This window comes from Burkholderia sp. MSh2 (genome assembly GCF_000731655.1).
Lineage (GTDB): Bacteria > Pseudomonadota > Gammaproteobacteria > Burkholderiales > Burkholderiaceae > Burkholderia > Burkholderia paludis.
Genome location: NZ_JPGM01000019.1, coordinates 1 through 57,281, shown reverse-complemented (window position 1 = coordinate 57,281; position 57,281 = coordinate 1). Strand labels below are relative to the sequence as shown.

The window sequence follows — 57,281 nt, the reverse complement described above, 5'->3', positions numbered from 1 at the left end:
GAACGGGTTTTCCTCGTTCGGGTACAGCGGATCGAGGCCGATCTGCTGGCAACGGCGGTTGCTGATGAAGCGCAGATAGCTCTTGAACATCGACGCGTTCAAACCCAGCACGCCGCGCGGCATCGTGTCTTCGGCGTAGCGGTATTCGAGTTCGACAGCCTGCTTGAACAGCTCGCGGATCTCGGCGCGGAATTCCGCGGTCCAGAGATGCGGATTCTCGAGCTTGATCTGGTTGATCAGGTCGATGCCGAAATTGCAGTGCATCGACTCGTCGCGCAGGATGTACTGATATTGCTCTGCAGCACCCGTCATCTTGTTCTGGCGGCCAAGCGCGAGGATCTGCGTGAACCCGACATAGAAGAACAGGCCTTCCATGATGCAGGCGAACACGATCAGCGACTTCAGCAGCTTCTGATCCGCTTCGAGCGTGCCGGTCTTGAAGGCCGGATCCGTCAGCGTGTGGATGAACGGGATCAGGAATTCGTCCTTCGCGCGGATCGACGTGACCTCGTGGTACGCGTTGAAGATCTCGCCTTCGTCGAGACCGAGCGATTCGACAATGTATTGGTACGCGTGCGTGTGGATCGCTTCCTCGAACGCCTGGCGCAGCAGGAACTGCCGGCACTCGGGCGCCGTGATGTGGCGGTACGTGCCGAGCACGATGTTGTTCGCCGCGAGCGAATCGGCCGTCACGAAGAAGCCGAGGTTGCGCTTCACGATGCGGCGCTCGTCCTCGGTCAGACCGTTCGGGTCCTTCCACAGGGCGATGTCGCGGGACATGTTGATTTCCTGCGGCATCCAGTGGTTCGCACAACCGGCCAGATACTTTTCCCACGCCCACTTGTACTTGAACGGCACCAGCTGATTCACGTCAGTCTGGCCGTTGATGATGCGCTTGTCGGCGACATTGACCCGCGCTTCCGAACCGCCGGCGGGAACAGCCGATGCTTGCGGCGGCACCGCAAGATCGCCTTCGAAAATGTCGCGGACCTGATGGGCGGCAGGCGCTGCTGCCTGCGTTCCGACAGCCATTCCGGCGGAGGTGCGCATCGCGTTTTGCTGCGCCCCGCTCGCGGGAGTTACGGCAGTCTTCTCGTCATCCCAGTTGAGCATAAATTCTCACCATCAATTTAGAACGGTTTGTACCATCTTTTCCTGAGCGATAAAAGGGTTCGCTCACGAAAAATCCTTTTTTCGATTCGCGTTGCGACCTCGATACAACACTTTGAGCAACGCATCGTCGTTCATGCAGCGCGCGATGCGAGTCGCGCGTGTATCGCGAGGTGCGCTCGACGCATCGAACGCTGATCGAAACACGACATCGTCGGGGACGTTTCGATCGCTCGTCACTGCCTGCAACGCAGGTGCCGCGTTACAGATTCCTTATCATTTTTTTAGTTGAGAGCGGCGCACACTTCAACCTCGATCGGTCGTCGTGTGCGCCGCCCGAACCTTCTTCAGGTCAGGCGCACTGCGTTACTGGCACGCTTCGCACTCGTCGAAGCCGGGATCGCCCGGACGCATCGTGCACACCGGGCCGTCGGCCTCGACCGGCGCGAGTGCCGGTGCCGCGTTGATCGCACCCGACGACGCATCGCCACCCGCCGCGCCGAAGCCGCCTGCCGCGCCTTGCGCGCCGCCGCTGCCCGACCCGCCGTTCGTCGGCACCGCGTTCAGCGCGCCGTGCGCCACCGTCGATTTCTCGACGTGCGTCGCCGCCATCGTGCGGAGGTAGTAGGTCGTCTTCAGGCCGCGCAGCCATGCGAGCTTGTAGACCTCGTCGAGCTTCTTGCCCGATGCGCCGCCCATGTAGATGTTCAGCGACTGCGCCTGGTCGATCCACTTCTGGCGACGCGATGCGGCTTCGACCAGCCACGTCGGGTCGACTTCGAACGCGGTCGCGTAGATCGCGCGCAGGTCGGCCGGGATACGGTCGATGCGCGACAGCATGCCGTCGAAGTACTTCAGGTCGGCGACCATCACCTCGTCCCACAGGCCGCGCTCCTTCAGGTCGCGCACGAGGTACTCGTTCACCACCGTGAATTCGCCCGACAGGTTCGACTTCACGTACAGGTTCTGGAAGGTCGGCTCGATGCACGCCGACACGCCGATGATGTTCGAGATCGTCGCCGTCGGCGCGATCGCGACGCAGTTCGAGTTGCGCATGCCGTGCGCGGCGATCCGCGAACGCAGCGTCGTCCAGTCGAGCGACTCGGACGTGTCGACCTCGACGTAGCCGCCGCGCGCTTCCGTCAGCAGCTTCAGCGTGTCCTGCGGGAGGATGCCGCGATCCCACAGCGAGCCGCGGTAGCTCGAATAGCGGCCGCGCTCTTCGGCCAGCTCGGTCGACGCGTAATACGCGTAGTAGCAGACCGCTTCCATCGAACGGTCGGCGAACTCGACTGCCGCGTCCGACGCGTACGGCGTGCGCAGCAGGTGCAGGCAGTCCTGGAAGCCCATGATGCCCATGCCGACCGGGCGGTGCTTCAGGTTCGAGTTACGCGCCTTCGCCACCGCGTAGTAGTTGATGTCGATCACGTTGTCGAGCATGCGCATCGCGACGCGGACCGTGCGCTTCAGCTTGTCGTGGTCGAGCGCGTAGCTGCCGTCGGCCTGCTTCACCAGGTGGGCGACGAGGTTCACCGAGCCGAGGTTGCACACCGCGATTTCGGAGTCGCTCGTGTTCAGCGTGATTTCCGTGCACAGGTTCGACGAATGGACGACGCCCACGTGCTGCTGCGGCGAGCGCACGTTGCACGGATCCTTGAACGTGATCCACGGGTGGCCCGTCTCGAACAGCATGCCGAGCATCTTGCGCCAGAGCTGCTGCGCCGGGATCTTCTTGAACAGCTTGATCTCGCCGCGCGCGACCTTGTCTTCGTAAGCCGTGTAAGCCGCCTCGAATTCCGCGCCGAACTTGTCGTGCAGGTCCGGGCAGGTCGACGGCGAGAACAGCGTCCAGTCCGTGCCTTCCATCACGCGCTTCATGAACAGGTCGGGAATCCAGTTCGCCGTGTTCATGTCGTGCGTACGGCGGCGATCGTCGCCGGTGTTCTTGCGCAGCTCCAGGAACTCCTCGATGTCGAGGTGCCACGATTCGAGGTACGCGCAGACCGCGCCCTTGCGCTTGCCGCCCTGGTTGACGGCGACGGCCGTGTCGTTGACGACCTTCAGGAACGGCACCACGCCTTGCGACTTGCCGTTCGTGCCCTTGATATGCGAGCCGAGTGCGCGCACGCGCGTCCAGTCGTTGCCCAGGCCGCCGGCGAACTTCGACAGCAGCGCGTTCTCCTTCAGCGCTTCATAGATGCCGTCGAGATCGTCCGCGACCGTCGTCAGGTAGCACGACGACAGCTGCGAGCGGTGCGTGCCCGAGTTGAACAGCGTCGGCGTCGAGCTCATGAAGTCGAAGCTCGACAGCACGTTGTAGAACTCGATCGCGCGCGTTTCGCGGTCGATCTCGTTCAGCGACAGGCCCATCGCGACACGCATGAAGAATGCCTGCGGCATTTCGATGCGGGCGCCGTCGACGTGCAGGAAGTAGCGGTCGTACAGCGTCTGCAGGCCGAGGTAGCCGAACTGCAGGTCGCGGTTCGCGTCGAGCGCTTCGCCGAGGCGCTTCAGGTCGAACTGCAGCAGTTTGTCGTCGAGCAGGCCGGCGTCGACGCCGCGCTTCAGGAACTGCGGGAAATACTCCGAGTAGCGGGCCGGCATCTCGGCCTGCACCACTTCCTCGCCGAGGATCTCGCGACGGATCGTGTGCAGCAGGATGCGGGCCGTGACCTGGCTGTACGCGGGATCCTTTTCGATCATCGTGCGCGCAGCGAGGATCGCCGAGTCGTAGACCTGGCTCATCGGCACGCCGTCGTACAGGTTCTTCACCGTCTCCGCGACGATCGGGTCAGGGTTAACCGCAGCGCCGAGGCCATCGCACGCCGACACGATCAGCGCGCGCAGCGCGTTCAGGTCGAGCGGACGCGTGACGCCGTTGTCGACGACGTTGATGCCGGCGGCGTTCGATTCGCCGCCTGCTGCCACCGCTTCCTCGCCCGCATTCTGGCGCTCGAGGTGGCGCTTCTCGCGATACAGCACGTACGCACGCGCGACATTGTGCTCGCCGCCGCGCATCAGCGCGAGTTCGACCTGATCCTGGATGTCTTCGATATGGAACGTACCGCCGTTCGGGCGGCTGCGCACGAGCGCGCGCACGACGTTCTGCGTCAGTTGCTCGACCTGTTCGCGCACGCGCGCCGATGCCGCACCCTGCCCGCCGTTGACAGCCAGGAAAGCCTTGGTCACCGCGATCGCGATCTTCGAAGGTTCGAACGACACGACGCTGCCGTTGCGGCGGATCACCTTGTAGTCGGCAAACGTGGCCTGCGGCGCGAGCGCCTTCGCGCCCTGTTCGGTCCCGCCGAGCGGACGGCTCGAGGCGCTCTCGTACTGGGACGTCGCGTTGTCGGTGGTTTGCATGTGCAAAGCTCCTGGTGTTGGATGGTGCGGAGAGAACCGCGGATTAAAACGAACGCTGCGCAACGCGGTGCGCGAGCGGTAAGAGGCGAGCGATGCGCCGGGGGAGCCGGTTCGGCCGATGCGCGACAACCGATCCGGTCGTGTGCCTCGTCATGTGTACCCTGCCCCGCCGAAATTCGCTGCGCTGATCGCGACGCCCGGACCGCCGGCCTGACGCGCCGCCCTGAGAACCCTGTCCGCCGGCACTGACCGCCGGCTGGCGCCGCTCGGGTTTCCCCTGCGACACACACTATATCTAGTGCAGAACTGCTCAACTGGCACCAAGTATAGTGGACATTCGGAGGACGTCCAAACGGTTAATTTGCGATGGAGGTCTTGACATCGCGCACGCGCAGACACGACAAGGCATTGGTCGGGGAAAAAACTTTCTCCGATCAAAAAACCCCGCGATCAGTGCTGACGGAAAGGAAAGTATCCGGCGGGAAAGCCGCCATCGCTCGCAAAGCGTTGCCAATCGAAATGCGGGCCCGGGTCGGTCTTGCGGCCCGGCGCGATGTCCGAGTGCCCCGCAAACGCGTCGACCGGATAGTGCGCGGCGAGCGCGCGGCAGAGCGCGGCGAGCATCGCGTACTGCGCGTCGTCGAACGGCACGTCGTCCGCGCCTTCGAGCTCGATGCCGATCGAGAAGTCGTTGCAGCGGGGCCTGCCGAAGAACTCGGACGAGCCCGCGTGCCACGCGCGCTCGTCGCACGACACGAACTGCACGAGTTCGCCGCCGCGGCGGATCAGGAAATGCGCGGACACGCGCACGCCGCGCAGGTGGCTCTGGTAATAGGGGTGCGCATCGCAATCGAGGCGATTCAGGAACAGCGCCTCGATCGCGTCGCCGCCGAATTCGCCGGGCGGCAGGCTGATGTTGTGGACGACCACGAGCGTCGGCACCGCGCCCGCGGGCCGCGCCTCGAAATTCGGCGACGGCGCGTGGCGCGCCTCGCGCACCCAGCCGTTCGGGTCGACCGCCAGCAGCGTCGCGCCGCTCATCGCGCCGCGTGGCGCCGGGCGTGCTCGGCGCTGCAGAAGTACTCGTCGCCCGCGGCGATGGCATCGCCCTTCGGCGCATGCACGCCGCATTCGGCACAACGCACCATCGGTTCGGGCAGCGACCGCGCGTCGCCGTTCGGGCGCGCCGCGCCGCCGGCGCCGGACGCGCCGTCGTAACCGGCGCCGCGGCCGGTACGCGCCTGCGCCTGCTCCTGGGCCTGGCGCAGCTTGCGTGCGAGCCACGAACCCGCGAAGAAAAGAAGAATCAGGAGAAGAATCTGTCGCATCGGAAACCTGCGGTCAAACCACGGAACGGTGCAGCAGCACCTCGAAAACGAACCGGCTGCCGACATACGCGAGCAGCAGCGCGGCGAACGACACGAGCACCCAGCGCGCGGCACCGCGCCCGCGCCAGCCCGACGTCTTGCGCGCAACCAGCAGGCCGCCGAACATCAGCCACGACAGGATCGCGAACACGGTCTTGTGATCGAGCCGCAGCGCACGTGCGTCGACCTGCTCGCTGAACAGGATGCCGGACGCGAGCGTCAGCGTGAGCAGCACGAAGCCGGCGCCGATCAGGCGGAACAGCAGCTTCTCGAGCGTGAGCAGCGGCGGCAGCGTTTCGAGCCAGCTCGCGATCCAGCCCGTCGAGCCGGCGCGCCCGCCGCCTCTCAGCGACTGCAGGCGCCGCTCGACCAGCAGCATCAGGATCGCGTGCAGCGCGGCGATCGCGAACAGGCCGTAGGCGATGTTGGCGATCAGGAAATGCAGCTTGAACAGCGGCGCTGCGGCATAAGGAAGCACCCGCACGCCGCCGAACACGAGCGGCAGCAGCGACGCGCCGCACGCCAGCGGCAGCACCAGCAGGCGCAGGCTGTCGAGCGGGAAGAAGAAGCTCTCGATCCAGTAGATGCCGGCGCCGAGCCAGAACATCGCCGACAGCGCGAACGCGAAGCCGAACACCATCGCGTCGTTCGGAAAGATCGTCATGTGGAGCAGCACGCCGTGCGCGACGAGCGCGGCGAACAGCAGCGCGCGGCCGGCTCCGCTCATCCCTGACGCGGCTGACGCGGGAACCGGCACGGCCGGCACGCTCGCGACGAGCGGCGTCCCGCCCTGGCGGTGCGCGCGCCAGCCGGCGACGGCGAGACCGCCGTACAGGAATGCGGTGAGGGCATACAGTACAATATCCATGTTCGAAGTTTACACTAGGCCCCCTTCCCGCGACGGCTCCCTTTATTCGGTTCCGCCGCGCCTTCGGGCCCCACTGTCCATCGCTCCCCATGCTCGACAATCTCACTCAACGGATGGCGCGCGTCGTCAAGACGCTGCGCGGCGAGGCCCGGCTTACCGAGGCGAACACGCAGGAGATGCTCCGCGAGGTGCGTCTCGCGCTGCTGGAGGCCGACGTCTCGCTGCCGGTCGTCCGCGAATTCATCGCCAAGGTCAAGGAAAAGGCGCTCGGCGAGGAAGTGATCAGCAGCCTGTCGCCAGGCCAGGCGCTCGTCGGCGTGGTCCAGAAGGAACTGACCGCCGTGATCGGCGGCGACTACGAAGGCAAGGCCGCCGAGCTGAACCTCGCGGTCACGCCGCCCGCCGTGATCCTGATGGCCGGCCTGCAGGGCGCCGGCAAGACCACGACCGCCGGCAAGCTCGCGAAGCTGCTGCGCGAGAAGTACAAGAAGAAGGTGCTGACCGTGTCGTGCGACGTGTATCGCCCGGCCGCCATCATGCAGCTGAAAACGGTGAGCGAACAGGTCGGCGCCGACTTCTTCCCGTCCACGCCCGACCAGAAGCCCGTCGACATCGCACTCGCGGCCGTCGACTGGGCGAAGCGCCACTACCATGACGTGCTGATCGTCGACACGGCCGGCCGCCTCGGCATCGACGAGGCGATGATGCAGGAGATCGCCGCGCTGCACGCCACGCTGAAGCCTGCCGAGACGCTGTTCGTCGTCGACGCGATGCTCGGCCAGGACGCGGTCAACACCGCGAAGGCATTCAACGACACGCTGCCGCTCACCGGCGTCGTGCTGACCAAGCTCGACGGCGATTCGCGCGGCGGCGCCGCACTGTCGGTGCGCCACGTCACCGGCAAGCCGATCAAGTTCGTCGGCGTCGCCGAAAAGCTCGACGGCCTCGAGGTATTCCACCCCGACCGGATGGCGAACCGGATCCTCGGCATGGGCGACATCCTCGCGCTCGTCGAGGAGGCACAGCGCGGCGTCGACGTGCAGGCCGCGCAGAAGCTCGCAGACAAGGTCAAGAAAGGCGGCGACTTCGACCTGAACGATTTCCGCGCGCAGATCTCGCAGATGAAGAACATGGGCGGCCTGTCGTCGCTGATGGACAAGCTGCCTGCGCAATTCCAGCAGGCGGCCGCCGGCGCCGACATGGGCCAGGCCGAAAAGCAGATCCGCCGGATGGAAGGCATCATCAGCTCGATGACGCCCGCCGAGCGCGCGAAACCCGAAATCATCAAGGCGACGCGCAAGCGCCGCATTGCAGCCGGCGCGGGCGTGCCGGTGCAGGAAGTCAACCGGATGCTGAACCAGTACGACCAGATGCGTACGATGATGAAGAAGCTGAAGGGCGGCAACATGCAGAAGATGATGCGCGGCCTGAAGGGCATGATGCCCGGCATGCGCTGATTCCGCCCGCCGGCCGGCGCGCGGGTTTTTGCTGTAGCGCTCGCCGGCCGTTCTGCTTCATTCTTATTTGTATACCGACTGCCCGCCTGAACACATGAACCGCGAAGAAGCCCTCCACATTTTCGACCACTCCGAAGAGATCGTCTCGGCCGACGCCGTCAACGCGTCGATCTCCCGGATGGCCGACGCGATCCGCGCCGAGATCGGCGATGCGTTCCCGCTCGTTCTCTCGGTGATGGGCGGCGCCGCGGTGTTTACCGGGATGCTGCTGCCGCATCTCGATTTCCCGCTGGAATTCGACTACATCCACCTGACCCGCTACCGCAACACGACGCAGGGCAGCCCGGAAATGCACTGGCGCGTCGCGCCGCGCGAATCGGTGAAGGACCGGATCGTGCTCGTGCTCGACGACATCCTCGACGAAGGCGAGACGATGGCCGCGATCCGCGACCGCATCCTCGACATGGGCGCGCAGCGCTTCATGTCGGCCGTGCTGTGCGAGAAGACGCTCGCGAAGGCGAAGCCGCTGCACCCCGATTTCTGCGGCTTCTCGGTGCCGGACCGCTACGTGTTCGGCTGCGGGATGGATGCGAAGGGCTACTGGCGCAACCTGCCGACGATCCGCGCGCTCACCGCGAACGTCTGAGCCCCCGCTGCCCGCCAGACAAATGAAAAGCGGCGCTCCGGCATCCCGGAGCGCCGCTTTCTTTCGTGGGCGCGCGCCGCCCGGCCCTACAACTGGTGTACGAACGCGCGGATACCGCCCAGCATCATTTCCACCGAGATCGCGACGAGCACGAGGCCCATCAGCCGCTCGAACGCCGCGACGGTCCGCTCGCCGATCCATTGCTGGATCCGTTCTGCCAGCACCAGCGTCACCGCGCAGACGATCATCGTGACCGTCAGCGCGCCGACCCACTCGAGCATCTTGCCCGGCGCCTGCGACGTCAGCAGCATCACCGTCGCGAGCGCGGACGGCCCGGCCAGCGCCGGAATCGCGAGCGGCACGATGAACGGCTCGCCGCCCGCGCGCGGATCGTTGCCGAGCGCGCCGTCCGGATGCGGGAAGATCATCCGCAGCGCGATCAGGAACAGCACGATCCCGCCGCCGAGCCGCAGCGACAGGTCGGTCAGGCTCATCATCCGCAGGAAGCGGTCGCCGACCACCATGAAGAACAGCAGGATCACGAACGCGATCCCCACTTCACGCAGGATCAGCTTCACGCGCCGCTCGCGCGGCACATCCCGCATGGCCGAAATGAACAGCGGGATGTTGCCGAGCGGATCGGTGATCAGCACCAGGAGCACGGTGGCCGACAGGAAGGTGTATTCCACCGCGTTCCCCGGTCGGTGCGCTTAGCGCGCGAGCGCGGCGCGGATCTTCTCCGCAACCGTCGCCGCGGCCGCGTCGGCCGGCAGCAGCGTCGCTTCGGTGTCGCGGCGGCCCTGGTACTCGATCTTGCCTTCCTTCAGGCCGCGCTCGCCGATCACGAGGCGATGCGGCACGCCGATCAGCTCCCAGTCGGCGAACATCACGCCCGGGCGCTCGCCGCGATCGTCGAGGATCACGTCGATGCCGGCCGCGGACAGTTCCACGTACAGCTTGTCGGCCGCCTCGCGCACCATGTCGCTGCGGTCGTAGCCCATCGGGCACAGCACGACCTCGAACGGCGCGATCGACTCGGGCCAGATGATGCCGCGGTCGTCGAAGTTCTGTTCGATCGCCGCGCCGAGAATACGCGTGACGCCGACGCCGTAGCAGCCCATCAGCATCGGCTGCGGCTTGCCCGATTCGTCGAGGAACGTCGCGCCCATCGCTTCCGAGTACTTGGTGCCCAGCTGGAACACGTGGCCGACCTCGATGCCGCGGCAGATGTCGATCACGCCCTTGCCGTCCGGCGACGGATCGCCCTTCTGCACGTTGCGCACGTCGGCAACGTCCGGCTCCGGCAGATCGCGGCCCCAGTTCACGCCCGCGATGTGATAGTCGACCTCGTTCGCGCCGACGACGAAGTCGCTCATGTTCGCGACCGTGCGGTCCGCGATCACCTTCACGGGCTTCTTCGTGCCGACCGGGCCGAGGTAGCCCGGCGGCGTACCGAACCACTCGACGATTTCCTGCTCGGTCGCGAAGCGGTGGTTCTTCAGGCCCGGCAGCTTCGACACCTTGATCTCGTTCAGGTCGTGATCGCCGCGCAGCATCACGAGCCAGATGGTCGGCTCGGCGCCTTCGTTGTCGGTCGCGAGCACGATCGACTTGATCGTGCGCTCGAGCGGGATCGCCAGCAGCTCGGCCACGGCTTCGCACTTCGCCTTGCCGGGCGTCGCGACCTTCGCCATCGCTTCGGACGGCGCCGCGCGCTCGTGCGTCAGCGGCAGCGCTTCGGCCGCCTCGACGTTCGCCGCGAATTCGGACGTCGGGCAGTACGCGATCGCGTCCTCGCCGGTGTCGGCGATCACGTGGAATTCATGCGAGAAGTTGCCGCCGATCGAGCCGCTGTCGGCCGCGACCGCACGGAACTCCAGGCCGAGGCGCGTGAAGATGCGCACGTACGCGTCGTACATCTTGCGATACGACTCGTTCAGGCCCGCCGCGTCCTTGTCGAACGAATACGCGTCCTTCATGATGAATTCGCGGCCGCGCATCACGCCGAAGCGCGGACGGATCTCGTCGCGGAACTTCGTCTGGATCTGGTAGAAGTTCACCGGCATCTGCCGGTAGCTCTTGATCTGGTTGCGCGCGATGTCGGTGATGACTTCCTCGTGCGTCGGCCCGATCACGAAGTCGTTGTCCTTGCGGTCCTTGAAGCGCAGCAGCTCGGGGCCGTATTGCTCCCAGCGGCCCGATTCCTGCCACAGCTCGGCCGGCTGCACTGCCGGCATCAGCAGCTCGATGGCGCCCGCCCGGTTCATTTCCTCGCGCACGATCGCCTCGACCTTGCGAATCGAACGCAGGCCGACCGGCAGGTAGTTATAGATGCCGCCGGCGACGCGGCGGATCATGCCGGCGCGGACCATCAGCTTGTGGCTGACGATCTCCGCGTCGGCGGGAGCTTCTTTCAGGGTGCCGATAAAGAAACGGGAAGCTTTCATGCGGACGGTTCCAAAAACGGCGCCCCCAGGCGGGGCGCCCGAAAAAGTTTCAAGGAGAAAAAGCTGCGCGCGACGAACGGCGATGGCGCAGATGACTTAGCAGACTAATCAGGGACAATTCAACCGGCACGCCTCGCGCGGATTCGCTCCGTCACGGTGCGCAGCGCCCGTTATCTGTTTATAATCAAAGCAATTTTAAAGGATTCGAAGGTGGTTGTATGCTGGATCGTGAAGGCTTTCGCCCGAACGTCGGCATCATCCTCTTGAACGCGCGCAACGAGGTGTTTTGGGGCAAGCGGCTCCGCGAGCACTCCTGGCAGTTTCCTCAAGGTGGGATCAAGTATGGCGAGACCCCCATGCAGGCGATGTACCGGGAACTGCACGAGGAAACGGGCCTGCATCCGGAACACGTCAAGATAATCGGCCGCACCCGCGACTGGTTGCGTTACGAGGTGCCTGACAAGTTCATCAAGCGCGAGGTACGCGGTCATTACCGCGGCCAGAAGCAGATCTGGTTCCTGCTGCGGATGGTTGGACGCGATTGCGACATTTGCTTGCGCGCGACCGACCACCCGGAGTTCGATGCGTGGCGCTGGAACGAGTACTGGGTGCCGCTCGATGCGGTGATCGAGTTCAAGCGGGATGTCTATCAGTTGGCGCTGACGGAACTGTCGCGCTTCCTGCGCCGCCCGGCGCAGCGAGCCGAGAAGCCGCGCGGGCCGCGTCTGTCGCGCTATCCGCGCGTCATTGGCGCATCGTCCGAGCAAACGCTGACGATTGTCGACACATCGATAGTCTGTTCGGAGATCGAAGTGGAAGCGAGCACGCTCGACGCGATGCCGCCCCACCTGATCGTCGGCAAATGACGAATCGAACTGCATGACCGGGCGCGACCTTGGTGTCGCGCCCTTTTTTTACGAGGAATGCATATTGAAAGCGATTGCTCTCGCGCTCGCATCGATTGCCGCGGCGGCCACGCTGGCAGGTTGCGCGAATTCGAAGACGCCCACCAACAAGGATGACAGCGCGTTCGTGTATCTGCTGGACCGCCAGGGCAACTGGAAGGAAAACGCGGTCGACTCGCTGCCGCCGCTGCCGCAGGCGGGCGACCTGCTGCCGTTCAACGTATCGCAGAACACGCCGCTCAAGTTCTTCGTCGACGCGAAGTCGCTCGCGGTCGGCACCGATGGCGTCGTGCGCTACGCGGTTGTCGTCACGAGCCCCGCCGGCGCGCGCAACGTGAATTACGAGGGCATCCGCTGCGACACCTACGAATGGCGTCAGTACGCCGCCCTGAATTCCGACCACGACGGCTGGGATCGCACGGTCGAGAACGACTGGCAGCGCATCGAGAACGGCGAGCTGAACGCCTACCATTCCGCGCTCTATCAGGACTACTTCTGCGCGAACAAGATGCCGCAGGGCTCGACCCGGCAGATCCTGGAGAACATCCGGTTCCATCGCACCGCGATGACGCAGTTGCGCTGACGGTGCGCAAGGCCGCCCGCCCGCTCACCCCGCTCGAATGAAAAAGCCCGCATCAAGCGGGCTTTTTCATGTGGCGACGGACACCGGAACGCAGGGTCATACCAGCACGAGGTTGTCGCGGTGGATCAGTTCGGGTTCCAGCATGTAGCCGAGCACGGATTCGATCTCGCCGCTCGGCTTGCGATGAATCAGTTTCGCCTCCGCACTGCTGTAGTTCGTCAGCCCGCGCGCCACTTCACGCCCGTCGGGGCCGACACACGCGATGACCTCGCCGCGCGCGAACGCGCCCTGCACGCCCGTCACGCCGATCGGCAGCAGGCTCTTGCCGCCGGCCGTCAGCTTCTCGACCGCGCCCGCATCGATCACGACATGGCCACGCACCTGCAGATGGTCGGCCATCCACTGCTTGCGCGCCGCCATCCGCGCGGTACGCGCGATCAGCTGCGTGCCGATCGGCTCGCCGGCCGCCAGACGCACGAGCACATCGGCCTCCCGGCCGCTCGCGATGACCGTATTCGCGCCGCTGTGTGCCGCGCGCTTCGCCGCGAGGATCTTCGTCAGCATGCCGCCACGGCCGAGGCTCGAGCCCGCGCCGCCCGCCATCGCCTCGAGCTCCGGTGCGCCGGCATTGGCTTCGGCAACGAGCGTCGCGCCCGGATCCTTGCGCGGATCGGCCGTGAACAGCCCCGACTGGTCGGTCAGGATGATCAGCGCATCGCCTTCGATCAGGTTCGCGACGAGTGCGCCGAGCGTGTCGTTGTCGCCGAACTTGATTTCGTCGGTGACGACCGTGTCGTTCTCGTTGATGATCGGCACGACGCCGAGCCTCAGCAGCGTGAGCAGCGTCGAACGCGCGTTCAGGTAACGCTCGCGGTCCGCCAGGTCGGCATGCGTGAGCAGGATCTGCGCGGTGCGGATGTCGTGCTCGGTGAAGCGGCTCTCGTAGACTTGCGCGAGCCCCATCTGGCCGACTGCGGCGGCGGCCTGCAGCTCGTCGATTTCCCGCGGCCGCTTGCTCCAGCCTAGCCGTTGCATCCCCTCGGCAATCGCGCCCGAACTGACCAGCACGACCTCCTTGCCCTGTGCGCGCAGCGCGGCAATCTGGGCCGCCCAGCGGCCGATTGCCGCATGATCGAGCCCCTTGCCGTCGTTGGTCACGAGGCTGGAGCCCACCTTCACCACCAATCGCTTCGAATCCGCGATGATCGAACGCATCCTGCCGTGTCTCCTGTATCTGATGCGCGATTGAACGCCGACGCCGGGCAACACGCCCGGCGCACTCCGGGACCGCTCAGGCGTCGTCGCCCGGCGTCGCACCGCCGCTCGAGGGCGGCGTGTCGCGGAAACGCACGTCCGCCGCGAGATCTTCCGCCTCCGCCTCGCGATGCGCGTCCGAATGTTCGGCGAGATAGTCGTAGATCGCGTAGCACAGCGCTTCGCAGCCCTGGCCCGTCAGCGCCGAAATCTCGAACACGGGGCCGTCCCAGCCGAAGCGCTCCAGGAAATCCGCGACGCGCGCCTTGCGCTCGTCTTCCGGCACCATGTCGAGTTTGTTGAGCACGAGCCAGCGCGGCTTCTCGTAGAGCGCCTCGTCATACTTGCGCAGTTCGCCGACGATCGCGGTCGCTTCCGCGACCGGATCGACGCTTTCGTCGAACGGCGCGAGATCGACGAGATGCAGCAGCACGCCGGTGCGCTGCAGGTGACGCAGGAACTGATGGCCGAGGCCCGCGCCTTCGGCGGCGCCCTCGATCAGCCCCGGAATGTCGGCAATCACGAAGCTCTTGCTCGGGCCGACGCGCACCACGCCGAGATTCGGCGCGAGCGTCGTGAACGGGTAATCGGCGATCTTCGGCTTCGCGTTCGACACCGACGAGATGAACGTCGACTTGCCCGCGTTCGGCATGCCGAGCAGACCGACGTCGGCCAGCACTTTCAGCTCGAGCCTCAGCATGCGGCGCTCGCCGGGCTTGCCGTCCGTCTTCTGGCGCGGCGCGCGGTTCGTACTCGACTTGAAATGCAGGTTGCCGAGCCCGCCGGCGCCCCCCTGCGCGAGCATCACCTGCTGGTCGTGCTCGGTCAGGTCGGCGATCAGCTCGCCGGTATCCATGTCGTTGATGATCGTGCCGACCGGCATGCGCAGCGTGACGTCGTCGCCGCCCTTGCCGTAGCAATCCGAGCCGCGGCCGTTTTCGCCGTTGCGCGCCAGATGCTTCTTCGCGTAACGGTAGTCGATCAGCGTGTTGATGTTGCGGTCGGCGATTGCATAGACGCTACCGCCCCGGCCGCCGTCGCCGCCGTCCGGCCCGCCGAACGGGACGAATTTCTCGCGGCGCATCGACGCACTGCCATCGCCTCCGTCTCCGGCGATGACTTCGATTCGTGCTTCGTCAATGAACTTCATTCGTCACTCCGCCCAGTATTTCCGCTATTGTGCCGCGCACCGGCGCGCTTGAACAATCTGCCATTCGGCCGATCGTACGCCGGTTGCGCGATAGTCGCCGGAACGCACACGCGTCCGGCGGCCAAATAAAAAAAGGCCCCGCGAAGACTGCGGGGCCTTTCGGCTACGAAGCCCGTGGGTGCCTGAACTTAGGCAGCCGCCGGGACAACGATGACCAGATGCTTCTTGTCCGCGCCCTTCGTCGCGAACTTGACGTGACCGTCGACCAGCGCGAACAGGGTGTGATCCTTGCCCATGCCGACGTTCTCGCCTGCGTGCATGCGCGTGCCGCGCTGACGCACGATGATGCCGCCGGCATTGATTGCCTGGCCGCCGTACACTTTCACGCCGAGACGTTTCGACTCGGAGTCGCGGCCGTTCCGGGAAGAGCCGCCTGCCTTTTTGTGTGCCATCTGATTGCTCCTTTACCGAGGCGCTTACGCGTTGATCGCGTCGATGCGCAGCTCAGTGTAGTTCTGGCGGTGGCCGCCGTGCTTTTGGTAGTGCTTCCGGCGACGCATCTTGAAGATGGTGACCTTGGCATGACGACCGTGCGACACAACGGTGGCCTTGACGGAAGCCCCACTGACCAGCGGCGTACCGAACTTAATCGATTCGCCTTCGCCCACTGCGAGAACCTGGTCGAGCGTGATTTCAGCGTCAATGTCAGCCGGTATCTGTTCTACTTTGAGTTTTTCGCCAACGGCAACCTTGTACTGCTTGCCGCCGGTTTTTATGACCGCGTACATTGAGAACCTCACTCTGGATCCAATTTTTCCGCACACCACGCGCGGAAAACACGTGATTATACATGGGGTTAGCAACGAAGTCAAAACCGATCGACGATTACCGTACGGATTGCCGTGTGCGGGCCCTGGCCGGATGGCCAAATTCACTACTGCGGCGAGTGCGACAGACCGGGAGATCGCGGATTCGACTTATAATCCGCCGCATCACCCAATTCCATCATCATGTCGTCGTCCACCGCCTCCCCCACCCTCAGCGCCGCCCACCTGCTCGCTCCGATCACGAGTGACATGGAGCAGGTGAATCGCGTTATCCGGCAAAGCCTCGCGTCCGACGTCCTGCTGATCAACCAGATCGCCGAGTACATCATCGGCGCGGGCGGCAAGCGGCTGCGTCCGGCGTTGCTGCTGCTCGTCGCCGGCGCGCTCGGCGAGACCTCGCACCAGCGGCACGTGCTGGCCGCCGTCGTCGAGTTCATCCACACGGCCACGCTGCTGCACGACGACGTCGTCGACGAATCCGAGCTGCGCCGCGGCCGCCAGACCGCCAACGCGCTGTTCGGCAACGCCGCGAGCGTGCTGGTAGGCGACTACCTCTACTCGCGCTCGTTCGAGATGATGGTCGGCGTCGGCAAGATGCGCGTGATGGAAATCCTGTCCGAAGCAACGACGATCATTTCCGAAGGCGAGGTGCTGCAGCTCCTCAACATGCACGACGCGGACGTCGACGAAACGCGCTACATGCAGGTGATCCGCTACAAGACCGCCAAGCTGTTCGAGGCGTCGGCTCGCCTGGGTGCGGTGCTCGCGGGCGCCGATGCGCCGACCGAGGCCGCCGCGGCCGAATACGGCCGCCGGATCGGCACCGCGTTCCAGATCATGGACGACTGGCTCGACTACGCGGGCACCGTCGAGGCAATGGGCAAGAACGCGGGCGACGACCTGCGCGAAGGCAAGCCGACGCTGCCGCTCATCTATCTGATCGAGCGCGGCACGCCCGAGCAATCGGCGCTGGCCCGCGAGGCAATCGAACAGGGCGGCACCGATCGCTTCGATACGATCTTCGACGCGATCACGCGCTCGGGCGCACTGGATCACACACTGGAATGCGCGCGCCAGGAAGCGCAGGCGGCAGCAGCAGCGATCGCCGCATTCCCGGATTCGATCTACAAGGAAAGCCTGCTCGCGCTGTGCTCGTACTCGACGTCGCGGCAGTCGTAAGCGCGTGACGTGCGTCGCCGCCACCGCGCGACGACGCACTTTCGACACGGATCTTCATCTGTCTCGAAAATTTTCTTCGCAAAGGTATTCCCTTTTCGAAAAAACATCGTTATAGTTATGTTCTTGCTCGACGACGCAGCGGTCTTGAAGAAGACTGCGAAATCGGAAGAGTCCAAATCGGGGTGTAGCTTAGCCTGGTAGAGCGCTACGTTCGGGACGTAGAGGCCGGAGGTTCGAATCCTCTCACCCCGACCAGATTTGTAAAAACCGTGCACTGCGTGCACGGTTTTTTTTCGTCCGGCCGCCGCGAGTCCGTCGTGTCGTGCGCGACACATCGCGGTCGCCGGCCTCTGCTATATTCCCTCCATTCCTGTCCTTCACTGCCCTTTCCGACGCGTGGACCAAATTCCCTTATGGGCGCAAATCGGCGCCGTCTTCCTGCTTCTCCTCTGTTCCAGCTTCTTTTCCATTTCCGAGACCGCGATGATGGCGCTCAATCGCCATCGGCTGAAGCATCTCGCCGGCCAGGGCGCGCTCGGGGCGAAAACCACGCAGGGCCTGCTGACGCGCACTGACCTGCTGCTCAGCGTGATCCTGATCGGCAACAACCTGTTCAACACGATCATCCCGGTCCTGACGACGTCGCTGGCGCTGCATACGTTCGGCCGCAACAATCTCGCACTGTCGATCGCCACCGGCATCGTCGCGTTCCTGATCATCGTGTTCGCGGAAATCGCGCCGAAGATCGTCGGCGCGACCTTCCCCGAACGCATCGCGCTGCCCGCGAGCCTCGTGATCGCCCCGCTGATGCGCGTGTTCAAGCCGGTCGTCTGGTTCGTCAACGCGCTCGCAAACGGCGTGCTGTGGCTGCTGCGCATCAACACGAAGAAAGGCCGCGACCAGCGGATGTCGGCCGACGAGCTGCGGGCCATCGTGCTCGAGTCGAGCAGCTTCATGCCGACCAAGCACCGCAGCATCCTGCTCAACCTGTTCGACCTCGAGAACATCACGGTCGACGACGTGATGGTGCCGCGCCGCCAGATCGAGTCGCTCAACTTCTACGCGCCGCTCGACGACATCCTCCACCAGCTCGAGACCTGCTATCACAACAAGCTGGTCGTCTATGAAGGCGACATCGACAAGGTGCTCGGCGTGCTGCACGTTCGCAAGACGCTGACCGCGCTGCACAACCAGGATTTCGACCGCGAAACGCTGCGCACGCTGCTTGCCGAGCCGTATTACGTGCCGTCGGGCACGCCGGTGGTCCAGCAGCTCCAGTTCTTCCAGGAGAGCCGACATCGCACCGCGCTCGTCGTCAACGAGTACGGCGAGCTCGAAGGGCTCGTCACGCCGGAGGACATCATCGAGGAGCTGATCGGCGAATTCACGACGTCGATGCCGCGCAGCGAGCGCGCGGGCGGCTGGGACGAGAACGGCGAATGCATCGTCTCGGCCAGCATGCCGCTGCGCGAACTGAATCGCTGGCTGCACCTGAAGCTGCCGACCGACGGGCCGAAGACGCTGAACGGCCTGGTTCTCGAAATCCTCGAGGAAATCCCGGAAGACGACGTGTGCCTGAAAATCGGCGACGTGATGCTCGAAGTGATGCGCAGCGACGACCAGGCCGTCCGCACGGTCAAGCTCTTCAAGCCGCGCGCCACGCGCACCGCACGCGCCGCCACGCACTAGCCGAACGGCCGACTACCGGCACCGCCCGCGACGCGCGACCATCTGCAGGTCACGTTCAACAGGCGGCCCGCGGGTCGGCTCACATGCATTTTTCTCCTCCCGGTGCGCCGCTGCGCACGCAGCCGCCGCCCGCCCGCTCCGATGCATCGCCCGCCGCGGCACTGCGCGCGCTCGACGCCGCCCAGCTCGACGACGCGCCGGCCGTGCGGCTGCTGACGGACACGCTTCACGCCGCACGCGTGCGCGATGCATCCGACATCCACGTCGAACCGTTCGAGGCCGGCTGGCGCATCCGCCTGCGCATCGACGGCGTGCTGCATGAACACGCGCGGCCGCCCCTTCATCTGCGCGACGCGCTCGTGACGCGAGTCAAGGTCCTGGCGCGCATGGACATCGCCGAACGGCGGCTGCCGCAGGACGGCAGGCTGCGCCTCTCGATCGACGGCGGCACGCGCGGCGACTACCGGGTCAGCTCGCTGCCCACCTTGTTCGGCGAAAAGCTCGTGCTGCGGCGCCTCGAAACGCTGCCGCCCGACCTCACGCTCGCGCGTCTCGGCTTCGATGCGCAGCAGACGGCCGCGATGGAGGCCGCGATACGCGCTCCGCATGGCCTCGTGCTCGTCACGGGCCCGACCGGCAGCGGCAAGACGCTGTCGCTCTACTGCGCGCTGCAGATGCTCGATCGCGACACGCACAACGTCTGCACGGTGGAAGATCCCGCCGAGATCCAGCTCGACGGCATCAGCCAGGTCGGCGTCGCCGAAAAAGCAGGGCTCACGTTCGCGACGGCGCTGCGCGCGCTGCTGCGGCAGGACCCGGACATCATCATGGTCGGCGAGATTCGCGACGCGGAAACGGCCGACGTCGCGATCAAGGCCGCGCAGACCGGCCATCTCGTGCTGTCGACACTGCATACGAACGACGCGCCGGCCGCCATCGCACGGCTGCTCGACATCGGTGTCGCGCCGTACAACCTCGCGGCCGCGCTGCACCTCGTCACTGCACAGCGTCTCGTCCGACGGCTGTGCACCGCCTGTCGCGTGCACTCTGACGCACCGCCGGCCGTACTCCGGGAAGCCGGCTGCGACCCGGCGGCGCTCGCCACCGGCTGGCGGCCGTTCGTCGCGCGAGGCTGTCCGGCCTGTCACGGCATCGGCTATCGCGGCCGCGTCGGCCTGCATCAGACGATGCCGGTATCGCCCAGGCTGGCGGAGCGCATCGTCACGCGCGCAAGCGCCGGCGAACTCGCGCAGTGTGCGGCGACCGAAGGCATGCGCAATCTGCGCGACGCGGCACTCGCGCGCGTGCGGGACGGCACGACGAGCCTCGCGGAAGCCATCGCCGCGACACCTGCGGCATGAATGTGCACACGCCGCCGCGCGAAACCCGCTTCGCGTGGCGCGGCCGCCGTCGCGACGGCGCGCCGCGGCGCGGAATCGTCATCGCGTTCGACGGTGCGGCTGCCCGCGCCGCACTCGCGCGCGACGGCATCGCGGTGCTGTCGCTCGCCGCGCGCGGGCCGGCCCGGCCGCCAGCGGCGGGCACACGGGACGTTACGCGCTTCACGCGCCAGCTGGCGAGCCTGCTGCAGGCCGGGCTGCCGCTCGCGCCGTCGCTCGAGATGCTCGCGCGCACGCGAGCGCGCGGCGGCCTGCCGCGCATCGCCGCGGGCCTCGCCCGAGAAATCGTCGGCGGCCGGCGCTTCGCCGATGCGCTCGCACGCTATCCGTCGCAATTCGGCATGCTGTATCGCCAGTTGATCGAGGTCGGCGAAGCGTCCGGTTCGCTCGGCATCGTGCTGACGCGAGTCGCGGAGCACCGCGAGCGCGCCGACGCGCAGCAGCGCAAGCTGCGGGCCGCACTCGCCTATCCGGCGGCCGTGATCCTGTTCGCGCTCGCGATCTCGGCCGCATTGATGGTGTGGGTCCTGCCGACCTTCCGGCAAATCTTCGACGGCTTCGGTGCCGCACTGCCGGCGCCGACCCGCGCGCTGCTCGCGCTGTCCGCCGCCCTGTCGGCGTGGGGCGGCGTGATCATTGCCGGGATCGCGGCAGCCGGGCTGGCCGCCCGTCACGCGCTTCGGCGGTCGGCGGTGCTGCGCCACGAGCTCGCGCGGCATCTGCTGCACGCCCCGTTCGCCGGCAGCGCGCTCGGGCAGTTCGCGGCCGCGCGCTGGTGCCGCTCGCTTGCGACGCTGCTCGGCGCCGGCGTGCCGCTCGCCGATGCCTTCGCCACGCTCGAGCGCACCGCCGGCCATCCGGTGTTCGCGCGCGCCACCGTCGACATCGCGGCACGCGTGCTGCGCGGCGCTCGCCTCGCGGATGCGATGCAGTCGGCCGGCTGCTTTCCGGACGACGTCGTCCAGCCGATCGCCGTGGCCGAGGAAACCGGTACGCTCGATACGATGCTCGCCGATATCGCCGCGCTATGCGAACGCCAGCTCGACACACGTCTCGATGCACTCGGCGCGCTCGGCGAACCGCTGATCGTGATCGTGCTGGGCGCCCTCGTCGGCGGCCTCGTGATCGCGATGTACCTGCCCATCCTTCAGCTCGGCAACGTGGTGTAGCATCGCAACCGATTCTGTCGCCTTTTAGTCCCGACCTTGAGCCTCATGACGCCAGCGCCCCTGTACGCCGTTCCCGATTCGCCCGAAAGCATGCTGCTCGCGCTGGCGATGCTGCCGCACGCGGTGCAGTATGCGTTCGCGGTCGTCATCGGCCTTTGCGTCGGCAGCTTCCTGAACGTGGTCGTGCACCGGCTGCCCGTGATGATGCAGCGCGCTTGGCAGGCCGAGATCGCCGAAGCCACGGGCAACGCACGCGCCGCCCCCGACGACGGCTACCCGCCGCGCTACGATCTGTGGCGGCCGCGCAGCGCATGCCCGCATTGCGGCCACGTGCTACGCGCGTGGGAAAACATCCCGCTCGTCAGCTACCTGGTGTTGCGCGGACGCTGCCGACGCTGCGGCCATGCGATCGGCATCCGTTATCCGCTCGTCGAGCTCGCGTGCGCACTGCTCGCCGCCGGCTCGCTCGCGGCGTTCGGCCCGACCGTCGCGGCCCTCGCCGCCTTCGCTCTGTGCGCCGCGCTGCTCGCGATGAGCGCGATCGACATCCGGACCGGCTATCTGCCCGACTCGATGACGCTGCCGCTCCTCTGGGCCGGGCTCTTGCTGAACCTCGGCCACACGTTCGTCTCCCTGCGCTCGGCCGTGATCGGGGCCATGGCCGGCTACCTGTTCCTGTGGTCGATCTACTGGCTGTTCAAATGGCTGCGCGGCATCGAGGGCATCGGCTTCGGCGACCTGAAGCTGCTCGCCGCGCTCGGCGCCTGGATGGGCTGGGTCGCACTGCCGCAGGTCGTCCTGTTCGCTGCGGTGACGGGCGCGATCGTCGGGCTCGTCGCAACCTGGCGCGGCCGCATGCGCTTCGAGGAGCCGATTCCATTCGGCCCGTTCCTCGCCGCAGGCGGCGCCGCGACCCTGTTTTTCGGCACCCCTTTTTATTCGGCGCTCGGAGGCTGACATGTTCGCAGTAGGGCTCACCGGCGGTATCGGCAGCGGCAAGACAACCGTCGCCGACCTGTTCGCCGCGCGCGGCGCGTCGCTGGTCGATACCGATCTGATCGCCCATCGCATCACCGCACCGGGCGGCCTGGCGATGCCCGCGATCGAACACGCATTCGGCCAGGGCTTCGTTGCCGCCGACGGCTCCCTCGACCGCGCGAAGATGCGTGCTCTGATCTTCAGCGACGACGCCGCGCGCCGGCGCCTCGAAGCGATCACGCATCCGCTGATTCGCGCGGAGACCGATCGCGAAGCGCGCGAAGCGCGGGGCCCGTACGTCATGTTCGTCGTGCCGCTGCTGGTCGAGTCCGGCAACTGGAAGGCGCGCAGCGATCGCGTGCTCGTCGTCGATTGCCCGGTCGAAACGCAGATCGCGCGCGTGATGCGGCGCAACGGCTTCGCGCGCGAGCAGGTCGAAGCGATCATCGCGAAGCAGGCGACGCGCGAAGACCGTCTCGCCGCCGCCGACGACGTGATCGTCAACGACGCGACGACACCCGATGCGCTCGCCGCGCAGGTCGACGCGCTGCACCAACGCTATCTCGGGTTCGCGGCCGCCGCGCCCTGAGTGTCGGGCGCCATTGCGATGGCGTACGAAATTGGTGCGTTGCTAGGGTAGAGAGTGGGCATTAGAATGTCCTGCATTGTTTCAATCCCTACCCGAGAGGCGAGCGCGCTTGATTCTTTACGAGTATCCGTTCAACGAGCGAATTCGCACGCTGTTGCGCCTCGAAGATCTCTTCGAGCGCTTCGCGTTCTTTTTGGCTCAGGAGGACCCGCGTGAACATCACGTCGCGCTGACGACGCTGTTCGAAATCGCCGAGGTAACGGGCCGCGCGGACCTGAAATCGGATCTGATGAAGGAGCTCGAACGTCAGCGCCAGACGCTCGCTCCCTTTCGCGGCAATCCGGGCATCGAGCAGAACGCGCTCGAAGCCGTGCTTGGCGAAATCGAGCAAACGCTCGCGAATCTCGCGCAAATGCAGGGCAAGACCGGTCAGCACCTCGTCGACAACGAGTGGCTCGCCAGCATCCGCAGCCGTGCAGTGATTCCCGGCGGCACCTGCAAGTTCGACCTGCCGTCGTACTACGCATGGCAGCAATGGCCCGCCGAGCAGCGGCGCCAGGACATCGCGAAATGGATCATGCCGATGCTGCCGCTGCGCGACGCGGTAACGATCGTGCTGCGGCTTGCGCGCGAATCGGGCCAGGCGTCGAAGGTCATGGCGATGCAGGGCAGCTACCAGCAAATGCTGTCGGGTCGCACCTATCAGTTGATGCAGGTGCGCGTGCCGCCGGAGCTGCGCGTCATTCCCGAGGCGAGCGCCAACAAATACATGCTGTGGGTACGGTTCACCACGCAGGACGGCGATGTGCGGCCGCGCGCGGTGGACATCGACGTGCCGTTCCATCTGACACTGTGCAATCTGTAACGGCCGCGTGCCGGATCGCTTTCGTATGACTACCGTTGTGAAATGCCCGTCGTGCGGCGCCGAAGTGCGCTGGACGCCTGAAAGCCAGTTCAGGCCATTCTGTTCGGCCCGCTGCAAGCAGTTCGACCTCGGCGCGTGGGCCGCGGAAAAGTACCGGATCGGCGGCTCCTCGGACGAGGGCCCGTCATCCGAGGAAGAAGGCTCGGACGGCCGCCGCGACAGCTGAGCGGCGCGCAGCGGCGCCCTCCAGTAATATGGCCCGCCTTTGCGGCGGGCAGCAGCGGCGTCAGTTCGACGCGGCTTCCTGCGCGAGCAGTTCGAGCACCGGCAGCGCGGCCGGCAGCAGCGGCGCAACGTCGACAGGCAGCGCCTGCCACACGAACGCCTGGCCTTCCTTGCTGTGCGGCTCGCCCGTCCAGCCCGTCACCTTGCAGAAATACAGCCGCACGTACGCATGCGGATAGTCGTGCTCGAGCGTGTGCCAGCGATGGCTCGCCGTGACTTCGATGCCAAGCTCCTCGTGCAGTTCGCGCGCAAGCGCGTCCTCGACGCTTTCGCCGGCCTCCAGCTTGCCGCCCGGGAACTCCCAGTAACCTTCATACGGCTTGCCCAGCAGCCGTTGCGCGAGCAGATAGCGGCAGCCGCCGGCCGTGCCGTCCGGCTGCACCATCACGCCGACCGCGACTTCCGTCACCTTGCGGCCATCCGGCGCACGCACGGCGCCCTGTGCGAGATCCACGCTCATGCCTGCTCCTTGCGCCCCGACCAGTCACGCGCGAACTGCCACGCGACGCGCCCCGACCGCGAACCGCGCTCGAGCGCCCACACGAGCGCGTCGCCGCGAGCGGTCTCGATTTCGGCTTCCGGGCAGCCGAAGTGGCGCAGCCAGTGCGCGACGATGTCGAGGTAATCGTCCTGCTTGAACGGATAGAAGCTGACCCACAGACCGAAGCGCTCCGACAGCGAGATCTTCTCCTCGACGACTTCGCCGGGGTGAATCTCGCCGTCCGGGAGATGCTTGTAAGTCTCGTTGTCGCTCATGTACTCGGGCAGCAGATGGCGGCGATTCGACGTCGCGTAGATCAGCACGTTGTCCGACTGCGCGGCGATCGAACCGTCGAGCGCGACCTTCAGCGCCTTGTAGCCCGATTCGCCCTCTTCGAACGACAGGTCGTCGCAAAACACGATGAAACGCTCGGGACGCTGCGAGATCAGATCGACGATGTCACCGAGATCGTGCAGGTCGTCCTTGTCGACTTCGATCAGGCGCAGCCCGTCCTTCGCATACGCGTTCAGGCACGCCTTGATCAGCGACGACTTGCCGGTGCCGCGCGCGCCGGTGAGCAGCACGTTGTTGGCCGGCTTCTGCTGCACGAACTGCCGCGTGTTCTGGTCGATCAACCCTTTCTGGCGATCGATGTTGTGCAGATCGCCGAGCGTGATCGAAGACACGGCCGGCACCGGCTGCAGGTAGCCGCGCCCTTGGCGCTTACGCCAGCGGAAAGCGTGCGCGGCGTTCCAGTCGACGGCCGCCGGCGCGGGCGGCAGCATCCCTTCGAGGCGGCCGAGCAGCGCCTCGGCCCGCGTCAGAAATTGTTCGAGCTTGTCCATGTCGTTCGGGCGCTCCCGCTCAGGAGCGGTAATCCGCGTTGATGCTCACGTAATCGTGCGACAGGTCGCACGTCCAGACGGTGGCCTGCGCGTCGCCGCGGCCGAGCAGCACGCGAATCGTGATTTCGCTCTGCTTCATCACGCGCTGGCCGTCCTCTTCCTGGTAGGCCGGATTGCGGCCGCCCGCCTTCGCGACGAGCACGTCGTCGAGATAGAGGTCGATCTTGCCGACGTCGAGATCCGTGACGCCCGCGTAGCCGATCGCCGCGAGAATCCGGCCGAGGTTGGGGTCGGATGCATAGAAAGCCGTCTTCACGAGCGGCGAATGGCCGATCGCGTACGCGATCTGGCGGCATTCGGCGACGTTCTTGCCGCCCTCGACCTGCACCGTCATGAATTTCGTCGCACCTTCGCCATCGCGGACGATCAATTGCGACAGCACCTGCGCGACTTCCGTCACCGCATCGCGCAGCGCCGCATAGGCCGGCGAATCGGTCGACGTGATCGCCGGCAGCGTGCTCTTGCCCGACGCGATCAGGATGAACGAGTCGTTCGTCGACGTATCGCCGTCGATCGTGATGCAGTTGAACGAACGGTCGGCGACTTCCTTCACGAGCGTGTCGAGCACCGGCTGAGCGACGTTCGCGTCGAACGCAAGGAAACCGAGCATCGTGGCCATGTTCGGCTTGATCATGCCCGCGCCCTTGCTGACGCCCGTCAGCGTGACCGTGTGGCCGTCGATCGTCACCTGGCGCGAAGCGGCCTTCGGCAGCGTATCGGTCGTCATGATCGCCTGCGCGGCATCGAACCAGTTCGCGGCCTTGCGGTTCGCGAGCGCGGCCGGCAAGCCGGCCTTCAGGCGATCGATCGGCAGCGGCTCGAGAATCACGCCGGTCGAGAACGGCAGCACCTGCGCCGGCTCGATGCCTGCGAGGCGCGCGAGTTCCGTGCAGGTCTCGCGTGCGTTCACGAGGCCCGGCTCGCCGGTGCCCGCGTTCGCGTTACCCGTGTTCACGACGAGCGCGCGAATGCCCGCGCCGCCCGCGCGCACCTTCGCCAGATGCTCGCGGCAGACGGTGACCGGCGCCGCGCAGAAGCGGTTTTCGGTGAATACGCCCGCGACCGTCGCGCCTTCGTCGACGGAGATGACCAGCACGTCCTTGCGATTCGGCTTGCGGATGTTCGCTTCCGCCCAGCCGAGCGTGACGCCGGCGACGGGATGCAGTTGGGCGGGATCGATCGACGGAAAATTGACAGCCATGGGGCACACCTGCCGGATGGAAAATGCCGGCACACGCCGGCATCGATTGGAAGAACCGGCGGCCGCACGCGCGGGCCGCCGCAACTCACATCACTCACTCGAAGCTGCGAACGAAGCGGCACGCGTGACGCGCGCCGCCGCCGATCATGACAGCTTCCCGTGACAGTGCTTGTACTTCTTGCCGCTGCCGCACGGGCACGGATCGTTACGGCCGACCTTCGGCATTTCGCCGCCGGGGCCGCTGTGGGTCATCGCGCTGCCGACCATGTCGGCCGTTGCCGCGGCCGCCGCGACCGCCGCACCGCCCGCCACCGGCGTGCTGGCTTCCGCGAATTCGGCGTGCTGGTATTCGACGTTCTCGAGATGACCGCCACGCTCCTCGATCTGCTCGGCCGCTTCCTCGAGCTGTTCCGGCGACTGGATCTGCACGTTCATCACGACACGCGTGACTTCCTGCTTGATCGCGTCGAGCATCGCGGCGAACAGCTCGAACGCTTCGCGCTTGTATTCCTGCTTCGGATTCTTCTGCGCATAGCCGCGCAGATGGATGCCCTGGCGCAGGTGGTCGAGCGCCGCGAGGTGCTCGCGCCACAGGCGGTCGACCGTCTGCAGCATCACCGAGCGCTCGAACGCGCTGAACGATTCGCGGCCGACCATCGCGACCTTGGCCTCGTACTGCTCGTCGGCGGCCGTCGTCACCGCTTCGAGGATCTCCTCGGCCGTGATCGACGACGACTCGTTCACCATTTCCTGGATCGCGAGGTCGAGCTGCCAGTCGTTGCGCAGCGCTTCCTCGAGCTCGGGCACGTCCCACTGCTCCTCGATGCTGCCTTCCGGCACGAACTGGCCGACGACTTCGGTCACCACGCCGTGACGCATCGCGGTGATGGTCTCGGTGATGTCGTGCGCTTCGAGCAGTTCGTTGCGCTGCTGGTAGATCACCTTGCGCTGGTCGTTCGACACGTCGTCGTATTCGAGCAGCTGCTTGCGGATGTCGAAGTTGCGCGCTTCGACCTTGCGCTGCGCGGATTCGATCGAGCGCGTGACGATGCCGGCCTCGATCGCCTCGCCTTCCGGCATCTTCAGGCGATCCATGATCGAGCGCACGCGGTCGCCCGCGAAGATGCGCAGCAGCGGATCGTCGAGCGACAGGTAGAAGCGCGACGAGCCCGGATCGCCCTGGCGACCCGCACGGCCGCGCAGCTGGTTGTCGATCCGGCGCGATTCGTGGCGTTCGGTGCCGATGATGTGCAGGCCGCCCGCGGCCTTCACCTGCTCGTGCAGCGTTTCCCACTCGTCGTGCAGATGCTGGATGCGGCGCGCCTTTTCGTCGGCGGGAATCGCATCGTCGGCGTCGATGAACGCGGCCTGCTTCTCGGCGTTGCCGCCGAGCACGATGTCGGTACCGCGACCGGCCATGTTGGTCGCGATCGTCACGCGTTTCGGACGGCCGGCTTCCGCGACGATCGCCGCTTCGCGCTCGTGCTGCTTCGCGTTCAGCACCTCGTGCGGCAGCCCGGCCTGCTTCAGCAGGTGCGACAGCAGTTCCGAGTTCTCGATCGACGTCGTGCCGACCAGCACCGGCTGGCCGCGCTCGTAGCAGTCGCGGATGTCGCGGATCACCGCGTCATAGCGCTCCTTGGCCGTCTTGTAGATCTGGTCCTGCTTGTCGATCCGCTTCGGCGGACGGTTGGTCGGGATCACGACCGTCTCGAGACCGTAGATCTCGTTGAATTCGTATGCTTCGGTGTCCGCGGTACCGGTCATGCCGGCCAGCTTCGCGTACATCCGGAAGTAGTTCTGGAACGTGATCGATGCGAGCGTCTGGTTCTCGCTCTGGATCTTCACGTGTTCCTTCGCCTCGACGGCCTGGTGCAGGCCGTCGGACCAGCGGCGGCCGGCCATCAGGCGGCCCGTGAATTCGTCGACGATCACCACTTCGCCGTTCTGCACGACATAGTGCTGATCCTTGTGGAACAGCGTGTGGGCGCGCAGCGCAGCGTACACGTGGTGCATCAGCGTGATGTTCTGCGGCGCATACAGGCTCTCGCCCTCGCCGATCAGCCCCCAATCGGCGAGCAGGCGCTCGGCCTTCTCGTGGCCCGATTCGGTCAGGAACACCTGGCGCGCCTTTTCGTCGAGCGTGTAGTCGCCCGGCTTCTCGACGCCCGTGCCGTCGGCCTTCTCCTCGCCGATCTGGCGCTCGAGCAGCGGCGGCAGCGCGTTCATCCGCACGTACAGCTCGGTGTGATCCTCGGCCTGGCCCGAAATGATCAGCGGCGTACGCGCCTCGTCGATCAGGATCGAGTCCACTTCGTCGACGACCGCGAAGTTCAGCGCCCGCTGCACGCGCGCGTCGGTCTCGTAGACCATGTTGTCGCGCAGGTAGTCGAAGCCGAACTCGTTGTTCGTGCCGTACGTGATGTCCGCCGCGTAGGCCTGCTGCTTCTGGTCGTGTTCCATGCCGGACAGGTTGATGCCGACCGACAGACCGAGGAAGTTGTAGAGGCGCGCCATCCATTCGGCGTCGCGCTGCGCGAGGTAGTCGTTGACCGTCACGACGTGCACGCCGCGGCCCGCCAGCGCATTCAGGTACACGGGCAGCGTCGCGACGAGCGTCTTGCCCTCGCCGGTGCGCATTTCCGCGATCTTGCCGTAGTGGAGCACCATGCCGCCGATCATCTGCACGTCGAAGTGCCGCATCTTCAGCACGCGGCGGCTCGCCTCGCGACAGACCGCGAACGCCTCGGGCAGCAGCTTGTCGAGCGACTCGCCGGCCGCGATCCGCTGGCGGAATTCGTCCGTCTTGCCGCGCAACTGGTCGTCCGTCAGTTTCTCGATCTGCGTTTCGAGCGCATTGATCGTCGTGACGGTCTTTTGGTATTGCTTGACGAGCCGCTGGTTGCGGCTGCCAAAAATTTTCTGGAGAAAACCGGTTGTCATCGGATCGGATCCTGCGTCGCAGCACCGGCGCCCGGCGCGTATTGCGCGCCCCGGCGCCCGAGCCTCGGCGGCTTAGCGAATTAGTGGACTCAAACGTCGAATTTTAGCACGCGGGAAAGCATGCGCCCGAGTCTCGGCCGGACCGGCATTGCGCGCCGACAGCCGGGCGCATGGGGCGAAAGCCGCCCGTGCGCGGGCCGGCGCGGGTACAATCGGCGTCAACCGTCCGCGCGCGTGCGCGCCCGAAGAATGTCTCGATGAACCGATTTTCCAAGCGTTTCGGCCCGCTCGCCGCGTATCGCCCGCAACCCGTGTCCGAGGTGCTCAATCGCACGGACGCGTTCGCGGCGCTGCGCGCCGGTGTCGAACAGGTCGCGTCGCTGCAGCGCGATCTTGCCGCGCTCCTGCCCGACTATCTGGCGAATCACGTCGAACCCGGCTTCGTGAAGGACGGCACCCTGACCCTCTTTGCCGCGCACAACGCGCTGGCCGCGCGGCTGCGACAGGTCGAGCCGCGGCTGCTCGGCGATCTGCAGAAGCGCGGCTGGCCGGTCTCGACGCTGCGCGTGCGCGTGCGCCCGAAGGATGCGCCGGAGCCGCCGCACGTGAAACAGGCGCGGATGACGTCGGTCGGCGCGGCCGCGCTGCGCGACCTGGCCGATCACCTCGAACCGTCGCCGCTGCAAGCCGCGCTCGCGCGGATGGCGGCACGGCATGGCGCGAAACCGCGCTGAGCCGGCGCCCGCGCCGGCATCGCCCGGCCAATAAAAAAGCGGCCCGAGGGCCGCTTTTTTGCTTGCGCCGAACGCCGGTCAGGCGAAGGCCGTCTGCATGTCGAACGCAAAGCCCTTCGGCGCGGCCTGCGAATCGTCGAACGTGACGATCTCGTACGCATCCTCGTGCGCGAGCAGTTCGCGCAGCAGCGCGTTGTTCAGTCCGTGGCCCGATTTGTACGCCGTATACGACGCCAGCAGCGGATGGCCGATCACGTACAGGTCGCCGATCGCATCGAGCATCTTGTGCTTCACGAATTCGTCGTCGTAGCGCAGCCCGTCGTTGTTCAGGATGCGGTACTCGTCGAGCACGATCGCGTTTTCCATGCTGCCGCCGCGGGCGAGACCCATCTCGCGCAGCATCTCGGCCTCATGCGCGAAACCGAACGTGCGCGCGCGCGCAATCTCGCGCACGTACGACGTATTCGCGAAATCGACCTCGAGTTCCTGGCCGGTCTTGTCGACGGCCGGGTGGCGGAAGTCGATCGAGAACTTCAGCTTGAAACCGAAGTACGGATCGAGACGCGCGAATTTGTCGCCGTCGCGGATCTCGACCGTCTTCTTCACCTTGATGAAGCGCTTCGGCGCGTTCTGCTCCTCGATCCCGGCGGACTGGATCAGGAACACGAAGGTCGCCGCGCTGCCGTCCATGATCGGGATTTCCTCGGCCGTCACGTCGACATAGAGATTGTCGATGCCCAGGCCGGCACACGCCGACATCAGGTGCTCGACGGTCGAGACGCGCACGCCATCCTTCTGCAGCACCGACGCGAGCCGCGTGTCGCCGATCGACGTCGCCGCGGCGGGAATGTCGACGGGCGTGGGAAGGTCGACGCGCGAAAAGACGATGCCCGTGCCCGGCGCGGCGGGACGGAGCGTCAGCTCGATCTTGCGGCCCGAGTGGACACCGATCCCCACGGTCTTCACGATGGATTTGATGGTGCGCTGCTTCAGCATGGTGTTCTTCGTCGTGATTGAAGAATTCAATCAGGAGTTATATTCGATAGGAGGGATTATAGCGTAATTCCCTATTCAGCGCAGTTTGAAACTGCGTATCAATCTGTTTCAGCCGTTTACCCTGGCGAATACGGGACGGGCCGATGCCCGGAACGGAGGCGTTTCCGGTCATCGGCCCGTGTTACAACTGCCCCGAAGGCCGGTGAGCAGCGTTGCCGGCAGGCAACGGCGCACCGCACGATCAGGACGTCAACGTCGCGAGAACACTCGCCGCATCGCTCACTTCGAATTTGCCCGGCGCCTCGACGGCCAGCGTCTTGACCACACCGCCGTCAATCACCATCGCGTAGCGCAGGGAACGAATTCCCATGCCACGCGCGGACAAATCCTGCGTCAGCCCCAGCGCATGAGTGAAAGCCGCGCTGCCGTCCGCCATCATGCGCACCTTGCCCGCGGTGTGCAGATCACGTCCCCATGCGCCCATCACGAATGCGTCGTTGACGGACACGCACCAGATCTCGTCGATGCCCGCCGAGCGCAGCTGCTCGGCGTGTTCGACGTAGCCCGGCACATGCTGCGCCGAGCAGGTCGGCGTGAAAGCGCCCGGCAATCCGAAGATCACCACCCGCTTCCCCGCAACCTGGTCGCGCACGCTGAAGGCATTCGGCCCCAGCGTGCACCCTTCGCGCGCGTCGTCGATGAATTCGAACAATTGCGCGTCGGGCAGCGCGTCGCCCACTTGAATCATGGCTGGTCCCTCATAGCGATACGGTTTTTCAGCGTGTTGCGGACAGCACGGCCCATCCCGCCTCGCATGAGCGAAGAGGGCACGTTTCCCGGCCCGGCGTCGCTGCCGACGCGGCCTGTCGTGGTCCGTAGCATCCGTCACGCCGGCGATACCGCGGCAGTCTCGCCGCGGCTTCGCCTGTGTTTGCGTCAGTCAGCCTGCTTGCGCAGGAATGCCGGGATGTCGTACGTGTCGACCCCCTTCTCCTGCAGCGCCTGCACGTGCGATGCCGCGGTTTCGCGCGAATTGCGCCACACCGCCGGCGTATCGAGCGCGCCGTAGTCGGCCGTGCTGACGTGATGCGTCGGGGCATAGCCGTGCGAGACCGCGCTGACCGGCTGGTTGTCCGTACCCGTGCGCAGCAGCGTCATCGGTGCCGACTGCTGCTTCTTCGCCGCACGGCCCAGACCCGTCGCCACGACCGTCACGCGCAGTGCATCGCCCATCGCATCGTCGTACACCGCACCGAAGATCACGGTCGCGTCTTCCGCCGCGTAGCTCTTGATCGTGTTCATCACTTCGCGCGTTTCCGACAGGCGCAGCGAACGGCTCGACGTGATGTTGACCAGCACGCCGCGCGCACCCGACAGATCGACGCCTTCGAGCAGCGGGCTCGCCACGGCCTGTTCCGCCGCGAGGCGTGCGCGATCGACGCCGGCAACCGTCGCCGTGCCCATCATCGCCTTGCCCTGCTCGCCCATCACCGTCTTCACGTCTTCGAAGTCGACGTTCACGAGGCCATCGACGTTGATGATTTCCGCGATGCCGGCCACTGCGTTGTTCAACACGTCGTCCGCGCACTGGAAGCACTTGTCCATCTCGGCATCGTCGCCCATCACGTCGAACAGCTTGTCGTTCAGAACGACGATCAGCGAGTCGACGTGATCCTCCAGTTGCTGCGAGCCGGCTTCGGCGACGCGCATGCGCTTGCCGCCTTCGAACTCGAACGGCTTGCTGACGACACCCACCGTCAGGATGCCCATCTCCTTCGCGATCTGCGCGACCACCGGCGCCGCGCCCGTGCCCGTGCCGCCGCCCATGCCGGCCGTGATGAAGACCATGTGCGCACCACGCAGCGCGTCGGCGATGCGCTCGCGCGCTTCTTCCGCTGCCGCACGGCCCATTTCCGGCTTCGCACCGGCGCCGAGGCCCGTGTTGCCGAGCTGGATCACCGACGATGCGCGCGAACGCGACAGCGCCTGCGCATCCGTGTTCATCACGATGAAGTCGACGCCCTGCACGCCGCGGTTGATCATGTGCTGGACGGCATTGCCGCCAGCGCCGCCAACGCCCACCACCTTGATGATGGTGCCGTTGGTTTCGGTTTCCAGCATTTCGAATTCCATTGTTGCCTCCGTCAAGAGAAATACTGCTACTCGGCCGTTATTCGGCAGGAGATCGGGCAACCCCCTGTCGCGCGCCAGCCGCCGGCACCGGCGCGAATTTCGATTCGGTTCTTCCTCGGAAAACGCCGGGCCGTCCCGGGCTTTCCCGCCCCCGGGGGGCTGGCTCGGCATGCCGAGCCGCTTGGATGCTTAAAAATTGCTCAGGAACCACTCCTTCATCCGCGAGAACACCTGCCCCGCGTTGCCGGACTGCACGGCGACCTTGCGGCCGCGCATGCGCTGCGCGCTGCCTTCGACGAGCAGCCCCATCGCCGTCGAATAGCGCGGATTGCGCACGACGTCGGACAGGCCGCCCGCATACTCCGGCGCGCCGATGCGCACCGGCTTCAGGAAAATGTCCTCGCCGAGCTCGACCATGCCCGGCATCATCGACGCACCGCCGGTAATGACCACGCCGGAGCTCAGCAGTTCTTCGTAACCCGATTCGCGCACCACCTGCTGCACGAGCGAGAACAGCTCCTCGACACGCGGCTCGATCACGGCCGCGAGCGCCTGGCGCGACAGCGTGCGCGGGCCGCGCTCGCCGAGCCCAGGCACTTCGACCATCTCGTCCGGATCGGCGAGCGCCTGCTTCGCGATCCCGTAGCCGACCTTGATGTCTTCCGCATCCGGCGTCGGCGTACGCAGCGCCATCGCGATGTCGCTCGTGATCTGGTCGCCGGCGATCGGAATCACCGCGGTATGGCGAATCGCGCCTTCGGCGAAGATCGCGATGTCCGTCGTGCCGCCGCCGATGTCGACCAGCACCACGCCGAGATCCTTTTCGTCTTCCGTCAGCACGGCCAGCGACGACGCGAGCGGCTGCAGGATCAGATCGTTCACTTCGAGCCCGCAGCGGCGCACGCACTTGACGATGTTCTGCGCGGCGCTCACCGCGCCCGTCACGATGTGCACCTTCACTTCCAGCCGGATGCCGCTCATCCCGATCGGCTCGCGCACGTCTTCCTGGCCGTCGATGATGAATTCCTGCGTGAGGATGTGCAGCACCTGCTGGTCGGTCGGGATGTTGATCGCCTTGGCGGTCTCGATCACGCGCGCGACGTCCGTCTGCGTGACTTCCTTGTCCTTGATCGCGACCATCCCGCTCGAGTTGAAGCTGCGGATGTGGCTGCCGGCGATCCCCGTGAACACGTTGGTGATCTTGCAGTCGGCCATCAGCTCGGCTTCCTCGAGCGCGCGCTGGATCGACTGCACGGTGGCCTCGATGTTGACCACCACACCTTTCTTCAGACCCTTCGACTCGCTCTGGCCGAGACCGATCACCTCGTAGTGACCCTCGCCCTTCAGCTCGGCGACGATGGCCACCACCTTCGACGTGCCGATGTCGAGGGAAACCAGCAGATCCTTGTAGTCTTTGCTCATAAAGTGCTCTTGCGTGTGATCTCTCGTTACTTCTTGCGCTTGTCGGTATCGGTCAGGAACCGCATGCCTGCCGCGCGAATCGCGAATCCGTTCGGATAGCGCAGGTCCGCGTACTCGATGTCGTTGCCCCAGCGCTCCGTGACGGCCGGCCACGCGGCCACCAGGCGCTGACTCCGGTCATGCAGGGTGTCGCTGTTGCGTTCCTTGCCCAGCTCGACCTGCATGCCGTTCGACAGCTTCACCGTCCACGCGTAGCGCGCCGACAGCGTCACTTCTTCCGGCGCCGCCTTCAGCGGCGCAAACCATTTCCCGAAGTCGCGATACCGCGTGACGACTTCCTTCGCACTGCCTTCCGGGCCGTCGAACGCCGGCAGTTCCTGTTCCAGCTCGCCCTGGTTCGCGGTAAACAGCTCGCCGTCGACGCTCACGAGCTGGTCGCTGCCCCAGGTCCCGAGCGGTTTGTACTCCTCGAGCGTGACAGCCAGCGCATTCGGCCACACCCGGCGCACGCTCGCGTGGCGCACCCACGGCATCTGCTCGAACGCGGTGCGCGCCGCATCGAGATCGACCGTGAAGAAATTGCCCTTCAGCCGGCCGACCACACCCGCGCGCACCGTCGGCGAATTGATGTGCTCGGTGTCGCCGTCGATGCGGATTTCCCGCAGCGCGAACGTCGGGCGCTGGATCAGCCAGTAGCAGCCGGCCGCCGCCAACACGAGCAGCAGCATCGCGTACAGCGCGCTGGCGGCAAGGTTGAGTTGGCGAACGTTGTTCCACATGACGTCTTTCCGTTCCTGCTTCAGTCGTTGAGCGTGAGCGCCAGCACTTTCACCACCAGCTCCGAGTAGCTGATGCCGACCGCGCGCGCCGCCTTCGGCGGCAGCGAGTGGTCGGTCATGCCCGGCGCGGTGTTCACTTCCAGGAAGTACGGGTTGCCGGCGGCGTCCAGCATGAAGTCCGCACGGCCCCAGTCGGTGCAGCCGAGCACGTCGAACGACCGGCGCGCGATGCGCTTCAGCTCCGCTTCCTGTTCGGCCGGCAGGCCGCACGGGATCAGGTACTGCGTGTCGTCGGCCACGTATTTCGCGTGGTAGTCGTAGAACTCGCCCGCCGGCACGATCTTGATCAGCGGCAGATCGAGATCGCCGGCGATGCACGCGGTGTATTCGCCCCCGCCTTCGATGCTCTTCTCGACGATCACGATCCTGTCGTGCTTCGCGGCTTCCTCGAGCGCGGCCGGCAGCGCGTCGGCCGTCTTCACCTTCAGCACCGCCACGCTCGAGCCTTCGCTCGCCGGCTTCACGAACAGCGGCAGCCCGAGCTTCGCGACGATGTCGGTCGCGCGTGCGGCGAGGTCGTCGCCGCGCATCACCGTCTCGAACGGCGGCGTCGGCACGCCCGTCTGCTGCCACACGAGCTTCGTGCGGAACTTGTCGAGCCCGAGCGCCGACCCGAGCACGCCGCTGCCCGTGTAGCGGATGCCATAGAAATCGAGCGCGCCCTGGATCTGGCCGTTCTCGCCGTAGCCGCCGTGCAGCGCGTTGAACGCGCGCACGAAGCCTTCGTCCTTCAGCGCCGACAGCGGCCGCTCGGCCGGGTCGAACGGATGCGCATCAACGCCCGCGTCACGCAGGCCCTGCAGCACGAGGCGGCCCGAGGTCAGCGACACCTCGCGCTCGGCGGATTCGCCGCCGAACAACACTGCCACCTTGCCGAAACGTTTCGGATCGATCCCGCTCATGTCATGCCTTCTGTTGAATGTGTTGCACGAGCTTCGCCGGCACGCCGCCGATCGAACCCGCGCCCATCGTGATCACCACGTCGCCGTTGCGCGCGACCTTCGCCAATGCATCCGGCACGTCGTCCACCGTCGCGACGAACACCGGGTCAACCTTCCCCACCTCGCGCAGCGCACGCGACAGCGCGTCGCCGTTGGCCGTCGAGATCGCGGCCTCGCCGGCCGCGTAGACTTCCGTCAGCACCAGCGCATCGACCGTCGACAGCACGTTGACGAAATCGTCGAAGCAGTCGCGCGTGCGCGTATAGCGATGCGGCTGGAACGCCAGCACGAGGCGGCGGCCCGGGAACGCGCCGCGCGCGGCCGCGATCGTCGCGGCCATCTCGACCGGGTGATGGCCGTAGTCGTCGATCAGCGTGTAGTGGCCGCCGTCCGCGCCCGGCACCTCGCCGTAACGCTGGAAGCGCCGGCCGACGCCGTTGAATTCGGCCAGCGCCTGCTGGATCGCGTCGTCGTCGACGCCGAGATCGGTCGCGATCGCGATCGCCGCCAGCGCGTTCTGCACGTTGTGCAGACCCGGCAGGTTCAGCACGACCGCGAGCGGCGCACGCCCTTCGCGGATGACCGTGAAGTGCATCCGGCCGTCGCGCGCATCGATGTCTTCCGCGCGCACCTGCGCGTCCGGCGACAGGCCGTAGCGCACCACCGGCTTCGAGATGAACGGGATGATCTGCCGCACGTTCGGATCGTCGACGCACACCACCGCGCTGCCGTAGAACGGCAGGCGCTGCGTGAATTCGATGAACGCCTGCTTGAGCCGCGCGAAATCGTGGCCGTAGGTGTCCATGTGGTCGGCATCGATGTTCGTGATGACTTCGATCACCGGATACAGGTTCAGGAACGACGCGTCCGACTCGTCGGCCTCGGCCACGATGAAATCGCCGGTGCCCAGCCGCGCATTCGCGCCGGCGCTGATCAGCCGCCCGCCGATCACGAAGGTCGGGTCGAGCCCGCCCGCCGCCAGCACGCTCGCGACGAGGCTCGTCGTCGTGGTCTTGCCGTGCGTGCCGGCGATCGCGATCCCCTGCTTCAGGCGCATCAGCTCCGCGAGCATCACCGCCCGCTGCACGATCGGCACGCGCCGGTGGCGCGCGGCGAGCACTTCCGGATTGTCCGAGCGCACCGCCGTCGACACGACGACCGCGTTCGCCCCCTCGATGTTTGCCGCGTCATGGCCGATCGCGATCCGTGCGCCGAGCGCCTGGAGACGATCGGTCACCGCATTGCGCGACAGGTCCGAGCCGCTGACCTCGTAGCCGAGGTTGACGAGCACCTCGGCGATGCCGCTCATGCCCGAGCCGCCGATTCCAACGAAATGAATGTGTTTGACGATATGTTTCATGTCAGCCTCCGCCGGGCCGCCGCATGCCCCGAAAGAGACGCATGGTGGGGACGGAAGGGTCGAGCCCTCCCGAGCGAGCGATGTGAGCGTGTGGGTTGTTTCATTGATGTTCTTCCAGGTTCGCGCCGGCCGCCTTCGCGCACACGCGCGCGACCTCGTCGGTGGCCTCGGGCTTCGCCAGCGAGCGCGAACGTTCCGCCATGTCCGCGAGCGATGCCCGCGACTGGCCGCGCAGCCAGTCGGCGAGCAGATCCGCCGACAGGTCGCGTTGTTGCACCAGCACCGCCGCGCCCGCATCGGCGAGGAACGCCGCGTTGCTCGTCTGGTGATCGTCGACCGCGTACGGGAACGGCACGAACAGCGCCGCCACGCCCACCGCCGCGATCTCCGACACCGTCATCGCGCCCGACCGGCAGATCACGAGATCCGCCGCCGCGTACGCGGCCGCCATGTCGTCGATGAACGGCACGAGCCGCACGTCCTCTCCGGCCGCGAAACCGGCTGCTTCGTAATTCGCCTTCAGTGCGTCGATGTGCTTCGCGCCGGCCTGATGCACGATGCGCGGGCGCTCGCCCGGCGCCAGCATCGCCAATGCGCGCGGCACGACTTCGTTCAGCGCGGCCGCACCGAGGCTGCCGCCGACGACCAGCACGTTCAGCGGGCCGCTGCGCGACGCGTAGCGTGCTTTGGGTGCTTCCGTGCCCGCAAGTTCCGCGCGAATCGGGTTGCCCGTCCATTCCGCGTGCGGCAGCGCGCCGGGAAATGCGACGAGCACGCGTTTCGCGAATTTCGCGAGCACCTTGTTCGTCAGGCCCGCGATCGAGTTCTGTTCATGCAGCACGAGCGGACGGCCCGACAGCGCGGTCATCACGCCCGCCGGGAACGTGATGTAGCCGCCCATTCCGAGCACGACGTCCGGCCGCACGCGGCGCAGCGCGCCGAGGCTCTGCCAGCACGCGCGCAGCAGATTGACCGGCAGCGTCAGCTTGGTCTTCAGCCCCTTGCCGCGCAGCCCGCCGAACCGAACGTATTCCATCGGAATGCCGTGCTTCGGCACGAGCGTCGCTTCCATCCCGGCCGGATTGCCGAGCCATACGACGCGCCAGCCCGCCGCTTCCATCCGGTGCGCGACCGCGAGCCCCGGGAACACGTGGCCCCCGGTGCCGCCCGCCATCACCATCAGCGTACGTCGCGACGCGGTCATACCTTCCCTCCGCGCATCAGCACCCGGTTTTCGTAGTCGACCCGCAGCAGCACCGCGAGGGCGATGCAGTTGAGCAGAATGCCCGAGCCGCCGTAGCTCACGAGCGGCAGCGTCAGCCCCTTGGTCGGCAGCAGCCCGAGGTTCACGCCCATGTTGATGAAGGTCTGCGCGCCGAACCAGATGCCGATGCCTTTCGCCGTCAGGCCCGCGAACGTGCGGTCGAGCGCGAGCGCCTGGCGGCCGATCTCGAACGCGCGGCGCACGATCCAGTAAAACAGCAGGATCACGACCAGCACGCCGACGAAGCCCAGTTCCTCGCCGATCACCGCGAGGATGAAGTCGGTATGCGCTTCAGGCAGGTAGTTCAGCTTCTCGACGCTGCCGCCGAGGCCGACGCCGAACCACTCGCCGCGCCCGAACGCGATCAGCGAGTGCGTGAGCTGGTACGCCTTGCCCTGCGCGTAGCGCTCGTCCCACGGATCGAGATACGCGAAGATCCGCTCGCGACGCCACGGCGACAACCACACGAGCATCGTGAAGGTGCCGACCGCCGTCGCGACGAGCCCGCCGAACAGCTTGCCGTTCACGCCGCCGAGGAACAGCACGCCCATCGCGATCGCCGCGACCACCATGAACGCGCCCATGTCCGGCTCGAGCAGCAGCAGCGCGCCGACCAGGCCGACCGCGAACGCCATCGGCAGGAAGCCCTTCGCGAAGCTCTGCATGTATTCCTGCTTGCGCACCGTGTAGTTCGCCGCGTAGATCGTCACCGCGAGCTTCATGATTTCCGACGGCTGCATGTTCGTGATGCCGAGCGGAATCCAGCGGCGCGCGCCGTTCACGCCCTTGCCGACGTGCGGAATCAGCACGATCACGAGGCCGACGAGCGCGATCAGGAAGAGATGCGGCGCGTACTTGTCCCACGTCGACACCGGCACGCGAAACGCGACCACCGCCGCGACGAACGCGACGACGAGCGACACGCAGTGGCGCATCAGGAACGCGTAATCGTGATACGACGCGTATTTCGGCGAATCGGGCATCGCGATCGACGCCGAATAGACCATCACGACGCCGAGCCCGAGCAGCGCGATCGCAACCCACAGCAGCGAATAGTCGAAGTCGAGCATTCGCGAACGGCTCGGGCGCACGCCGTTGACGACGCTCGCGAGGCCGCCCGTCGCGGCGCGCGTGGCCGATGCGACGCGACCGCCCGCGGCATTGCCGCCGGTATCGCGTCGGTCGTTGAAGCGGGAGACGAGGCGATCGGACCAGCTCATGGCGTCGCTCCTTTGTCGATGGCGATTTCGTCGACCGCCGCGCGGAACACCTCTGCGCGATGGGCGTAGTTCCTGAACATGTCGAGGCTTGCACACGCGGGCGACAGCAGTACGGCATCGCCCGGCTCCGCCAGCTCGGCCGCCGCACGCACCGCGCCTTCGAGCGTCTCGTGGCCGGCGAGCGGCACGCCCGTTTCGGCGAGCGTGTCGCGTAGCGCCGGCGCGTCGCGGCCGATCAGCATCACCGCGCGGCACCAGCGCGCCACCGGCGCGACCAGCGGCGCGAAGTCCTGTCCCTTGCCGTCCCCGCCCGCGATCAGCACGATCTTCTGCGCGAGCCCGTCGAGCGCGGCAACCGTCGCGCCGACGTTCGTGCCCTTGCTGTCGTCGACGTAGTCCACGTCGTCGATCGTCGCAATCACTTCGACACGATGCGCTTCGCCGCGATATTCGCGCAGCGCATGCAGCAGCGGCGCGGCCGGCAGGTCGATCGCCCGCGCGAGCGCGAATGCGGCCAACGCGTTCGCCGCGTTGTGCAGCCCGCGAATCCGCAGCGCGTCGACCGGCATCAGGCGCTTCTGCGCGATGTCGGGCGTGTGCGCGTCGCGCTTGCGCCGGCGGCTCGTCGCCGCCGCTTCATCCGGCGCCTCGCGATCGATGGCTTCCACCAGCCATGCGATGCCGTTGTCGCGGGTCAGCCCGTAATCGCCGTCCTGCGTCGGTTCGTTCAGGCCGAACGTGACCGTACGCGGCGCGTCGGCCGCGCCTGCGGCCGGCGCGAACTTCATCACGGCCGCGTCGTCGCGGTTCAGCACGCGCGTCGTCGTCGCGCCGAAGATCCGGCCCTTTGCCGTCGCATACGCGTCGAAGCTGCCGTGCCAGTCGAGATGATCCTGCGTGATGTTCAGGATCGCGGCCGCATCGGGCGCGAAGGTGCGCGCGGTCTCGAGCTGGAAGCTCGACAGTTCGAGCACCCACACGTCCGGAAGCGCCGTTTCGTCGATCGCGCCCGCCAGCCGGTCGAGCATCGCGGGGCTGATGTTGCCCGCGACGGCGACCTTCCTGCCCGAACGCTGGCACAGCAGGCCCGTGAGGCTCGTCGTCGTGGTCTTGCCGTTGGTGCCCGTGATCGCGAGCACCTTCGGCTGGTAGCCGCTCGTGCCGAGCGCGCGCAGCGCCTGCGCAAAGAACTCCAGTTCACCCCACACGGCGATCCCGCGCTCGTTCGCGGTCGCGACCAGCGCCGCGAGCGCCGGTTCGAGCGGCGACAGCCCGGGGCTCAGCCCGACGATCTCGACGCCGCCGTCGAGCAGCGCGGGCGCGAACGGCCCGCCGACGAATTCCGCATCGATGCCTTCGGCCTGCAGCGCGGCAAGGTTCGGCGGCGCCTCGCGGGTATCGGCAATGCGCAGCCGGCACCCGTGCCTCGCGCACCATCGCGCGATCGCGAGACCCGATTCCCCGAGCCCCAGTACGAGCACCATCGGCCGTTGCCGATCTCCAAACATCTCGCCAGACATCCTTGTTACCTTTCCTTTACCGCAGCTTGAGGGTGGTCAGACCGAACAGGCACAGCATCAGCGTGATGATCCAGAAACGCACGACCACCTGCGTTTCCTTCCAGCCGGACAATTCGAAATGGTGATGCAGCGGCGCCATCTTCAGCAGGCGCCGCCCTTCGCCGTAACGCTTCTTCGTGTACTTGAACCACGAAACCTGCAGCATCACCGACAGCGTTTCGGCCACGAAGATGCCGCCCATGATGAACAGCACGATTTCCTGGCGCACGATCACCGCGACCGTGCCGAGCGCGCCGCCGAGCGCCAGCGCGCCGACGTCGCCCATGAACACCTGCGCGGGGTGCGTGTTGTACCAGAGGAACGCGAGCCCTGCCCCGCCCATCGCGGAACAGAAGATCAGCAGTTCGCCCGCGCCCGGAATGTGCGGGAACAGCAGGTATTTTGAATAGACCGCGCTGCCCATCACGTACGCGAACACACCCAGCGACGCGCCGACCAGCACGACCGGCATGATCACGAGACCATCGAGGCCATCGGTCAGGTTCACCGCGTTGCTCGCGCCCACGATCACGAAGTAGGTCAGAACGATGAAGCCCCAGACGCCGAGCGGATAGCTGATCGACTTCAGGAACGGCAGCATCAGGTCGGCGCGCGCCGGCAGCCCCATCGACAGCCCGCTCCGCACCCACGCCATGAACAGGTCGAACACGCGCACGTTGTTCGCCTCGGACACGCTGAACGCGAGGTAGACGGCCGCGAACAGCCCGATCACCGATTGCCAGAAATACTTTTCACGCGACGACATCCCGCGCGGATCCTTGTGGACGACCTTGCGGTAATCGTCGACCCAGCCGATCACGCCGAAACCGAACGTGACGAGCATCACGATCCAGATGAAACGGTTCGTCAGGTCGCCCCAAAGCAGCGTCGCGACCGCGATGCCGATCAGGATCAGCACGCCGCCCATCGTCGGCGTGCCCGACTTGACGAGGTGCGTCTGCGGGCCGTCCTTGCGCACGGCCTGACCGACCTTCATTTGCGTCAGCTTGCGGATCACCCAGGGTCCGCACACGAGCCCGATCCCGAGCGCGGTGATGGTGGCCATCACCGCACGGAACGTGAGGTACGTGAACAAGCGCAAAAAGCTTGCGTCTCCTTGCAGCCATTGCGCCAGCGCCAGCAGCATGCTTCCTTCCTTCTACTCAGTGAGCGACGGGCGCCGTGCCCGCCGCGGGTTGATTCGTCAGCGCGTCGACCACGCGCTCCATCTTCATGTACCGCGAACCCTTCACGAGCACCGTCGCCTGCGCGCCGTAGCCCGCCGCGAGCAATGCGTCGACCAGCGCGCCGACATCGCCGAAATGGCGCGCCGCCTCGCCGTACGCCGCGCATGCATCGCGCGATGCGTCGCCGAGCGCGAACAGCGCGTCGATCCCGCGCTCGTGCGCGTAGGCGCCGATTTCGCGATGGAATGCCGGCCCTTCGTCGCCCACCTCGCCCATGTCGCCGATCACCAGCACGCGCGGCGACGGATGGGCGGCGAGTACGTCGATCGCGGCCCGCATCGAATCGGGATTCGCGTTGTACGTATCGTCGACGACCGTCGCGCCCGCGAGGTTGCCGGCGACCGCCCGCTTGACCTGCAGCCGGCCCTTGACCGGCTCGAACGCTTCGAGGCCCCGCTTGACCGCCGCCAACGCGACGCCGGCGCCCAGCGCCGCGGCTGTCGCGGCCAGCGCATTGCGCGCGTTGTGCTCGCCGAGCGCGCGCAACCGCACCGTGACGGCGCCCGCCGGCGTGTCGATCGCGAGTTCGCCGCCGTGCAGGCGGCCGATGACCTGCGCATCGTTCTGCCGCTCGGCGTCGTGCAGCGCGAAATCGAGGATCCGGTTGCCGGTCGCCGCGACACGCCAGATGCCCGCATACGCATCGTCGGCCGGGAACACCGCGACGCCGTCCGGCGGCAGCGCGTGAATCACGGACGCGTGTTCGAGGGCGACGGCTTCGACCGTCGCCATGAATTCCTGGTGCTCGCGCTGCGCGTTGTTGACGAGTGCGACCGTCGGCGCCGTGAGGCGCGCGAGGATTTCGGTCTCGCCCGGGTGGTTCATCCCGATCTCGATCACCGCGAGACGATGCGCGGCCGACAGGCGCAGCAGCGTCAGCGGCAGACCGACGTCGTTGTTCAGGTTGCCCGCCGTCGCGAGCCGTGCGTCGGCGCCGACCGCAGCCGCGAAGATCGACGCGATCATTTCCTTGACGGTCGTCTTGCCGTTGCTGCCCGTCACCGCGACGAGCGGCAACGGGAATCGTTTGCGCCAGCCGTGTGCAAGCGCGCCGAGCGCGGCACGTGTTTCACCGCCCACGATCGCCGGCATCGTCACGCCGGCCGGCACGTGCTCGACCAGCGCCGCGGCCGCGCCGCGCGCGGCGACATCGCCGAGGAACGCATGCGCATCGAAGCGCTCGCCCTTCAGCGCGACGAACAGGTCGCCCGGGCCGGCCGTGCGGCTGTCGGTCGACACGCGGTCGAACGTGACGCCCGCATCGCCGAGCACCGTTGCGCCCGGAATCAGACGGGCGGCTTCGCCGAGACTGAGCATCGTCATTCGGCGCCTCCCTTGCCGTGCGTCGCCCGCGCCGCCAGCGCGAGGCGCGCGTGATCCTGATCGGAGAACGTCCGTTTCTTGCCCATGATTTCCTGCGTGGCCTCGTGGCCCTTGCCGGCCAGCACGACGACATCCTCGCGCGCCGCGCTGCGCACGGCCTGCAGGATCGCGCTCGCGCGATCCTCGATGCGGCGCGCGTGTTCGGGCGCGGTCATGCCGGCGACGATCTGGTCGATGATGCGCTGCGGATCCTCGCTGCGCGGGTTGTCGCTCGTGACGACGGTTTCGTCGGCGAGCCGCTCCGCGATCGCGCCCATCAGCGGACGCTTCGTCGCGTCGCGATCGCCGCCGCAGCCGAACATGCAGACGAGCCGGCCGCCGCGCGCCGCCGCGATCGGGCGCAGCGCGTCGAGCGTCTTCTCGAGGGCGTCGGGCGTGTGCGCGTAATCGATCACGACGAGCGGTTCATCGTTCTGCAGCCGGCCACCGAGCCGCTGCATCCGGCCGTTGACCGACTCGAGCCGCGCGACCTCGGCAAGCGCCGCGTCGAACGGCACGTCGGCCGCGAGCAGCGAGCCGAGCACGGCGAGCAGGTTGCTGACGTTGAACATGCCGAGCGTGCCGACTTCGACGTCCGCGTCGCCCCATGACGAACGCAGCCGGAATGCGGTGCCCGTCGCGGTGGCGCGCACGTCGAGCGCGACCAGTTCGCGATCGGCATCGGGTGCCGGCGCGTCGCCGATCCCGTATGCGATCGTACGCACGCGGCCGGCCAGCTTCTCGAGCAGGCGGCGGCCGGCGGCGTCGTCGCGATTGACGACCGCCGCACGCAGGCCGCGCCACGCGAACAGCTTCGCCTTGGCGGCTTCGTACGCATCGAACGTGCCGTGATAGTCGAGGTGATCCTGCGTGAGGTTCGTAAACACCGCGATGTCGAATGCCGTCCCGTTCACGCGCCCCTGATGCAGCGCATGCGACGACACTTCCATTGCCACGGCCTTCGCACCGGCGTCGCGCAATTGCGCGAGGCTGCGCTGCAGCTGCGGCGCGTCGGGCGTCGTGAAACCGGTCGGCACGAGCTGGCCGGGCATCCCGGTGCCGAGCGTGCCGATCAGCGCGCACGGCTGGTGCAGCGCCGTCAGCGCGGTGGCGATCCAATGCGTGCACGACGTCTTGCCGTTCGTGCCGGTCACGCCAACCGTAAGCAGGCTGTCGCTCGGGTCGCCGTACCAGCCGCTCGCGATCTCGCCGGCGAGCTGGTCGAGCGCCGGCACCGCCAGCGAGACGGGCACGGCCGGCGCCGCGGCCAGCCCTTCCGGCTGGTACAGCACGGCAGCCGCGCCGCGCGCGACGGCGTCGATCGCGAACGCGCGATTGTCGGCCCCGTCGACCGCATAGGCGAGAAACACGTCGCCAGCCTTGAGGCTGCGCGTGTCGGCATGCAGTTGCGCTGCGGGGGCCACATGCTGACGCAGCCACGCAAGCGCGGCTGCGATCTGCTGATGCGCCGGATGAGAACTGCGGGCGGCGCTCATCGAACCACTCCTGGTGAATTACGTGTCGTGCTGGATACGATCATATGCTTCGCGCCGCTCCCCGCGGCCAGCTTTTGCGGGCCCGCTGCGGAAGGCGCCGCAGGCGAATCGTCGGACACGACGAGCTGCTTGATCGGCATGTTCGGCGGCACGTTCAGCGCCCGCATCGTGTCGCCGGCAATCGCCGAGAATACGGGGCCGGACACCTGGCCGCCGAAGTGGCTGCCGGCGGTCGGCTCGTCGACCGACACCGCGATCACGACGCGAGGATTCGGCATCGGCGCCATCCCGACGAACGACGCGCGGTACTTGCGTGTGTAGCCGTGACCTTCGTGCTTGTACGCGGTACCGCTCTTGCCGCCGACGCGGTAGCCGGGCACGGCTGCGTCAGGCGACGTGCCGCCCGGCGCGACCACCGTCTCGAGCATCGCACGCACTTCGCGCGCGGTGGTCGGCGTAAACACCTGCGTCCCCGTGATCGGCTGATTGGGGTCGGTCTTGAAAATGGTCACGGGCATCAGCTCGCCGTCGTGCGCGATCGCCGTGTAGGCACGCGCGAGCTGGAACAGCGACACCGACAGGCCGTAACCGTACGACATCGTCGCCTGCTCGATGCGCCGCCAGCTCTTCCACGGCCGCAGACGGCCGGCCACCGCGCCCGGAAACCCGACCTTCGGCGCCTGGCCGAGGCCGATGCTCGTATACATGTCCCACATTTCCTCGGGCCGCATCGTCATCGCGATCTTCGTCGCGCCGATGTTGCTCGATTTCTGGATCACGCCGCCGACCGTCAGCGTGCCGAAGCCCGCGTCGTCGGTGATCGGCGCGCCGTCGAGCACGAAATGCCCGTTACCCGTTTCGACGAGCGTGTTCGGCGTCACGCGATGCAGGTCGAGCGCGAGCGACACCGTAAACGGCTTCATGATCGAGCCCGGCTCGAACACGTCGGTCATGATCCGGTTGCGCAGCTGCTCGCCCGTCATGCGCGAGCGGTCGTTCGGGTTGTACGTCGGGTAGTTGACGAGCGCGAGCACCTCGCCGGTGCGCACGTCGACCACCATCGCCGCGCCCGCCTTCGCCTTGAACTTGTCGACGGCGGCCTTCAGGTTCGCGTATGCGATGTACTGGATCTTGCTGTCGATCGACAGGTCGACGTCGGTGCCGTTGTGCGGCGGGATCTGTTCGGCGACGTCCTCGACGATGTGCCCCATCCGGTCCTTGATCACGCGACGCACGCCCGACGTGCCGGACAGCAGCTTCTGGTCGCCGAGCTCGACGCCCTCCTGCCCTTCGTCCTCGACGTTCGTGAAACCGATCAGGTGGGCGGTGATCTCGCCTTCCGGATAGAAGCGCTTGTATTCGTTGCGCTGATAGATACCGGGAATGTCGAGCGCGGCGACCTTGTCCGCGACGTCGATCGGCACCTGGCGCTTCACGTAGACGAAACCCTTGTCTTCCGACAGTTTCACGCGCAGTTCCTTCGGCGTCATGCCGAGGAGCTGGCCGAGCTGGTTGACCTTGCCGGCGTCGAGATCGTCCGGCACCGCGTCGGGAATCGCCCAGATCGCGCGCACGGGCAGGCTCGTCGCGAGCACGAGCCCGTTACGGTCGAGGATCTTGCCGCGCGTCGCGGGCAGCTCGATCGTGCGCTGATAGCGGCTTTCACCCTGCTTCTGATAGAACGCGTTGCCGGGGCCCTGAATCCAGAATGCCCGCGCGGCCAGCGCGACGAACGCCATGAACAGCAGGAACACGACGAGCTTCGAGCGCCACATCGGCAGATGCACGCCCAGCACGGGGCTCGACGAGAACTTCACGTTCTGGCGTTTCGGCGACGGTTTCATCGCGCGCCCCCCTTGCCCTTGCCGGCCGCGTCGGCCGACGCCGGAATCGGCGCATCGGTCGCCTTCGCGGCGCCCGGCGACAGCGTCAGGTATTGCGTGCGGCCGGTCGAGATCGGCTGCATCTTCAGCGAATCGTTCGCGAGCTGCTCGATGCGCGACGTCTTCGACAACGCGCTCTGCTGATACTGGAGCTGCGCGTAGTCCTGCTGGAGCTGACGCTCCTGCGACTGCGCGCGCTGCAGCTGGATGAAGATCTGGCGCTGCTGGTTCGTCGAGTTGACGACCGACAGCGCGCAACCCATCACGATGATCAGCAGGAAGATGTTGAAGCGGCTCATGGCGTGACGCGCTCCGCAATGCGCATCACGGCCGAGCGGGCACGCGGATTCGCCGCCACTTCCGCTTCGCTCGGGAAATGACGGCCGATGATCTTGAGCGGCGGGCTCGGGAGGTCGACGGCACGGATCGGCAGGCGACGATCGACCGCGGGCGCGTTCGCGTGCGCCTGCATGAATCGCTTGACGATCCGGTCCTCGAGTGAATGAAAGCTGATGACCACCAGCCGCCCCCCTTGCTCCAGCAACGACAGTGCCGCGTCTAGTACGACTTGCAGGTCCGCAAGCTCTTGATTGACGTGAATCCGTATAGCCTGAAAGGTGCGGGTTGCCGGATCCTTGCCCTTCTCACGGGTTTTGACGACGTGACCCACGATTTGGGCAAGCTCGCCCGTGGTGTCGAGAGGCCCAAGACGGTCGGACTCTGCCCGGCGAGCAACAAGCGCCTTTGCAATCTGAAAAGCAAACCGTTCTTCCCCATAATCCCGTATCACCTCCGTCAATTCCTGCACCGAAGCCCGCGCGAGCCATTCCGCGGCCGACTCGCCGCGCGTCGGATCCATCCGCATGTCCAGCGGACCATCGGCGCGGAAGCTGAAGCCGCGCGCCGGATCGTCCACTTGCGGCGAGGACACGCCCAGATCGAGCAACACACCCGACACCTTCTCGACGCCGCGCGCCGCAAGCGCATCGCGCATCGATGCAAAGCTGTCATGCACGATCGAGAAGCGGGCATCCGCGATGCCCTCCGCCGTCTCGATCGCCCTCGGATCCTTGTCGAACGCGATCAGCCGCCCGGCCGGCGCCAGCCGCGCGAGCACCGCGCGACTATGACCGCCGCGCCCAAAGGTGCCGTCGACATACACGCCGTCCGGTCGCATCACGAGCGACTCGACCGCTTCGTCCAACAGCACCGTCCGATGCTGCAATTCGTTTCCCATCGCGGGCGTCTCCGTCACCGCAATCAGAACGTGAAATTCTTCAGCGCGTCGGGCATGCCCTGCGCCATCGCCGCCTGCTCCTTCGCGATGTAGGTCTGCGAATCCCACAGCTCGAAGTGACTACCCATTCCCAACAACATGACTTCCTTTTCCAGTCCGGCTGCCATGCGCAGCTCGGGCGATACAAGAATCCGGCCCGCGCTGTCGAGATCGACGTCCATCGCATTGCCGAGAAAAATTCGTCGCCACCAATGCGCGTCCATCGGCAGCGCGGCGATCTTGGCGCGGAATACTTCCCATTCGGGGCGCGGAAACAGCAACAGGCAGCCGTCCGGGTGCTTGGTCACAGTCACCCGTCCTTCTGCCTGTCCTTGCAGCGCTTCGCGATAGCGAGCCGGCACCGACATCCGCCCTTTCGCATCGAGCGTCAGCGCCGACGCCCCTTGGAACACTTTCCGCTCTCCCGTTCAGGGCACCGAAGCACCCGCTCCATGCTGAGAATTTAGCCGGAACAGCCCGCTAAATCACACAAAAATACACTTTCTCACACTGTCTCCCACTTTAGAGGAAGGGTGTGGCACGGTCAAGGGAGCGGCCCGCTTTTTTGACGAATTTTGTTAGTTAGAACAAGGACTTACGCGCACATGCTCATGCGACCCCTCATTCTAAAAACCGTTATAAATGAATGAACTAGTGCAACTTGTGAAGGTGATACGTGAGAAAGACGAGCCAGACGGGTGTGCGGGCGGGGCTTTCGGGGGCGGGAAAACGCGGAATAAACGGGCGGTATCGGGGGCGGTGAACCCGGGGCGGCGTCGCGCGTCGCCCCGGTGCAAATCTCACAGATAGTACGCAGTGCTCGTCATGACTTTCGACGCGGCGCGCATCAGCATCCGCGCGGGCAGCGGCAGCTCGGCCCCGCCCGCGTCGGTCGCGGCCTTGCCGTGCTTCACTTCGTCGATCCGCATCTGGTCGACGATCGCGCGCGACGCGGTATCGGCCGCCGGCAGCTCGGACAGATGGCCCTCGAGATGGCTCTCGACCTGCCGCTCCGTCTCGGCCATGAAGCCGAGGCTGACCTTGTCGCCGAGCGTACCGGCCGCCACGCCGATCGCGAGCGCGCCGGCATACCACAGCGGGTTCAGCAGGCTCGGACGCGAATCGAGCTCCTTGAGCCGGTGCGCCGTCCACGCGAGGTGATCCTCTTCCTCGCGCGCCGCTTCCTCGAACATCGCCTTCGCCGACGCCGTGCGCGCGGTGAATTTCTGAGCCTGGTAAAGCGCCTGCGCGCAGACCTCGCCGACGTGGTTCACGCGCATCAGCCCGGCGGCATGCGTGCGCTCGGCGGGCGTCAACTCGACGGCCGGCGCCTCCGCCGGCACGGGCACCGGCCGGCTCATCCGGCTAATGCCGGCCAGCGATCGCAGGCCGCGATCGAATTCGCTGATCAGTTCATCCAACACCATCCTGTTCTCCTGGCTGCATGTGTGCCGCCGCGAGCGGCAAGGGCACGAGTCCGCTGCGTAACCGACTTGATTATTCAGCGGAAATTGCGGTTAACCCGTGATTGTAACCATTGTTGCATAAAGGAAACATGGCGACCTTGAGCTGCGGCATTTCGCTTTGTGGCAAAAAACGGTTTTGCTACATTACGTGCGACTTCTTGCGAAGTTGATGGGGCCCGTCGACAGAACATAACTATCGGCCCCGCCAGAAAAATTCGGTAATTTTGGAGATCCGTTAATGAAAAAGTCGCTTCTCGCGCTCGTCGCGCTGGGCGCGTTCGCTGGCGCTGCCCATGCGCAAAGCAGCGTGACGCTTTACGGCATCATCGATGAAGGTCTGCTCTTCAACAACAACGCAGACGGCAAGCACCTGTACAGCATGGCCAGCGGCGTGATGCAAGGCAGCCGCTTCGGCCTGCGCGGCACCGAAGACCTCGGTGGCGGCCTGAAGGCGATCTTCACCCTCGAAAACGGTTTCGACGTGAACAGCGGCAAGCTCGGTCAGGGCGGCCTGATGTTCGGCCGTCAGGCTTACGTCGGCCTGTCGAGCAACTACGGCACGGTCACGCTGGGCCGCCAGTACGACTCCGTCGTCGACTTCGTCGGCCCGCTCGAGGCAGGCGACCAGTGGGGCGGCTACATCGCCGCTCACCCGGGCGACCTCGACAACTTCAACAACGCGTATCGCGTGAACAACGCAGTCAAGTTCACGAGCCAGACGTACAACGGCTTCTCGTTCGGCGGCCTGTACAGCTTCGGCGGCCAGGCAGGCCAGTTCTCGAAGAACCAGGTCTGGTCGCTCGGCGCAGGCTACAACAACGGCCCGTTGGTGTTGGGCGTCGGTTACTTGAACGCCCGCACGCCGAACCAGTTCGGCGGCATGTTCAACAACGGCTCCGCGTCGGCGTCGGTCTCGTCGCCGGTCTACGGCACGTACGCGAACAACGCGAACACGTACCAGGTCATCGGTGCCGGCGGTGCGTACACGTTCGGCGCAGCAACGGTCGGCGCGACGTACTCGAACACGAAGTTCAAGGGCTTCTCGGCCGGTCCGTTCGTGAACCAGACCGCAACGTTCAACAACGCCGAAGTCAACTTCAAGTACCAGCTGACCCCGGCGCTGATTCTGGGCGCAGCGTACGACTACACGCAAGGCAGCAAGATCGACGGCAATTCGGCAGCCAAGTACCACCAAGGCTCGCTGGGCGTCGACTACTTCCTGTCGAAGCGCACGGACGTCTACGCAATCGGCGTGTACCAGCACGCATCGGGCAACGTGCTCGACGCGGATGGCAACGTCATCCAGGCAACCGCTTCGATCAACGGTCTCACGGGCTCGAGCACCAGCAACCAGGTCGCAGCGCGCATCGGTATCCGTCACAAGTTCTAATCAGCTTGCCTGACAAGCCGCAGCATCTTGAAGGCGCCTTCGGGCGCCTTTTTCTTTTTCGCGGCACAGCCGCCCGGGCCCGCACGCCGGGGATCTGCCGGCCATGACGCGCTTCTTCGCACGAACAGCGCGCGGGGTGGTGGCTGGTGGCTGGTGGCTGGTGGCTGGTGGCTGGTGGCTCGTGGCTCGTGACTCGTGACTCGTGACTCGTGACTCGTGACTCGTGACTCGTGACTCGTGACTCGTGACTCGTGACTCGTGACTCGTGACTCGTGACTCGTGACTCGTGGCTCGTGGCTTGGCAACCGAGAACTTCACCTGTCCGATCCGTGCTTGCGCCACAAAACAAAAAAGCCCGGCGCGAGCCGGGCTTTCCGTTGAACCACATCGTTACGCGCGTCCGTCGCGCAACTCGCGCCGCAGGATTTTGCCGACGTTGGTCTTGGGCAACTCGGTGCGGAACTCGACCAGCTTCGGCCGCTTGTAACCGGTGAGCCGCTCCTTGCAGTACGCCAGGATGTCCTTGTCGGTGAGTGCCGGATCCTTCTTCACGACGAACAGCTTCACCGCCTCGCCGGAATGCTCGTCCGGCACGCCGACCGCCGCCACCTCGAACACGCCCGGGTGCGACGCCACCACGTCCTCGACTTCGTTCGGATAAACATTGAAGCCGGACACGAGGATCATGTCCTTCTTCCGGTCGACGATCTTCACGTAGCCGCGCGCATCCATCACGCCGACATCGCCCGTCTTGAAAAAGCCGTCGGGGAACATCACCTTCTCGGTCTCGTCCGGACGGTTCCAGTAGCCGGCCATCACCTGCGGCCCGCGGATGCAGATCTCGCCGGGTTCGCCCAGCGCGACGTCGTTGCCGGCATCGTCGCGGATCGCCACTTCGGTCGAAGGCAGCGGCAGACCGATCGTCCCGCTGTATTCGGTCGCGGTCACCGGGTTGCAGGTCGCCACCGGCGATGTTTCGGACAGGCCGTACCCTTCGATGATCGCCGTGTGCGTCTTTTCATACCAGCGCTTCGCGACGCCTTCCTGGATCGCCATCCCGCCGCCGTTGGCGATCACGAGCTTCGACAGGTCGAGCTGATTGAATTCGGGATGGTTCAGCAGCGCGTTGTACAGCGTGTTGACGGCCGGAATCGTCGAGATCTGATAGCCCTTCAATTCCTTGATCATGCCGGCGATGTCGCGCGGGTTCGGGATCAGGATGCCCATGCCGCCCGTACGCAGGGTCAGGAAACCGCAGACGGTCAGCGCGAACACGTGATACAGCGGCAACGCGACGACCGTCACGAACTGTTTCACCTCAGGGAATTTCTCGTGAGCCGGCTGGTGCCAGGCGCCGGCCTGCAGCACGTTCGACACGATGTTCCGGTGCAGCAGCGTCGCGCCCTTCGCGACACCGGTCGTACCACCCGTGTATTGCAGGAACGCGACGTCGTCGGGGCCGACCTTCTGCGGCTTGAACGACTGGCGCGCCCCTTCCGACAGGGCGGCCTTGAAGCGCGTGAACGACGGCAACTGCCACGCGGGCACCATCTTCTTCACGTTGCGCACGACATAGTTGACGAGCCACCCCTTGATGCCCAGCAGGTCGCCCATCGATGCGACGACGACGTGCTTGACGGCCGTATTGGCGATGACGGCCTGTAGCGTCGATGCGAAATTCTCCAGGATGACGATCGCTTCCGCGCCGCTGTCCTTCAACTGATGTTCGAGTTCGCGCGGCGTATAGAGCGGGTTCACGTTGACGACCGTGTAGCCGGCACGCAGTACCGCGGCGATTGCCACCGGATACTGCAGCACGTTCGGCATCATGATCGCGACGCGCGCGCCGCGCGCCAGCCCGCGCGATTGCAGCCAAGCGCCGAACTGGCGCGACAGCGTGTCGAGTTCGCCGTACGTGATGCCCTTGCCCATGCAGACGAACGCCGTGCGGTCGCGATACTGCCGGAAGCTTTCGTCGAGCAGGTCAGGAACGGAGGGGTAAGGAGACGCGTCAATTTCGGCTGGAACGCCGGGTGGGTACGATTTCAGCCAAATTTTGTCCATACTGCGCGTCTCCTCACAGATTTTCGAATGGTCGTGCTAAAACGCATCGTAACGGCTGGACCGCCCCGAGACAACAGGGTTAGATGTCCACTTCGAACTTCCGCCGATATTCGTCTGCTCATACGGTGATATTCGATCAAATTCGCTCAATCTCCACAAGGCAATCGTAAAAAGTCGCCGAATTGCCGAGATCGGTCAACGCCTGGCTCGTCACCTCGTTTGCATTCCGGCCGTCCGGCGACAGCTTCTTCCACCAGATCGACAATCCGACGACGAGCCCCGGACGTGCGCGATCGGTAATTCTCGCAAGCGCCTGCATCGATCCGCGGTCGTTGAAGATGCGGACGAGATCGCCGTCCGCAATGCCGCGCGCCCCGGCGTCGGACGGGTGAACGTCGAGATGCGGCTCCCCTTCCGTGTTGCGCAGACTGTCGACGTTCACGAACGTGCTGTTCAGGAAATGGCGGGCCGGCGGCGAAATCATCGCGAGCGGAAAGCGCGCGGCGAGCTCGGGCGCGGCCTCGGCGGATTCGAACGGCGGCAGGTAGTCGGGCACGGGATCCATGCCCATCTGCTCGAGTCGCGGGCTGTAGAACTCGCACTTGCCGGACGGCGTACGAAAACCGCCATTCGCGAACGGCGCCTCCGGCAGCTTGAGCTTCAACCAGCCGGCCTGTTTCAGCGTGTTCCAGTCGCTGTCGAGCGCGGGATCGTCCCAGCGGAGCGCCGCGCGCGCGACCTCCTCGTCACTGTCGTGGAGCGCAGGCTCTTCGAGGCCCATGCTGCGCGCGATGCCGCGAAAGATCTCCGTGTTCGGCCGCGCCTCACCCACCGGAGGAATCGCCGGCAGGTTCGCCATCACATAGGTATGCCCGTACGATTTATGGATGTCCAGATGCTCGAGTTGTGTGGTCGCCGGCAACACAATGTCGGCGAAATCGACGGTATCTGTCTTGAAATGCTCGAGAACGACCGTAAACAGATCCTCCCGCGCGAATCCGGCGGCGACCTTGGACGAATCCGGCGCAACCGCCACCGGGTTCGAGTTGTACACGACTATCGCTTCGACCTTCGGCCCGAAGATCGCATCTCCCGGGTGCAGCAGCGCGTCCCCGATCGCGTTCATGTTGACGATGCGCGGCAGCGTGTGCGGCCAGCCAGGCATCAGATCCGGGCGCAACAATGCCGCCTGGTTGACCGGCGCCGATTCCGATGACGAGAGCAGCAACCCGCCAGCCCGATCCCGCCACGCGCCCGTTAGCGCCGGCAAGCTTGCAATCGCGCGTACGGCGTTGCCACCGCCGCGAACGCGCTGCATGCCGTAGTTGAGGCGAATCGATGCCTTGCGCGTGGCGCCGTAACGACGGGCGAGATCGACCAGCTCCGTCGCGTCGATACCGCAGATCTGCGCGACGCGTTCGGGCGGATAGGACATCGCCCGCTCCTTGAGCGCGTCGAAGCCCAATGTATGGCTGGCGATATAGTCGTGGTCGAGCAGGTCTTCGACGATCAGCACATGCATCATGCCCAGGGCAAACGCCCCGTCGGTGCCCGGTTTCAGCGCGATATGCTGATGACACTTCTCCGCCGTCAGCGAACGATACGGATCGATGGCGACAAGACGCGCCCCGCGGCGCTTCGCTTCCTGCGCACGCGTCCAGAAGTGCAGGCTCGATGCGATCGGGTTCGCGCCCCATATCAGAATCAGTTCGCTTTCCTCGAAATGCTCGAGGTGCATGCCGAGACTGCCGCCATACGTGTACCGCAACCCCGCGGCACCGGCTGCCGCGCAAATCGTGCGCTCGAGCCGCGATGCGCCGAGCTTGTGAAAGAACCGCTGTGCAATGCCCTCGCCCTGCACGAGCCCCATCGTTCCCGCATAGCTGTAGGGCACGATCGCTTCCGGCGCGCGCGCCGCGATTTCCCCGAGACGGCGGCCGATCTCGTCCAGTGCCTCGTCCCAGCTGATCGGTGCAAAATGCCCGGCCCCTTTCGCGCCGACGCGCCTGAGCGGAACGGTGAGGCGGTCGGGGTGATGAACACGATCAGCGTATCGACTCACTTTCGTGCACAACACGCCTTGTGTCGGCGGGTGATCAGGATCGCCCGTGACCTTGATCGCCTTGCCATTTTCGACGGTCACGCGCATGGCGCACGTATCCGGACAATCATGCGGGCACACAGCCCGAGCTATCTGGGTGGCGGCGTTCATCGTTTCGAGTACAGGGATGGGGTTCGCAGATTTTACGTGGCCACACCGGCCAAGGCGTCTATTTCCTGCGAATTACGGGCTATTCGATCGGAAAATGCCTGGAGGAAAAGAGGGATGAGTTGCGGCCTTGACCGGGGATGCACGCGAAAAGCCGGAGGATCACGAATGATATCGGCTATTTATTGGTGATCCCCAGAACGACAACGAGCAAGACGAATGTGCAAATTCCGACTCGGTAACCGTCACGAATCCGCCCACATTTCCGCCGCTGAAATGCAAAAACCCCCGCCTTTTGGGCGGGGGTTTCTGGCTTAGGGAGCCTGACGATTACCTACTTTCACACGGGAATCCGCACTATCATCGGCGTAGAGTCGTTTCACGGTCCTGTTCGGGATGGGAAGGGGTGGGACCGACTCGCTATGGTCATCAGGCAAAGAGGGTTGTTGCGCTGGCTTCGCAGCACAACCAATCTTGGAAGAAGCAGTAATTTTGAGTTGTGTGTATCACACACGAGAATCCAACTTGTCGCTTTGGATCGCAGCCAGTGCTTGCGCACGGCGCCGATCTACAAGGCAGACTTGTTATAGGATCAAGCCTTACGGGCAATTAGTATCAGTTAGCTGAACGCATTACTGCGCTTACACACCTGACCTATCAACGTCCTGGTCTCGAACGACCCTTCAAGGGGATCTAGTCCCCAGGGATATCTCATCTTAAGGCGAGTTTCCCGCTTAGATGCTTTCAGCGGTTATCTCT

49 protein-coding genes, 1 tRNA gene and 2 rRNA genes (1 of these 52 running past the window's edge) are annotated in these 57,281 nt (G+C 65.9%); 15 read left to right on the top strand and 37 right to left on the bottom strand.

Annotated features, from left to right (window positions below):
• The 5 genes from GQ57_RS12995 to GQ57_RS12975 all read right to left on the bottom strand — a co-directional run.
• Nucleotides 1–1,113 carry the 5' portion of a ribonucleotide-diphosphate reductase subunit beta gene (locus tag GQ57_RS12995; protein WP_006758915.1) on the bottom strand. It extends 99 nt beyond the left edge of the window, so only the first 1,113 of its 1,212 coding nucleotides appear in the window; its start codon is at nt 1,111–1,113; its stop codon lies off the left edge, out of view.
• A gap of 363 nt (nt 1,114–1,476) precedes the next feature.
• On the bottom strand, nt 1,477–4,473 hold the full coding sequence (locus tag GQ57_RS12990; protein WP_031398921.1) for a ribonucleoside-diphosphate reductase subunit alpha: 2,997 nt from the start codon (nt 4,471–4,473) through the stop codon (nt 1,477–1,479).
• Between the two features lie 450 nt (nt 4,474–4,923).
• Complete coding sequence (gene ampD, locus GQ57_RS12985; RefSeq protein ID WP_031398922.1) at nt 4,924–5,514, bottom strand: 1,6-anhydro-N-acetylmuramyl-L-alanine amidase AmpD; 591 nt, start codon at nt 5,512–5,514, stop codon at nt 4,924–4,926.
• Nucleotides 5,511–5,801, bottom strand: coding sequence for a PP0621 family protein (locus GQ57_RS12980; protein WP_031398923.1), 291 nt, complete (start codon nt 5,799–5,801; stop codon nt 5,511–5,513). The genes ampD and GQ57_RS12980 overlap by 4 nt, the downstream gene beginning before the upstream one ends.
• Nucleotides 5,802–5,814: 13 nt before the next feature.
• Nucleotides 5,815–6,708, bottom strand: a complete 894-nt coding sequence (locus GQ57_RS12975; RefSeq protein WP_031398924.1) for a cytochrome C assembly family protein — start codon at nt 6,706–6,708, stop codon at nt 5,815–5,817.
• A gap of 89 nt (nt 6,709–6,797) precedes the next feature.
• Here GQ57_RS12975 and ffh point away from each other — a divergent pair, with 89 nt between their 5' ends.
• Nucleotides 6,798–8,165, top strand: a complete 1,368-nt coding sequence (ffh, locus tag GQ57_RS12970) for a signal recognition particle protein (RefSeq protein ID WP_031398925.1) — start codon at nt 6,798–6,800, stop codon at nt 8,163–8,165.
• Nucleotides 8,166–8,259: 94 nt separating this feature from the next.
• Nucleotides 8,260–8,811 (top strand): hypoxanthine-guanine phosphoribosyltransferase, encoded by a 552-nt coding sequence (locus GQ57_RS12965; protein ID WP_031398926.1) that lies wholly within the window; start codon nt 8,260–8,262, stop codon nt 8,809–8,811.
• 86 nt (nt 8,812–8,897) lie between these two features.
• Here GQ57_RS12965 and GQ57_RS12960 read toward each other — a convergent pair whose 3' ends face one another.
• Together GQ57_RS12960 and GQ57_RS12955 are read right to left on the bottom strand one after the other, a co-directional pair.
• A complete protein-coding gene (locus tag GQ57_RS12960; RefSeq protein WP_031398927.1) occupies nt 8,898–9,500 on the bottom strand; it encodes a MarC family protein in 603 nt (200 codons plus the stop codon).
• A 21-nt stretch (nt 9,501–9,521) separates the two neighbouring features.
• Entirely contained in the window at nt 9,522–11,258 is a 1,737-nt protein-coding gene (locus GQ57_RS12955; protein ID WP_034198055.1) for a proline--tRNA ligase, read from the bottom strand.
• A gap of 218 nt (nt 11,259–11,476) precedes the next feature.
• Here GQ57_RS12955 and GQ57_RS12950 point away from each other — a divergent pair, with 218 nt between their 5' ends.
• Together GQ57_RS12950 and GQ57_RS12945 are read left to right on the top strand one after the other, a co-directional pair.
• Nucleotides 11,477–12,124: an RNA pyrophosphohydrolase gene (locus GQ57_RS12950; protein ID WP_034198054.1), complete on the top strand. Its 648-nt coding sequence runs from the start codon at nt 11,477–11,479 to the stop codon at nt 12,122–12,124.
• Nucleotides 12,125–12,137: 13 nt separating this feature from the next.
• Nucleotides 12,138–12,746, top strand: coding sequence for a CNP1-like family protein (locus GQ57_RS12945; RefSeq protein WP_034198053.1), 609 nt, complete (start codon nt 12,138–12,140; stop codon nt 12,744–12,746).
• A gap of 96 nt (nt 12,747–12,842) precedes the next feature.
• Here the strand turns inward: GQ57_RS12945 and proB are convergent, their stop codons facing one another.
• The 4 genes from proB to rplU form a co-directional block, all read right to left on the bottom strand.
• Nucleotides 12,843–13,961, bottom strand: a complete 1,119-nt coding sequence (gene proB, locus GQ57_RS12940) for a glutamate 5-kinase (RefSeq protein ID WP_034198052.1) — start codon at nt 13,959–13,961, stop codon at nt 12,843–12,845.
• A 76-nt stretch (nt 13,962–14,037) separates the two neighbouring features.
• Nucleotides 14,038–15,150 (bottom strand): GTPase ObgE, encoded by a 1,113-nt coding sequence (obgE, locus tag GQ57_RS12935; RefSeq protein WP_034198051.1) that lies wholly within the window; start codon nt 15,148–15,150, stop codon nt 14,038–14,040.
• Between the two features lie 188 nt (nt 15,151–15,338).
• Nucleotides 15,339–15,602 carry a 50S ribosomal protein L27 gene (gene rpmA, locus GQ57_RS12930; protein WP_006476999.1) on the bottom strand — a complete coding sequence of 88 codons (264 nt, stop codon included), beginning with the start codon at nt 15,600–15,602 and terminating at the stop codon, nt 15,339–15,341.
• A gap of 24 nt (nt 15,603–15,626) precedes the next feature.
• Nucleotides 15,627–15,938: a 50S ribosomal protein L21 gene (gene rplU, locus GQ57_RS12925; protein WP_006025184.1), complete on the bottom strand. Its 312-nt coding sequence runs from the start codon at nt 15,936–15,938 to the stop codon at nt 15,627–15,629.
• A 222-nt stretch (nt 15,939–16,160) separates the two neighbouring features.
• Between rplU and GQ57_RS12920 the strand changes: the two genes are divergently transcribed.
• From GQ57_RS12920 to GQ57_RS12880, 9 genes are all read left to right on the top strand, one after another.
• Complete coding sequence (locus tag GQ57_RS12920) at nt 16,161–17,156, top strand: polyprenyl synthetase family protein (protein WP_031398933.1); 996 nt, start codon at nt 16,161–16,163, stop codon at nt 17,154–17,156.
• Nucleotides 17,157–17,334: 178 nt separating this feature from the next.
• Nucleotides 17,335–17,411: transfer RNA gene (locus tag GQ57_RS12915), tRNA-Pro, on the top strand.
• A 141-nt stretch (nt 17,412–17,552) separates the two neighbouring features.
• Nucleotides 17,553–18,845 carry an HlyC/CorC family transporter gene (locus GQ57_RS12910; protein WP_031398934.1) on the top strand — a complete coding sequence of 431 codons (1,293 nt, stop codon included), beginning with the start codon at nt 17,553–17,555 and terminating at the stop codon, nt 18,843–18,845.
• Nucleotides 18,846–18,928: 83 nt separating this feature from the next.
• A complete protein-coding gene (locus GQ57_RS12905; protein WP_034198049.1) occupies nt 18,929–20,206 on the top strand; it encodes a GspE/PulE family protein in 1,278 nt (425 codons plus the stop codon).
• The gene (locus GQ57_RS12900; protein WP_034198048.1) at nt 20,203–21,414 is read left to right on the top strand and encodes a type II secretion system F family protein; all 1,212 of its coding nucleotides are present in this window, start codon (nt 20,203–20,205) and stop codon (nt 21,412–21,414) included. Before GQ57_RS12905 ends, GQ57_RS12900 begins: the two co-directional genes overlap by 4 nt.
• Nucleotides 21,415–21,459: 45 nt before the next feature.
• Nucleotides 21,460–22,371, top strand: a complete 912-nt coding sequence (locus GQ57_RS12895; protein WP_034198047.1) for a prepilin peptidase — start codon at nt 21,460–21,462, stop codon at nt 22,369–22,371.
• A 1-nt stretch (nt 22,372) separates the two neighbouring features.
• Nucleotides 22,373–22,981 carry a dephospho-CoA kinase gene (gene coaE, locus GQ57_RS12890; RefSeq protein ID WP_034198046.1) on the top strand — a complete coding sequence of 203 codons (609 nt, stop codon included), beginning with the start codon at nt 22,373–22,375 and terminating at the stop codon, nt 22,979–22,981.
• Between the two features lie 109 nt (nt 22,982–23,090).
• Nucleotides 23,091–23,846: a cell division protein ZapD gene (gene zapD, locus GQ57_RS12885; protein WP_031398939.1), complete on the top strand. Its 756-nt coding sequence runs from the start codon at nt 23,091–23,093 to the stop codon at nt 23,844–23,846.
• Nucleotides 23,847–23,871: 25 nt separating this feature from the next.
• A complete protein-coding gene (locus GQ57_RS12880) occupies nt 23,872–24,072 on the top strand; it encodes a DNA gyrase inhibitor YacG (RefSeq protein ID WP_031398940.1) in 201 nt (66 codons plus the stop codon).
• Between the two features lie 60 nt (nt 24,073–24,132).
• On the opposite strand, the gene GQ57_RS12875 is transcribed toward GQ57_RS12880, so the two are convergent.
• The 4 genes from GQ57_RS12875 to secA form a co-directional block, all read right to left on the bottom strand.
• A complete protein-coding gene (locus GQ57_RS12875; RefSeq protein WP_034198045.1) occupies nt 24,133–24,591 on the bottom strand; it encodes an NUDIX domain-containing protein in 459 nt (152 codons plus the stop codon).
• Complete coding sequence (locus GQ57_RS12870) at nt 24,588–25,457, bottom strand: ATP-binding protein (RefSeq protein ID WP_031398942.1); 870 nt, start codon at nt 25,455–25,457, stop codon at nt 24,588–24,590. The genes GQ57_RS12875 and GQ57_RS12870 overlap by 4 nt, the downstream gene beginning before the upstream one ends.
• A gap of 19 nt (nt 25,458–25,476) precedes the next feature.
• On the bottom strand, nt 25,477–26,718 hold the full coding sequence (gene argJ / locus GQ57_RS12865; protein ID WP_034198044.1) for a bifunctional glutamate N-acetyltransferase/amino-acid acetyltransferase ArgJ: 1,242 nt from the start codon (nt 26,716–26,718) through the stop codon (nt 25,477–25,479).
• 144 nt (nt 26,719–26,862) lie between these two features.
• A complete protein-coding gene (secA, locus tag GQ57_RS12860) occupies nt 26,863–29,661 on the bottom strand; it encodes a preprotein translocase subunit SecA (protein WP_034198043.1) in 2,799 nt (932 codons plus the stop codon).
• A gap of 257 nt (nt 29,662–29,918) precedes the next feature.
• Here secA and GQ57_RS12855 point away from each other — a divergent pair, with 257 nt between their 5' ends.
• Nucleotides 29,919–30,395, top strand: a complete 477-nt coding sequence (locus GQ57_RS12855) for a DUF721 domain-containing protein (RefSeq protein ID WP_031398945.1) — start codon at nt 29,919–29,921, stop codon at nt 30,393–30,395.
• Between the two features lie 78 nt (nt 30,396–30,473).
• Here GQ57_RS12855 and lpxC read toward each other — a convergent pair whose 3' ends face one another.
• The 18 genes from lpxC to coq7 form a co-directional block, all read right to left on the bottom strand.
• Nucleotides 30,474–31,391, bottom strand: coding sequence for a UDP-3-O-acyl-N-acetylglucosamine deacetylase (gene lpxC, locus GQ57_RS12850; protein WP_031398946.1), 918 nt, complete (start codon nt 31,389–31,391; stop codon nt 30,474–30,476).
• Nucleotides 31,392–31,632: 241 nt separating this feature from the next.
• Complete coding sequence (locus GQ57_RS12845) at nt 31,633–32,139, bottom strand: peroxiredoxin (protein WP_031398947.1); 507 nt, start codon at nt 32,137–32,139, stop codon at nt 31,633–31,635.
• Between the two features lie 188 nt (nt 32,140–32,327).
• On the bottom strand, nt 32,328–33,524 hold the full coding sequence (gene ftsZ / locus GQ57_RS12840) for a cell division protein FtsZ (protein WP_011350843.1): 1,197 nt from the start codon (nt 33,522–33,524) through the stop codon (nt 32,328–32,330).
• 189 nt (nt 33,525–33,713) lie between these two features.
• A complete protein-coding gene (gene ftsA / locus GQ57_RS12835; RefSeq protein WP_006487138.1) occupies nt 33,714–34,946 on the bottom strand; it encodes a cell division protein FtsA in 1,233 nt (410 codons plus the stop codon).
• Nucleotides 34,947–34,972: 26 nt separating this feature from the next.
• Nucleotides 34,973–35,725 (bottom strand): cell division protein FtsQ/DivIB, encoded by a 753-nt coding sequence (locus tag GQ57_RS12830; RefSeq protein WP_031398948.1) that lies wholly within the window; start codon nt 35,723–35,725, stop codon nt 34,973–34,975.
• Nucleotides 35,726–35,745: 20 nt separating this feature from the next.
• Nucleotides 35,746–36,687: a D-alanine--D-alanine ligase gene (locus GQ57_RS12825; RefSeq protein WP_031398949.1), complete on the bottom strand. Its 942-nt coding sequence runs from the start codon at nt 36,685–36,687 to the stop codon at nt 35,746–35,748.
• Between the two features lies 1 nt (nt 36,688).
• On the bottom strand, nt 36,689–38,086 hold the full coding sequence (gene murC, locus GQ57_RS12820; protein ID WP_031398950.1) for a UDP-N-acetylmuramate--L-alanine ligase: 1,398 nt from the start codon (nt 38,084–38,086) through the stop codon (nt 36,689–36,691).
• A 100-nt stretch (nt 38,087–38,186) separates the two neighbouring features.
• Nucleotides 38,187–39,290 carry an undecaprenyldiphospho-muramoylpentapeptide beta-N-acetylglucosaminyltransferase gene (gene murG / locus GQ57_RS12815; protein ID WP_031398951.1) on the bottom strand — a complete coding sequence of 368 codons (1,104 nt, stop codon included), beginning with the start codon at nt 39,288–39,290 and terminating at the stop codon, nt 38,187–38,189.
• Nucleotides 39,287–40,570 carry a putative lipid II flippase FtsW gene (gene ftsW / locus GQ57_RS12810; protein WP_031398952.1) on the bottom strand — a complete coding sequence of 428 codons (1,284 nt, stop codon included), beginning with the start codon at nt 40,568–40,570 and terminating at the stop codon, nt 39,287–39,289. Before ftsW ends, murG begins: the two co-directional genes overlap by 4 nt.
• Nucleotides 40,567–42,078: a UDP-N-acetylmuramoyl-L-alanine--D-glutamate ligase gene (murD, locus tag GQ57_RS12805; protein WP_034198042.1), complete on the bottom strand. Its 1,512-nt coding sequence runs from the start codon at nt 42,076–42,078 to the stop codon at nt 40,567–40,569. Before murD ends, ftsW begins: the two co-directional genes overlap by 4 nt.
• 28 nt (nt 42,079–42,106) lie before the next feature.
• Nucleotides 42,107–43,276 carry a phospho-N-acetylmuramoyl-pentapeptide-transferase gene (gene mraY, locus GQ57_RS12800; RefSeq protein ID WP_006477019.1) on the bottom strand — a complete coding sequence of 390 codons (1,170 nt, stop codon included), beginning with the start codon at nt 43,274–43,276 and terminating at the stop codon, nt 42,107–42,109.
• A 16-nt stretch (nt 43,277–43,292) separates the two neighbouring features.
• Nucleotides 43,293–44,699: a UDP-N-acetylmuramoyl-tripeptide--D-alanyl-D-alanine ligase gene (locus tag GQ57_RS12795; RefSeq protein WP_034198041.1), complete on the bottom strand. Its 1,407-nt coding sequence runs from the start codon at nt 44,697–44,699 to the stop codon at nt 43,293–43,295.
• Nucleotides 44,696–46,234 carry a UDP-N-acetylmuramoyl-L-alanyl-D-glutamate--2,6-diaminopimelate ligase gene (locus GQ57_RS12790; protein ID WP_034198040.1) on the bottom strand — a complete coding sequence of 513 codons (1,539 nt, stop codon included), beginning with the start codon at nt 46,232–46,234 and terminating at the stop codon, nt 44,696–44,698. The genes GQ57_RS12795 and GQ57_RS12790 overlap by 4 nt, the downstream gene beginning before the upstream one ends.
• Nucleotides 46,231–48,078 carry a peptidoglycan D,D-transpeptidase FtsI family protein gene (locus tag GQ57_RS12785; RefSeq protein WP_034198039.1) on the bottom strand — a complete coding sequence of 616 codons (1,848 nt, stop codon included), beginning with the start codon at nt 48,076–48,078 and terminating at the stop codon, nt 46,231–46,233. Before GQ57_RS12785 ends, GQ57_RS12790 begins: the two co-directional genes overlap by 4 nt.
• Nucleotides 48,075–48,416 (bottom strand): cell division protein FtsL, encoded by a 342-nt coding sequence (ftsL, locus tag GQ57_RS12780; RefSeq protein ID WP_031398957.1) that lies wholly within the window; start codon nt 48,414–48,416, stop codon nt 48,075–48,077. Before ftsL ends, GQ57_RS12785 begins: the two co-directional genes overlap by 4 nt.
• The gene (rsmH, locus tag GQ57_RS12775) at nt 48,413–49,354 is read right to left on the bottom strand and encodes a 16S rRNA (cytosine(1402)-N(4))-methyltransferase RsmH (protein ID WP_034198038.1); all 942 of its coding nucleotides are present in this window, start codon (nt 49,352–49,354) and stop codon (nt 48,413–48,415) included. Before rsmH ends, ftsL begins: the two co-directional genes overlap by 4 nt.
• 23 nt (nt 49,355–49,377) lie before the next feature.
• Complete coding sequence (gene mraZ / locus GQ57_RS12770) at nt 49,378–49,806, bottom strand: division/cell wall cluster transcriptional repressor MraZ (protein ID WP_006400450.1); 429 nt, start codon at nt 49,804–49,806, stop codon at nt 49,378–49,380.
• A gap of 387 nt (nt 49,807–50,193) precedes the next feature.
• The gene (gene coq7, locus GQ57_RS12765; RefSeq protein WP_034198037.1) at nt 50,194–50,820 is read right to left on the bottom strand and encodes a 2-polyprenyl-3-methyl-6-methoxy-1,4-benzoquinone monooxygenase; all 627 of its coding nucleotides are present in this window, start codon (nt 50,818–50,820) and stop codon (nt 50,194–50,196) included.
• A gap of 277 nt (nt 50,821–51,097) precedes the next feature.
• On the opposite strand from coq7, the gene GQ57_RS12760 reads away from it, so the two are divergent.
• A complete protein-coding gene (locus GQ57_RS12760; protein WP_034198036.1) occupies nt 51,098–52,249 on the top strand; it encodes a porin in 1,152 nt (383 codons plus the stop codon).
• A gap of 390 nt (nt 52,250–52,639) precedes the next feature.
• On the opposite strand, the gene GQ57_RS12755 is transcribed toward GQ57_RS12760, so the two are convergent.
• The 4 genes from GQ57_RS12755 to GQ57_RS12740 all read right to left on the bottom strand — a co-directional run.
• Entirely contained in the window at nt 52,640–54,313 is a 1,674-nt protein-coding gene (locus GQ57_RS12755; RefSeq protein WP_031403690.1) for a long-chain fatty acid--CoA ligase, read from the bottom strand.
• Between the two features lie 136 nt (nt 54,314–54,449).
• The gene (locus tag GQ57_RS12750) at nt 54,450–56,525 is read right to left on the bottom strand and encodes a molybdopterin-containing oxidoreductase family protein (protein WP_031403691.1); all 2,076 of its coding nucleotides are present in this window, start codon (nt 56,523–56,525) and stop codon (nt 54,450–54,452) included.
• A 318-nt stretch (nt 56,526–56,843) separates the two neighbouring features.
• Nucleotides 56,844–56,956: ribosomal RNA gene (gene rrf / locus GQ57_RS12745) — 5S ribosomal RNA — on the bottom strand.
• Nucleotides 56,957–57,110: 154 nt separating this feature from the next.
• Nucleotides 57,111–57,281 (bottom strand): 23S ribosomal RNA (locus tag GQ57_RS12740); the annotation flags it as partial.

Bases quoted from the DNA above. Each gene is read 5' to 3' on its own strand.
- GQ57_RS12955 (WP_034198055.1), bottom strand. From the start codon at position 11,258: ATGAAAGCTTCCCGTTTCTTTATCGGCACCCTGAAAGAAGCTCCCGCC.
- ftsL (WP_031398957.1), bottom strand. From the start codon at position 48,416: ATGAGCCGCTTCAACATCTTCCTGCTGATCATCGTGATGGGTTGCGCG.
- GQ57_RS12755 (WP_031403690.1), bottom strand. From the start codon at position 54,313: ATGGACAAAATTTGGCTGAAATCGTACCCACCCGGCGTTCCAGCCGAA.
- murD (WP_034198042.1), bottom strand. From the start codon at position 42,078: ATGTTTGGAGATCGGCAACGGCCGATGGTGCTCGTACTGGGGCTCGGG.
- GQ57_RS12965 (WP_031398926.1), top strand. From the start codon at position 8,260: ATGAACCGCGAAGAAGCCCTCCACATTTTCGACCACTCCGAAGAGATC.
- ftsW (WP_031398952.1), bottom strand. From the start codon at position 40,570: ATGAGCTGGTCCGATCGCCTCGTCTCCCGCTTCAACGACCGACGCGAT.
- murC (WP_031398950.1), bottom strand. From the start codon at position 38,086: ATGAAACATATCGTCAAACACATTCATTTCGTTGGAATCGGCGGCTCG.
- ftsA (WP_006487138.1), bottom strand. From the start codon at position 34,946: ATGAGCAAAGACTACAAGGATCTGCTGGTTTCCCTCGACATCGGCACG.
- lpxC (WP_031398946.1), bottom strand. From the start codon at position 31,391: ATGCTGAAGCAGCGCACCATCAAATCCATCGTGAAGACCGTGGGGATC.
- GQ57_RS12990 (WP_031398921.1), bottom strand. From the start codon at position 4,473: ATGCAAACCACCGACAACGCGACGTCCCAGTACGAGAGCGCCTCGAGC.
- rsmH (WP_034198038.1), bottom strand. From the start codon at position 49,354: ATGGGAAACGAATTGCAGCATCGGACGGTGCTGTTGGACGAAGCGGTC.
- GQ57_RS12825 (WP_031398949.1), bottom strand. From the start codon at position 36,687: ATGAGCGGGATCGATCCGAAACGTTTCGGCAAGGTGGCAGTGTTGTTC.
- mraY (WP_006477019.1), bottom strand. From the start codon at position 43,276: ATGCTGCTGGCGCTGGCGCAATGGCTGCAAGGAGACGCAAGCTTTTTG.
- rpmA (WP_006476999.1), bottom strand. From the start codon at position 15,602: ATGGCACACAAAAAGGCAGGCGGCTCTTCCCGGAACGGCCGCGACTCC.
- ffh (WP_031398925.1), top strand. From the start codon at position 6,798: ATGCTCGACAATCTCACTCAACGGATGGCGCGCGTCGTCAAGACGCTG.
- GQ57_RS12855 (WP_031398945.1), top strand. From the start codon at position 29,919: ATGAACCGATTTTCCAAGCGTTTCGGCCCGCTCGCCGCGTATCGCCCG.
- obgE (WP_034198051.1), bottom strand. From the start codon at position 15,150: ATGAAGTTCATTGACGAAGCACGAATCGAAGTCATCGCCGGAGACGGA.
- GQ57_RS12760 (WP_034198036.1), top strand. From the start codon at position 51,098: ATGAAAAAGTCGCTTCTCGCGCTCGTCGCGCTGGGCGCGTTCGCTGGC.
- coq7 (WP_034198037.1), bottom strand. From the start codon at position 50,820: ATGGTGTTGGATGAACTGATCAGCGAATTCGATCGCGGCCTGCGATCG.
- GQ57_RS12880 (WP_031398940.1), top strand. From the start codon at position 23,872: ATGACTACCGTTGTGAAATGCCCGTCGTGCGGCGCCGAAGTGCGCTGG.
- argJ (WP_034198044.1), bottom strand. From the start codon at position 26,718: ATGGCTGTCAATTTTCCGTCGATCGATCCCGCCCAACTGCATCCCGTC.
- rplU (WP_006025184.1), bottom strand. From the start codon at position 15,938: ATGTACGCGGTCATAAAAACCGGCGGCAAGCAGTACAAGGTTGCCGTT.
- GQ57_RS12795 (WP_034198041.1), bottom strand. From the start codon at position 44,699: ATGACGATGCTCAGTCTCGGCGAAGCCGCCCGTCTGATTCCGGGCGCA.
- ampD (WP_031398922.1), bottom strand. From the start codon at position 5,514: ATGAGCGGCGCGACGCTGCTGGCGGTCGACCCGAACGGCTGGGTGCGC.
- GQ57_RS12790 (WP_034198040.1), bottom strand. From the start codon at position 46,234: ATGAGCGCCGCCCGCAGTTCTCATCCGGCGCATCAGCAGATCGCAGCC.
- proB (WP_034198052.1), bottom strand. From the start codon at position 13,961: ATGCGTTCGATCATCGCGGATTCGAAGCGATTGGTGGTGAAGGTGGGC.
- GQ57_RS12845 (WP_031398947.1), bottom strand. From the start codon at position 32,139: ATGATTCAAGTGGGCGACGCGCTGCCCGACGCGCAATTGTTCGAATTC.
- ftsZ (WP_011350843.1), bottom strand. From the start codon at position 33,524: ATGGAATTCGAAATGCTGGAAACCGAAACCAACGGCACCATCATCAAG.
- GQ57_RS12980 (WP_031398923.1), bottom strand. From the start codon at position 5,801: ATGCGACAGATTCTTCTCCTGATTCTTCTTTTCTTCGCGGGTTCGTGG.
- GQ57_RS12920 (WP_031398933.1), top strand. From the start codon at position 16,161: ATGTCGTCGTCCACCGCCTCCCCCACCCTCAGCGCCGCCCACCTGCTC.
- GQ57_RS12895 (WP_034198047.1), top strand. From the start codon at position 21,460: ATGACGCCAGCGCCCCTGTACGCCGTTCCCGATTCGCCCGAAAGCATG.
- murG (WP_031398951.1), bottom strand. From the start codon at position 39,290: ATGACCGCGTCGCGACGTACGCTGATGGTGATGGCGGGCGGCACCGGG.
- secA (WP_034198043.1), bottom strand. From the start codon at position 29,661: ATGACAACCGGTTTTCTCCAGAAAATTTTTGGCAGCCGCAACCAGCGG.
- coaE (WP_034198046.1), top strand. From the start codon at position 22,373: ATGTTCGCAGTAGGGCTCACCGGCGGTATCGGCAGCGGCAAGACAACC.
- GQ57_RS12975 (WP_031398924.1), bottom strand. From the start codon at position 6,708: ATGGATATTGTACTGTATGCCCTCACCGCATTCCTGTACGGCGGTCTC.
- GQ57_RS12905 (WP_034198049.1), top strand. From the start codon at position 18,929: ATGCATTTTTCTCCTCCCGGTGCGCCGCTGCGCACGCAGCCGCCGCCC.
- GQ57_RS12785 (WP_034198039.1), bottom strand. From the start codon at position 48,078: ATGAAACCGTCGCCGAAACGCCAGAACGTGAAGTTCTCGTCGAGCCCC.
- GQ57_RS12870 (WP_031398942.1), bottom strand. From the start codon at position 25,457: ATGGACAAGCTCGAACAATTTCTGACGCGGGCCGAGGCGCTGCTCGGC.
- GQ57_RS12950 (WP_034198054.1), top strand. From the start codon at position 11,477: ATGCTGGATCGTGAAGGCTTTCGCCCGAACGTCGGCATCATCCTCTTG.
- GQ57_RS12830 (WP_031398948.1), bottom strand. From the start codon at position 35,725: ATGTGGAACAACGTTCGCCAACTCAACCTTGCCGCCAGCGCGCTGTAC.
- GQ57_RS12945 (WP_034198053.1), top strand. From the start codon at position 12,138: ATGACCGGGCGCGACCTTGGTGTCGCGCCCTTTTTTTACGAGGAATGC.
- GQ57_RS12750 (WP_031403691.1), bottom strand. From the start codon at position 56,525: ATGAACGCCGCCACCCAGATAGCTCGGGCTGTGTGCCCGCATGATTGT.
- GQ57_RS12875 (WP_034198045.1), bottom strand. From the start codon at position 24,591: ATGAGCGTGGATCTCGCACAGGGCGCCGTGCGTGCGCCGGATGGCCGC.
- GQ57_RS12900 (WP_034198048.1), top strand. From the start codon at position 20,203: ATGAATGTGCACACGCCGCCGCGCGAAACCCGCTTCGCGTGGCGCGGC.